At 47.0% G+C, this 57,671-nt stretch carries 55 protein-coding genes, 5 tRNA genes and 1 other annotated feature (1 of these 61 running past the window's edge); of the genes, 22 read left to right on the top strand and 38 right to left on the bottom strand.

Annotation, left to right across the window (positions count from 1 at the left end; genetic code table 11):
- A protein-coding gene (locus ACP7FG_RS11250; RefSeq protein WP_278356502.1) for an amidohydrolase family protein crosses the window boundary here: on the bottom strand, positions 1-903 show its 5' portion. 399 nt of this gene lie to the left of the window's left edge; the window shows 903 of its 1,302 coding nt (coding positions 1-903); its start codon is at positions 901-903; the stop codon falls past the left edge of the window.
- Positions 903-3,983 carry an amidohydrolase family protein gene (locus tag ACP7FG_RS11245; protein WP_439226420.1) on the bottom strand — a complete coding sequence of 1,027 codons (3,081 nt, stop codon included), beginning with the start codon at positions 3,981-3,983 and terminating at the stop codon, positions 903-905. Before ACP7FG_RS11245 ends, ACP7FG_RS11250 begins: the two co-directional genes overlap by 1 nt.
- 142 nt (positions 3,984-4,125) lie before the next feature.
- Between ACP7FG_RS11245 and ACP7FG_RS11240 the strand changes: the two genes are divergently transcribed.
- The gene (locus ACP7FG_RS11240; RefSeq protein WP_199494634.1) at positions 4,126-4,590 is read left to right on the top strand and encodes a c-type cytochrome; all 465 of its coding nucleotides are present in this window, start codon (positions 4,126-4,128) and stop codon (positions 4,588-4,590) included.
- On the opposite strand, the gene ACP7FG_RS11235 is transcribed toward ACP7FG_RS11240, so the two are convergent.
- Positions 4,591-5,235: a cytochrome b/b6 domain-containing protein gene (locus tag ACP7FG_RS11235; protein WP_278356501.1), complete on the bottom strand. Its 645-nt coding sequence runs from the start codon at positions 5,233-5,235 to the stop codon at positions 4,591-4,593.
- A 78-nt stretch (positions 5,236-5,313) separates the two neighbouring features.
- Between ACP7FG_RS11235 and ACP7FG_RS11230 the strand changes: the two genes are divergently transcribed.
- A complete protein-coding gene (locus ACP7FG_RS11230; RefSeq protein ID WP_199494633.1) occupies positions 5,314-5,673 on the top strand; it encodes a response regulator in 360 nt (119 codons plus the stop codon).
- Positions 5,674-5,676: 3 nt separating this feature from the next.
- Here ACP7FG_RS11230 and tyrA read toward each other — a convergent pair whose 3' ends face one another.
- The 7 genes from tyrA to ffh form a co-directional block, all read right to left on the bottom strand.
- The gene (gene tyrA / locus ACP7FG_RS11225; protein WP_439226419.1) at positions 5,677-6,819 is read right to left on the bottom strand and encodes a bifunctional chorismate mutase/prephenate dehydrogenase; all 1,143 of its coding nucleotides are present in this window, start codon (positions 6,817-6,819) and stop codon (positions 5,677-5,679) included.
- On the bottom strand, positions 6,816-7,427 hold the full coding sequence (locus ACP7FG_RS11220) for a DNA-J related domain-containing protein (protein WP_439226418.1): 612 nt from the start codon (positions 7,425-7,427) through the stop codon (positions 6,816-6,818). Before ACP7FG_RS11220 ends, tyrA begins: the two co-directional genes overlap by 4 nt.
- 72 nt (positions 7,428-7,499) lie before the next feature.
- Positions 7,500-7,859 (bottom strand): 50S ribosomal protein L19, encoded by a 360-nt coding sequence (rplS, locus tag ACP7FG_RS11215; protein ID WP_054488388.1) that lies wholly within the window; start codon positions 7,857-7,859, stop codon positions 7,500-7,502.
- 32 nt (positions 7,860-7,891) lie between these two features.
- Positions 7,892-8,638, bottom strand: a complete 747-nt coding sequence (gene trmD / locus ACP7FG_RS11210; RefSeq protein WP_278358834.1) for a tRNA (guanosine(37)-N1)-methyltransferase TrmD — start codon at positions 8,636-8,638, stop codon at positions 7,892-7,894.
- A gap of 11 nt (positions 8,639-8,649) precedes the next feature.
- Complete coding sequence (gene rimM, locus ACP7FG_RS11205) at positions 8,650-9,174, bottom strand: ribosome maturation factor RimM (RefSeq protein ID WP_439226417.1); 525 nt, start codon at positions 9,172-9,174, stop codon at positions 8,650-8,652.
- A gap of 28 nt (positions 9,175-9,202) precedes the next feature.
- Positions 9,203-9,451 (bottom strand): 30S ribosomal protein S16, encoded by a 249-nt coding sequence (gene rpsP / locus ACP7FG_RS11200; RefSeq protein WP_011234962.1) that lies wholly within the window; start codon positions 9,449-9,451, stop codon positions 9,203-9,205.
- 119 nt (positions 9,452-9,570) lie between these two features.
- Positions 9,571-10,935, bottom strand: a complete 1,365-nt coding sequence (ffh, locus tag ACP7FG_RS11195) for a signal recognition particle protein (RefSeq protein ID WP_439226416.1) — start codon at positions 10,933-10,935, stop codon at positions 9,571-9,573.
- A gap of 159 nt (positions 10,936-11,094) precedes the next feature.
- Between ffh and ACP7FG_RS11190 the strand changes: the two genes are divergently transcribed.
- The gene (locus ACP7FG_RS11190; protein WP_416511468.1) at positions 11,095-11,889 is read left to right on the top strand and encodes a cytochrome C assembly family protein; all 795 of its coding nucleotides are present in this window, start codon (positions 11,095-11,097) and stop codon (positions 11,887-11,889) included.
- 68 nt (positions 11,890-11,957) lie between these two features.
- Positions 11,958-13,256: an HlyC/CorC family transporter gene (locus tag ACP7FG_RS11185; protein WP_054488396.1), complete on the top strand. Its 1,299-nt coding sequence runs from the start codon at positions 11,958-11,960 to the stop codon at positions 13,254-13,256.
- Here the strand turns inward: ACP7FG_RS11185 and ACP7FG_RS11180 are convergent.
- Both ACP7FG_RS11180 and gshA read right to left on the bottom strand, forming a co-directional pair.
- Positions 13,253-13,891, bottom strand: coding sequence for a hypothetical protein (locus ACP7FG_RS11180; RefSeq protein ID WP_054488398.1), 639 nt, complete (start codon positions 13,889-13,891; stop codon positions 13,253-13,255). The two genes, ACP7FG_RS11185 and ACP7FG_RS11180, sit on opposite strands and share 4 nt — an antisense overlap.
- 126 nt (positions 13,892-14,017) lie before the next feature.
- Entirely contained in the window at positions 14,018-15,631 is a 1,614-nt protein-coding gene (gene gshA / locus ACP7FG_RS11175) for a glutamate--cysteine ligase (RefSeq protein ID WP_439226415.1), read from the bottom strand.
- Positions 15,632-15,799: 168 nt separating this feature from the next.
- On the opposite strand from gshA, the gene ACP7FG_RS11170 reads away from it, so the two are divergent.
- A complete protein-coding gene (locus ACP7FG_RS11170; RefSeq protein WP_439226414.1) occupies positions 15,800-18,400 on the top strand; it encodes a response regulator in 2,601 nt (866 codons plus the stop codon).
- 9 nt (positions 18,401-18,409) lie between these two features.
- Positions 18,410-18,583: a hypothetical protein gene (locus ACP7FG_RS11165; RefSeq protein ID WP_167336995.1), complete on the top strand. Its 174-nt coding sequence runs from the start codon at positions 18,410-18,412 to the stop codon at positions 18,581-18,583.
- Here the strand turns inward: ACP7FG_RS11165 and ACP7FG_RS11160 are convergent.
- From ACP7FG_RS11160 to ACP7FG_RS11120, 9 genes are all read right to left on the bottom strand, one after another.
- Positions 18,580-19,707, bottom strand: coding sequence for a sodium ion-translocating decarboxylase subunit beta (locus tag ACP7FG_RS11160; protein ID WP_222235546.1), 1,128 nt, complete (start codon positions 19,705-19,707; stop codon positions 18,580-18,582). The two genes, ACP7FG_RS11165 and ACP7FG_RS11160, sit on opposite strands and share 4 nt — an antisense overlap.
- Before the next feature lies 1 nt (position 19,708).
- Positions 19,709-21,523 (bottom strand): sodium-extruding oxaloacetate decarboxylase subunit alpha, encoded by a 1,815-nt coding sequence (oadA, locus tag ACP7FG_RS11155; RefSeq protein WP_439226413.1) that lies wholly within the window; start codon positions 21,521-21,523, stop codon positions 19,709-19,711.
- Complete coding sequence (locus ACP7FG_RS11150) at positions 21,523-21,783, bottom strand: oxaloacetate decarboxylase subunit gamma (protein WP_439226412.1); 261 nt, start codon at positions 21,781-21,783, stop codon at positions 21,523-21,525. Before ACP7FG_RS11150 ends, oadA begins: the two co-directional genes overlap by 1 nt.
- 154 nt (positions 21,784-21,937) lie before the next feature.
- A tRNA-Arg gene (locus ACP7FG_RS11145) sits at positions 21,938-22,014 on the bottom strand.
- Between the two features lie 21 nt (positions 22,015-22,035).
- A tRNA-Arg gene (locus tag ACP7FG_RS11140) sits at positions 22,036-22,112 on the bottom strand.
- A gap of 20 nt (positions 22,113-22,132) precedes the next feature.
- Positions 22,133-22,225, bottom strand: a tRNA-Ser gene (locus ACP7FG_RS11135).
- A 163-nt stretch (positions 22,226-22,388) separates the two neighbouring features.
- Positions 22,389-22,577: a carbon storage regulator CsrA gene (csrA, locus tag ACP7FG_RS11130; protein WP_011234973.1), complete on the bottom strand. Its 189-nt coding sequence runs from the start codon at positions 22,575-22,577 to the stop codon at positions 22,389-22,391.
- Between the two features lie 148 nt (positions 22,578-22,725).
- Positions 22,726-25,323: an alanine--tRNA ligase gene (gene alaS, locus ACP7FG_RS11125; RefSeq protein WP_439226411.1), complete on the bottom strand. Its 2,598-nt coding sequence runs from the start codon at positions 25,321-25,323 to the stop codon at positions 22,726-22,728.
- An 81-nt stretch (positions 25,324-25,404) separates the two neighbouring features.
- Entirely contained in the window at positions 25,405-25,872 is a 468-nt protein-coding gene (locus ACP7FG_RS11120; RefSeq protein WP_222235549.1) for a regulatory protein RecX, read from the bottom strand.
- A 50-nt stretch (positions 25,873-25,922) separates the two neighbouring features.
- On the opposite strand from ACP7FG_RS11120, the gene ACP7FG_RS11115 reads away from it, so the two are divergent.
- Positions 25,923-26,642, top strand: a complete 720-nt coding sequence (locus tag ACP7FG_RS11115; protein WP_439226410.1) for an SIMPL domain-containing protein — start codon at positions 25,923-25,925, stop codon at positions 26,640-26,642.
- Positions 26,643-26,713: 71 nt separating this feature from the next.
- Positions 26,714-28,558 carry a tetratricopeptide repeat-containing diguanylate cyclase gene (locus tag ACP7FG_RS11110; RefSeq protein ID WP_439226409.1) on the top strand — a complete coding sequence of 615 codons (1,845 nt, stop codon included), beginning with the start codon at positions 26,714-26,716 and terminating at the stop codon, positions 28,556-28,558.
- 17 nt (positions 28,559-28,575) lie between these two features.
- Here the strand turns inward: ACP7FG_RS11110 and ACP7FG_RS11105 are convergent, their stop codons facing one another.
- The 8 genes from ACP7FG_RS11105 to ACP7FG_RS11070 form a co-directional block, all read right to left on the bottom strand.
- Positions 28,576-29,604 carry an agmatine deiminase family protein gene (locus ACP7FG_RS11105; protein WP_271331233.1) on the bottom strand — a complete coding sequence of 343 codons (1,029 nt, stop codon included), beginning with the start codon at positions 29,602-29,604 and terminating at the stop codon, positions 28,576-28,578.
- Entirely contained in the window at positions 29,605-30,465 is an 861-nt protein-coding gene (rluB, locus tag ACP7FG_RS11100; RefSeq protein WP_199494624.1) for a 23S rRNA pseudouridine(2605) synthase RluB, read from the bottom strand. It abuts the gene before it with no gap.
- Entirely contained in the window at positions 30,465-31,037 is a 573-nt protein-coding gene (gene scpB / locus ACP7FG_RS11095; RefSeq protein ID WP_439226408.1) for an SMC-Scp complex subunit ScpB, read from the bottom strand. The genes rluB and scpB overlap by 1 nt, the downstream gene beginning before the upstream one ends.
- Complete coding sequence (locus tag ACP7FG_RS11090; protein ID WP_199494622.1) at positions 31,018-31,833, bottom strand: segregation and condensation protein A; 816 nt, start codon at positions 31,831-31,833, stop codon at positions 31,018-31,020. The genes scpB and ACP7FG_RS11090 overlap by 20 nt, the downstream gene beginning before the upstream one ends.
- 26 nt (positions 31,834-31,859) lie before the next feature.
- Positions 31,860-32,483 carry an L-threonylcarbamoyladenylate synthase gene (locus tag ACP7FG_RS11085; RefSeq protein ID WP_439226407.1) on the bottom strand — a complete coding sequence of 208 codons (624 nt, stop codon included), beginning with the start codon at positions 32,481-32,483 and terminating at the stop codon, positions 31,860-31,862.
- Positions 32,484-32,501: 18 nt separating this feature from the next.
- Entirely contained in the window at positions 32,502-33,329 is an 828-nt protein-coding gene (locus ACP7FG_RS11080) for a PHP domain-containing protein (RefSeq protein ID WP_439226406.1), read from the bottom strand.
- Entirely contained in the window at positions 33,329-35,350 is a 2,022-nt protein-coding gene (locus ACP7FG_RS11075) for an FAD-dependent oxidoreductase (RefSeq protein ID WP_439226405.1), read from the bottom strand. Before ACP7FG_RS11075 ends, ACP7FG_RS11080 begins: the two co-directional genes overlap by 1 nt.
- A 70-nt stretch (positions 35,351-35,420) precedes the next feature.
- Positions 35,421-36,119 (bottom strand): hypothetical protein, encoded by a 699-nt coding sequence (locus ACP7FG_RS11070; RefSeq protein ID WP_233399180.1) that lies wholly within the window; start codon positions 36,117-36,119, stop codon positions 35,421-35,423.
- A 122-nt stretch (positions 36,120-36,241) separates the two neighbouring features.
- Here ACP7FG_RS11070 and ACP7FG_RS11065 point away from each other — a divergent pair, with 122 nt between their 5' ends.
- From ACP7FG_RS11065 to ACP7FG_RS11010, 12 genes are all read left to right on the top strand, one after another.
- Positions 36,242-37,777 carry a S10 family peptidase gene (locus tag ACP7FG_RS11065; protein WP_439226404.1) on the top strand — a complete coding sequence of 512 codons (1,536 nt, stop codon included), beginning with the start codon at positions 36,242-36,244 and terminating at the stop codon, positions 37,775-37,777.
- Positions 37,778-37,894: 117 nt separating this feature from the next.
- Positions 37,895-37,999, top strand: a sequence feature (Trp leader region).
- A 52-nt stretch (positions 38,000-38,051) separates the two neighbouring features.
- The gene (locus ACP7FG_RS11060; protein ID WP_439226403.1) at positions 38,052-39,650 is read left to right on the top strand and encodes an anthranilate synthase component 1; all 1,599 of its coding nucleotides are present in this window, start codon (positions 38,052-38,054) and stop codon (positions 39,648-39,650) included.
- Complete coding sequence (locus ACP7FG_RS11055) at positions 39,650-40,285, top strand: anthranilate synthase component II (RefSeq protein WP_224797214.1); 636 nt, start codon at positions 39,650-39,652, stop codon at positions 40,283-40,285. The genes ACP7FG_RS11060 and ACP7FG_RS11055 overlap by 1 nt, the downstream gene beginning before the upstream one ends.
- Positions 40,282-41,295: an anthranilate phosphoribosyltransferase gene (trpD, locus tag ACP7FG_RS11050; RefSeq protein WP_439226402.1), complete on the top strand. Its 1,014-nt coding sequence runs from the start codon at positions 40,282-40,284 to the stop codon at positions 41,293-41,295. The genes ACP7FG_RS11055 and trpD overlap by 4 nt, the downstream gene beginning before the upstream one ends.
- The gene (gene trpCF / locus ACP7FG_RS11045; protein WP_439226401.1) at positions 41,288-42,742 is read left to right on the top strand and encodes a bifunctional indole-3-glycerol-phosphate synthase TrpC/phosphoribosylanthranilate isomerase TrpF; all 1,455 of its coding nucleotides are present in this window, start codon (positions 41,288-41,290) and stop codon (positions 42,740-42,742) included. The genes trpD and trpCF overlap by 8 nt, the downstream gene beginning before the upstream one ends.
- On the top strand, positions 42,739-43,962 hold the full coding sequence (trpB, locus tag ACP7FG_RS11040; RefSeq protein ID WP_054488440.1) for a tryptophan synthase subunit beta: 1,224 nt from the start codon (positions 42,739-42,741) through the stop codon (positions 43,960-43,962). Before trpCF ends, trpB begins: the two co-directional genes overlap by 4 nt.
- A complete protein-coding gene (gene trpA / locus ACP7FG_RS11035; protein WP_439226400.1) occupies positions 43,959-44,768 on the top strand; it encodes a tryptophan synthase subunit alpha in 810 nt (269 codons plus the stop codon). The genes trpB and trpA overlap by 4 nt, the downstream gene beginning before the upstream one ends.
- Before the next feature lie 20 nt (positions 44,769-44,788).
- A complete protein-coding gene (locus ACP7FG_RS11030; protein ID WP_439226399.1) occupies positions 44,789-45,331 on the top strand; it encodes an inner membrane-spanning protein YciB in 543 nt (180 codons plus the stop codon).
- On the top strand, positions 45,331-45,633 hold the full coding sequence (locus ACP7FG_RS11025) for a YciI family protein (protein WP_439226398.1): 303 nt from the start codon (positions 45,331-45,333) through the stop codon (positions 45,631-45,633). The genes ACP7FG_RS11030 and ACP7FG_RS11025 overlap by 1 nt, the downstream gene beginning before the upstream one ends.
- Before the next feature lie 18 nt (positions 45,634-45,651).
- On the top strand, positions 45,652-46,500 hold the full coding sequence (locus ACP7FG_RS11020) for an alpha/beta hydrolase family protein (RefSeq protein WP_439226397.1): 849 nt from the start codon (positions 45,652-45,654) through the stop codon (positions 46,498-46,500).
- A gap of 41 nt (positions 46,501-46,541) precedes the next feature.
- Positions 46,542-47,804 (top strand): MgtC/SapB family protein, encoded by a 1,263-nt coding sequence (locus tag ACP7FG_RS11015; protein WP_439226396.1) that lies wholly within the window; start codon positions 46,542-46,544, stop codon positions 47,802-47,804.
- A gap of 25 nt (positions 47,805-47,829) precedes the next feature.
- Positions 47,830-48,957 carry a DSD1 family PLP-dependent enzyme gene (locus ACP7FG_RS11010; protein WP_439226395.1) on the top strand — a complete coding sequence of 376 codons (1,128 nt, stop codon included), beginning with the start codon at positions 47,830-47,832 and terminating at the stop codon, positions 48,955-48,957.
- Here ACP7FG_RS11010 and ACP7FG_RS11005 read toward each other — a convergent pair.
- Together ACP7FG_RS11005 and ACP7FG_RS11000 are read right to left on the bottom strand one after the other, a co-directional pair.
- Positions 48,944-49,906 carry a GlxA family transcriptional regulator gene (locus ACP7FG_RS11005; protein WP_439226394.1) on the bottom strand — a complete coding sequence of 321 codons (963 nt, stop codon included), beginning with the start codon at positions 49,904-49,906 and terminating at the stop codon, positions 48,944-48,946. The genes ACP7FG_RS11010 and ACP7FG_RS11005 overlap by 14 nt on opposite strands.
- A gap of 21 nt (positions 49,907-49,927) precedes the next feature.
- Positions 49,928-50,701, bottom strand: a complete 774-nt coding sequence (locus ACP7FG_RS11000; RefSeq protein WP_439226393.1) for an MBL fold metallo-hydrolase — start codon at positions 50,699-50,701, stop codon at positions 49,928-49,930.
- A gap of 164 nt (positions 50,702-50,865) precedes the next feature.
- Here ACP7FG_RS11000 and ACP7FG_RS10995 point away from each other — a divergent pair, with 164 nt between their 5' ends.
- Entirely contained in the window at positions 50,866-51,486 is a 621-nt protein-coding gene (locus ACP7FG_RS10995) for a thiol:disulfide interchange protein DsbA/DsbL (protein WP_439226392.1), read from the top strand.
- 61 nt (positions 51,487-51,547) lie between these two features.
- Here the strand turns inward: ACP7FG_RS10995 and ACP7FG_RS10990 are convergent, their stop codons facing one another.
- The 5 genes from ACP7FG_RS10990 to ACP7FG_RS10970 all read right to left on the bottom strand — a co-directional run bounded on the left by ACP7FG_RS10990 (position 51,548) and on the right by ACP7FG_RS10970 (position 56,712).
- Positions 51,548-52,030 (bottom strand): hypothetical protein, encoded by a 483-nt coding sequence (locus ACP7FG_RS10990; protein WP_439226391.1) that lies wholly within the window; start codon positions 52,028-52,030, stop codon positions 51,548-51,550.
- 105 nt (positions 52,031-52,135) lie between these two features.
- Positions 52,136-52,543, bottom strand: a complete 408-nt coding sequence (locus ACP7FG_RS10985) for a septal ring lytic transglycosylase RlpA family protein (RefSeq protein WP_439226390.1) — start codon at positions 52,541-52,543, stop codon at positions 52,136-52,138.
- Positions 52,544-52,606: 63 nt separating this feature from the next.
- Positions 52,607-53,497 (bottom strand): TIGR01777 family oxidoreductase, encoded by an 891-nt coding sequence (locus ACP7FG_RS10980; RefSeq protein ID WP_439226389.1) that lies wholly within the window; start codon positions 53,495-53,497, stop codon positions 52,607-52,609.
- Between the two features lie 19 nt (positions 53,498-53,516).
- Positions 53,517-56,042 carry an ABC transporter permease gene (locus ACP7FG_RS10975; RefSeq protein WP_278356710.1) on the bottom strand — a complete coding sequence of 842 codons (2,526 nt, stop codon included), beginning with the start codon at positions 56,040-56,042 and terminating at the stop codon, positions 53,517-53,519.
- Positions 56,032-56,712, bottom strand: coding sequence for an ABC transporter ATP-binding protein (locus ACP7FG_RS10970; protein WP_439226388.1), 681 nt, complete (start codon positions 56,710-56,712; stop codon positions 56,032-56,034). The genes ACP7FG_RS10975 and ACP7FG_RS10970 overlap by 11 nt, the downstream gene beginning before the upstream one ends.
- A gap of 3 nt (positions 56,713-56,715) precedes the next feature.
- On the opposite strand from ACP7FG_RS10970, the gene ACP7FG_RS10965 reads away from it, so the two are divergent.
- A complete protein-coding gene (locus ACP7FG_RS10965; protein ID WP_054488465.1) occupies positions 56,716-57,333 on the top strand; it encodes an arylesterase in 618 nt (205 codons plus the stop codon).
- Positions 57,334-57,378: 45 nt separating this feature from the next.
- Here the strand turns inward: ACP7FG_RS10965 and ACP7FG_RS10960 are convergent.
- Positions 57,379-57,454: transfer RNA gene (locus tag ACP7FG_RS10960), tRNA-Glu, on the bottom strand.
- Positions 57,455-57,487: 33 nt separating this feature from the next.
- Positions 57,488-57,563: transfer RNA gene (locus tag ACP7FG_RS10955), tRNA-Glu, on the bottom strand.
- Between the last annotated feature and the right edge of the window lie 108 nt (positions 57,564-57,671).

Genomic DNA, 57,671 nt, shown 5'->3' with positions numbered 1-57,671 from the left:
AGAGCCAAAAACAACCGGAACATTCAGTTCAGCAAGCTTATCGGCTATACGCCAGGCATCTCTGGCGCCCATCAAGACCAAGTCAAACCCATATTCCTGAGCGGTATCAATGGCCTGCTCCAACTGACGCTTGTCATCAGCATGAACATACAGCTTTTTACTGCCATCAAACAGTCCCAGCATAGCTTCCCAGCGCTGGTCTAAATCAATAGCACGATCAGCCTGCTTGGCGTCGTAGTAAGCTTTAGCATCGGCAAATACTTTCATCAGCTTCTGCCGATTTTCTTCATTGGCTTTGCGCTGCTCTTCGGCAGAGCGACGTTCCCACCAGGTATTAACAACGTATGTCCGTGGCCAGGAAATGTGTACGCCCAGCTCACCGGCAACCAGCGCATCCTGGTAATTCCAGCCATCGAGGTGCATTAACGACGACTGACCAGCCACAAGCGAGCCTTCAGGCGCTACCTGAGCATGAGTAATGCCGTGATAACGTACGGTCGGTATAATTTCCGAGTCGGCGTTAAACGCAATGTGCCCTGCTACTTCCGGGTGAATGTCACCCACTTCGCGAGCATCTCGTGTAGCACGTACCGCTTCAATTTCATTCAAACCAATTGTTGTATCCATTGCAATAACGCCCGGATAAACGTGTTTTCCTGAAATATCAATAACCTCGGCACCTTGAGGAATACTGACATCACGACCAATAGCGGTAATTTTCCCATTCTCGAAAACTAAGTCTGAGTCGGTTAGTACGCCATTAGATACCGTGTGCAGAGTTCCTCCCTGAAGCACAACAGGAGCCTGCTGCTTTTCACCCGGAACTTCATCATGTGCCATTGCACTATTCAGCGTCAGCGCACTAACTAATGCGGCACTAACAGTGGTAAGTAGTTTATTCATTAGTGTTGTCCTCCGTGCTGATGCCCTTTACCGGTAAAGTGATCCAGCCAAAAATCATGCTCAGTATCACAGTGCCAGGTTGGCTGTTCCGGTTTATAACCATCTTTAGCACCCTGCTTAGCATCATCACCTGCTGCTAAAACTTTCTGGATAAGTGCGTTTTTCTCTTCTTTAACGGCTTGCTGACGTTGCTTGTCCAGCTCACGGTCAAAGAACTTACGACCATTTATCCAAGTCTGCTCTGCGCGGGCATACGCACTTAAAGGATAATGACTCCATAAAACAAAGTCGGCGTGCTTGCCTTTTTCGATAGAGCCGACATAGTTATCAACTTTTAGCTGTTTGGCCGGGTTAATCGTCACCATTTTCAGCGCTTCGTGTGGCTCCATACCGCAGTAACGAACTGACTTAGCTGCTTCAGTATTCAAACGGCGCTGCAAGTCGTTGCTGTCCGAGTTAATACTGGTTAATACACCACGCTCTTTCATCAAACACGCGTTATGTGGAATAGCGTCGTAAACTTCAAACTTATACGCCCACCAGTCAGCAAAAGTTGAACCGCTGGCACCATGTGCAGCCATTTCATCAGCAACTTTGTAGCCTTCAAGAATGTGGGTGAAGGTATCCAGCGTGAAGCCAAAATCCTCAGCCACTTCCATTAACATCAGAATTTCTGAAGCAACGTAAGAGTGAGCATGAACAAAGCGTTCACTGTTTAAAATCTCCAATAGCGTATCCAGGCGATAGTCCGGACGTGGAGCAGAAACCTTATTACGCTCCGAACGGCTCATACGGTCATAAGCTTGTTTACGCTGCTGGTACTCAAGTGCAGCCTGGAAAGCATCGCGCATGATAGTCTCAACACCCAGTCGAGTTTGTGGGTAGCGAACCGTCATATTGTCGCCCCAGTTACTCTGCTTAACGTTCTCACCTAATGCGAATTTAATCGACTCCGGTGCAGCATCAAACTTCATGATATTGGCGTCGGTACCCCAGCGTAGTTTAATAACCTGCGCCTGGCCCCCAATTGGGTTGGCTGAACCATGAAGCAATTGCGCCATAGTTGTACCACCGGCCAACGAGCGATAGATGTGAATATCGTCCGGGTTAACCACGTCACCAATTCTGACCTCCGAAGTCACAGCCTCGGAACCTTCGTTCACACCACCTTCTATAGCAATGTGCGAATGCTCATCGATGATGCCCGGAGTTAAATGCATGCCTGCACCGTCAATTTCTGTGACGCCGGAAGGAGCCGACAGGTTATAGCCTATAGCCGCAAACTCACCGTTTCGGACCAAGACATCCGTCTCTTCCAAAATGCCATCATCAGTGGCTGTCCATACAGTTACGTTGCGAATAAGCACATCCTGACGCTCTGGCAAGCCATCCAGGCCATAAGCAACATTAGGGAAAGTCAGCTCACTGACGTATTCAACCTGGCTATCTTCTTCTGGAGTTTCAGTGGCACCTTCAGGTGCATCCATCTGCGCCTGTAAGGTGACTTCTTCACCCGCTGGAGAAACCGCCGTTACAGCAAATGTTTGCTGTGCCTCAGGCACTAGCTTAAAGCGCCAGCTACCCGCAGGCTCTATGTCCAGGTCAGCAACAAAGGATAAAGACTCAGTGCCCGACTGAACATTACGCAACCCACTAGACTGCTCACCAACGTTCACTTCACCAGTAAGCACTGGACCTGGCTTAATCGAGATTTCAACATCGCGATCATTCCAGTCGATAGTGTAAGTGCCAACAAAGTCGACTTTATCTCTGGATACCAGTTCGTTTTCTTCACCCTGTAACCAGACCGACTGAATGGTACCGTCTTCGAACAAATCGCCTTTTACCATGACAAAGTCGGCCATATAGCCTTGTGCCAGCTTACCCACTTTGTCTTCGACACCTGCAATTTTTGCCGGGACCGTTGTTAAAGCGGCTAGAGCTTCGTCTTCACTTAAACCATGCTTAACGGCTTTACGCAGGTTAGGCCAGAAGCTTTCCGATTTCTCCAGGTCATGCAGAGTCAACGCAAAGTTAACACCAGCTTCAGCTAACATTGCCGGGTTAGAAGGTGCGCGCTCCCAATGACGCAGTTTGGCTAAATCGACATCCAGATGGCCGTCGACGTCACCCACTTCTGGTGCAGCCGGAAAGTTTAGCGGCAGAATCAAATCACTACCCGCGTTTTTCACAGCTTCCAGACGAGAATACTCATAGCCTGAACCGACATAAATGGAAGGAACGTCAAATTGGTCAAGAACATCATCAGCTCGCAATAGTGATTTTTCGTCACTGACTTTAAAAACGATTCCGGTACTTTCAATGCCCGTCAACGAATCCAGAGCCGCATTAAATTCAACCGGTTGGTTGTGTGATTGTTTACCGTAAGAATTTTCGTACCAATTAGCATCTGAAAGCGTCTGTCTAACCAACGCAATGCTGCCCATTAAAGACGAAGGGTATTGTTGCTGCGATGAACCTTTGTCAAAAGAACCGAAATGTTTTGCTTCGCTTTGATAAATGACATCGTTCGGTATTTTATCAGCAAGCGAAACCGTTACGGCACGCCCCTGGAAAATACCATCCAGATTTGCAGACTGAACACTGGTAAAACCTTGTGAAACCCACTTTTTCGCATCGTCGGAGTTCGTTTTAAACTCACTAAACCAACGCTTTTGTGAGTGGATAGCGTCATTGGCCGCATTACCACCTTCACGTTCATTATTATAAATTGGCGCATCCGAACGTTCTTGCTCGGCGCTGGCTTTTATACCGTAGCTTCCGTAAGGGTCGATAAAGCCTGGATAAATAGTGTAACCAGTTCCGTCAATGACTTTTGCACCGGCCGGCGCACGATTATTGCGCTCAATAGACTGGACGGTGCCATTTTCTATAACCAGAGTCGCGTTCTCAATAGACTTCCCTGGTTCGGTTATGATTGTTGCGTTTTGTATCGCGGTCAGACTCGGCGTGTTATCTCGCATCCCGTTAGTCCGGGAGGTTTGATCAGCCGCAACCGAAGCGGTCAGTACAGACGTTACTGCTAACGTCAAAGCACTGAGCTGATGCACTTTTTTCATGAATTGTTCCCCATTTTGACTTATTTTTAGTCTGGTTGTCCCATAAGACAAGTTACTTTGTTATATATAGAGGTGACAAGTATTAACCGACAGATCGTGTATTATTAACGATCAGTGAACTCAACAAACCGGAGTGTTTTCGATGAAAAAACAATTATTAATAACGGCTATAGCAGGCTTTATGGGCCTTTCGTTTAACGTTTCTGCCGATGAAAACGCCTTTAACGACGGCGATAAAGCCGTAGAGTACCGCCAAAAGGCCCTGTCCGTTATGCAACAGAATTTTGCCGCTATGGCAGCCATGGTTAAAGGCGAAGTTGAATACAATGCTGACTTCTTCCAACGCCGTGCCGACGACTTTGAAAAAATGTCCAGCATTCCATGGTCCGGCTTCGCCGTTGAAGGTGCTATGCCCGGAGACAACTCCGATGCACTGACCGCAATTTGGGACAACTGGGAAGACTTTCAGCAGCGCGCTAACGACTTACAGGAATACGCAGCAAAACTCTCTGAAGTTAGCCAGCAAGGTTCAATTGACTCAATTAAACCTGTATTTATGGATGCCGCGAAAACCTGTAAAGGTTGTCACGACAATTATAAAGACTGATTAAAGCAACAACATTAAAACGAGCCAAACAGCAACCGCTAATATCATGCCCTGCCAACCGGGTTTTAGGTTAGGGGCTTGCTGTTTGGTTATGCGGTAACCGTGTACCATTGACGCAATAAGAGGCGTCCCTTTAAAGCGGTAAAAAACCACGGCCAGAATATGGATGGCAATTACCACTAATATGACGTCAAACTGACTCTTATGCCAGCTGGTTACTGCTTTTTGCCCATCAGATGACAACCAGTTTGATAATGGACCGGAAAACAAAATCCCGTCTGTTGAAAATAGCCCCGTCATCACCTGGCTTAACAACAACGCCAGCATTAAAACAACCGCCCATCCACCGGCTACGCTGTGCGTATTTTCGGCTTCATAAGTACCACTGAACAACCTTCTCAAATGCTTTAAAATTGCGGCTGGCGATTTCAGAAAAACATGAAAACGCGCATTCTCACTACCGAAAATGCCCCAACCTATTCTGACCACAAGTAGAGCCAACAGCGCCACTCCAATATCTTTATGCAGCTCCATCCGGCCGTTTTCGACGGTCCACCAGAGCCCTCCCAGAAAAACAATGAGTAAGCCATGGAACACCCGGATAAAGCTGTCCCATACTTTAATAGAATTTCCTTTCTGTTTCATATTGTTAGCTCCAAATAACTGGGAATATAAACAGCTAAGTGCTAGGGTATAATTAATTATGGCAAATAGGTAGTGACTATGCGTAAAGTTCTTATTGCTGACGATGATTTTATCAGTATCGAAGTGTTAAAAGCGATGCTGGCTAGCTTTGAAGTTGACCTGCTTGTCGCAATGACAGGAGAGGAAGCTTTAAACCTCGCAGAACAGGGACCCGAGCTTATCTTTCTCGACTATGAAATGCCCGATATGTCCGGTGCTGAAGTCTGTCAGCATTTGCGACGGACCGAAAAGCATAAAACAACACCGATTATTGCTATTACCAGTCACCAAAGTGCCAGCGAAATGAGCGCTTGCCGTGAGGCGGGAATGGACGCCACGCTGCATAAGCCTGTTTCTCCGGAGGCACTCAGTGAACTCATGTCGGAATATCTGCCATAAACATTATTCGTGTTTGAATCTTTGGTCATCCGCCAGTTGCACCAAAGATTCACTTTCCTGCAAAAATTGATTAGAAAATTCACCAAAATATTGACTAACTTCTTCGAAAAGAAGAACAAAGTCTCCTTTCTTACCATTTTCTATATCATCGAGTATCTCGGAGAACCGACGCAAATAACGTCTAATTGAGGAAAACTGCGATTTATTTGCGGCGATGATATCAGCATAGAGTTCTGCGTTCTGAGCAAACAAACGACCTATCATCATCAGTTCCATCCTATAAATAGGTGAGCTGAGTTCTAACAGTTCCTTAATGTCTACCCGCTCTGATGCCAGATGAACGCCATAAGCGAAAGTACTTAAATGGCGCATAGCCTGTATCCAGCCCATAGCATCGTCGTGCTTATTTGCATCAACCTCGTGTAAATGCGCTCCCCAGTTAATAAATTGGTCTAACAGCCACTGATAATGCTGCCGCTGCCTGCCATGAGTAACAACAACCAATTGTTTTGCCAGGTTCTGCACCGATGGCCCGAACATGGGATGTAACCCAACAACCGGTCCGTCATGCTGCTCCAGCATTGCATTTAAAGGGGCAGCCTTAATGCTGGTCACATCGGCTAAGACACAATCATCGGGCAACGGCGGTAAGCGCCTTATCAGTTCAGCAGTCTTATTAACAGGCACACTCATGAGTACTAACTGTGCCTGACTTAATTCATCCTCTGTTGGCCACTCATTGTTTTTATCTATCGTTATGACCCGATAGCCTGTTTGCCTTAACTGAGTAACCAAACGTGCCCCCAGAGCGCCCTCGCCACCAAACACAAAAACGGGTCGTTCAAGATGGCTGGAGGTAGCTGCCGCCTGGGATGTTTGCGTGCGATATGACTCACGAATAATGCGGCGCACGACGTCTTCAATTAAGTCCTCAGACAAACCGGCTTGTTTTGCTTTTACTCTGCGAGCCTTCACTAAAGAGCGTTCTCTCTCCGGTACATAAAGCGGCTGCTTCAATGAGCGTTTAACCTCACCAACTTCGGCCGTTAGCTTCGCTCTACGCGCAATAATTTCAATTAACTCATTATCAGCCGCATCAATGGCATTTCGCAGTTCTGATAGTCTTTTGTCCGGTTCTTGACTCATGGGTGGCTACTTTGTTCCTCTTTAATGACACCAATAATACAGCGATACGCCTTTTGAATCTTTTGCATCTTAGCGACACTCCCACCTTTATCCGGGTGGTATTTATGCACTAACTTTCGATACTGCTTTTTAATAAATGCGTGACTGGCCGGCGGTTCAACTTCCATCAACTGCCAGGCTTCTGCGACTGGCATGTCTACCGTTACAGAAGAATGCCCCATACGTTGCCAAAAATCATCAAGCATTGACTCGACATCGGCTCCCGATGTGCTACTTAATTGATTTAAGTCCAGGTAGTACTCTGCCAATGGGTCATTTTCAGATAAAGCAGAAGTTCCTTTGTGCCAGGGCTGGCATTCAATATTTAATGTATGAATAAAAAGCTCATACTTTTTCTGCTCACGCCAGCGCTCACGTAATTTATACAAACAATGAAACAATAAAAAATGCGTTTGAAACAGAGTTAAGGGGTCCCGCAAGGCGCCCTTGTCAAAAAATTCATAGGGCTGAGACTGCAGCCGCTCTATAAGCTCAAGCTCAGTCCAGTGAGTCTGCGTATTGAGGTTCTCAGTCAAAATCTGCGTCAGTATTTCTATATCTTCTTTCATTTTTAAAACACTAACAAAAAACCCAGCACAAGGCTGGGTTTTTCTTTGCTATTTCGTTTTTTTGCTAAAAGCTTAAGACAGCTTCTCGCGGATACGTGCAGACTTACCAGAACGCTCACGCAAGTAGTACAGTTTCGCGCGACGTACCGCACCACGACGTTTGACTTTGATGCTGTCAACTAATGGGCTGTGCGTTTGGAAAGTACGCTCTACACCTTCACCGTTCGATACTTTACGTACAGTGAACGCTGAATGCAGACCGCGATTACGAACACGGATAACAACACCTTCAAACGCCTGAAGACGTTCGCGGTTACCCTCTTTTACTTTTACATTTACAACAACAGTGTCACCTGGTGCAAACTCAGGTAAATCTTGTTTCATCTGCTCTTCTTCAAGAGCCTTAATGATGTTTTGGCTAACTTTTGCCATTTTCGTATCTCCTATCCTAGATAAACTGTACTTTATTCGCTGGATGATTGCTGCGCGATAAACTCGTTCAACAATGCTTCCTGCTCGTCAGTCAGAGCTAGGCTATGAATTAACTCTGGTCGTTGCAGCCAGGTTTTACCCAAAGACTGCTGTAAACGCCAGCGACGTATCTTTTCATGATCACCGCTTAATAAAACCGGCGGCACTTGCTGTTCATTATAAATTTCCGGTCGAGTATAGTGAGGGCAGTCCAGTAACCCGCTGGCAAAAGAGTCTTCTGCCGCTGAATCCTGGTGTCCCAACACCCCGGGAATTAATCGTGAAACCGCGTCAATAAGCACCATTGCCGGTAACTCACCACCGCTTAATACGTAATCCCCTATCGACCATTCCGCATCGACGTACTGCTTAATAACGCGTTCATCAATGCCTTCATAACGGCCAGCAATCAAAATCATTCGATCATTTTTGGAGAGCTGCTGCACTCCGCTGTGATCAAGTTTTTGCCCTTGTGGTGACAAATAAATAACAGGAGTGTCCTCACCCAGGCTTTTTTTTGCTGCATTGATAGCATCCACAAGTGGCTGCACCATCATCAGCATACCCGGACCACCGCCATAAGGCCTGTCATCAACAGTCCTGTGGCGATCATGCGTGAAATCACGAGGATTCCAAACACTCACTGTCAGCAAACCTTCCTTTATTGCTCTGCCAGTCACACCATAGTCGGTGACTGCAGCAAACATTTCAGGAAACAAACTGATGATGCCAACCTGCAATGGTTTACTCATCAAAAGTCTGACGGCCACTCAACCTGAATACGCTTCTCTTCCTTATTAACCTCAGTGACATACTCACTTTGAATAAAGGGAATTAAACGTTCAGACTTTCCGAACCCGTCGTTGCTGTTTGCCTTTACGACCAACACATCGTTCGATGCAGTGGGCATAATTTGTTCAACCACACCCATATCATAGCCTTTAGTGTTTACTACACGCATACCAATAAGGTCGCGCCAGTAAAACTCGTCATCAGCTAATGCCGGTAACTCATCTGCAGTAATGCAGATATCCGCACCAGTAAGGCATGCAGCCTCATCACGATCGGATATACCTTCTAACCTGGCGATAAGTCCGTTGTTGTGGCGACGCCACTCGACAACTTTCATTTCGCGCTCAGTTTTCTGGCTAAGTAACCAAGGGCTGTATTCAAATATCGATTCTGGATCATCAGTAAATGACTGCACTTTCAACCAGCCTTTAACGCCATACACCGCACCAAGGCGACCAACGACGATTTGTTCTGATTGCTGCATTAATTTACCTACCTGAATCTATTAATGCTTACGCCGCAGCGCTTGCATCTTTAACAAGTTTAGCAACACGATCAGATAACTGAGCGCCTTTGCTTACCCAGTGCTCAATGCGGTCAACATCAACACGAAGTTTTTCTTCCTGACCACGAGCTACAGGGTTAAAGAATCCTACTTTCTCAATGAAACGACCGTCGCGTGCATTGCGACTGTCAGCAACTACCATTTGGTAGAAGGGGCGTTTTTTAGCGCCACCACGTTGTAAACGAATGGTTACCATTGCGTTCCTCAATATAACTGTTTTGTAAATGTAAAAAATAGCAAAGCCCTCCGACAGAGTCGGAAGGCTCGGCAATTCTACTGATTTTTACTGCAAATGCAAGCTTGACGCGCTTTTTCCTAACGCCCGGGGAACATTCCCGGGGGTAACTTTCCACCCATGCCGCGCATCATTTTTTGCATGCCGCCGCCTTTCATTTTTTTCATCATTTTCTGCATTTGGGTAAATTGCTTAAGTAATTTGTTCACGTCCTGAACCTGTGTACCTGAGCCGGCCGCTATACGACGCTTACGAGAGCCTTTAATGACATCCGGTCGGGTCCGCTCTTTTGGGGTCATCGAATTAATGATGGCTTCCATACGTAAGGTCATTTTATCGTCCATCTGACCTTTCATTTGTTCCGTCATTTTACCCATGCCCGGCATTTTGGTCATCAATCCCATCATACCGCCCATTTCCCGCATTTGAACTAATTGGTCACGAAAATCCTCCAGTGAAAACTGGCCTTTTTTCATGACTTTTTTTGCAACCTTCTCAGCTTTTTCTTTATCGACTTTTTGCTCAACTTCCTCAATTAAAGAAAGCATATCGCCCATGCCGAGAATTCGGGAGGCTACACGGTCTGGATGAAACGGTTCCAGCGCATCGTTTTTCTCACCAACACCCAGGAATTTAATGGGCTTACCGGTAATATGACGAATAGACAGGGCAGCACCGCCGCGCGCATCACCGTCGGTCTTAGTCAGAATAACACCGGTTAGCGGCAGAGCTTCACTGAATGCTTTAGCCGTATTCGCCGCATCCTGACCGGTCATAGCGTCAACCACAAACAGCGTTTCAATTGGGTTGATGGCTGAGTGCAGTTGCTGAATTTCCTGCATCATGTCTTCGTCAATGGCCAAACGACCAGCGGTATCCACTAACACTACATCAATAAACTGTTTACGAGCCTGGGCAATGGCGGCATTAGCAATATCAACCGGCTTCTGCTCTGTCGTAGAAGGGAAAAACTCAACCCCAACCTGCTCAGCAAGCGTTTCCAACTGCTTAATAGCCGCAGGACGATACACATCGGCACTGACCACCATAACTTTCTTCTTCTGGCGTTCAGTTAGATATTTGGCCAGTTTGCCCACACTGGTGGTTTTACCCGCACCTTGCAGACCCGCCATTAAAATAACGGCCGGTGGCTGAGTGTTTAACTGCAACGGAGCATTGGCCTCGCCCATTGCCACTTCAAGCTCAGACTGAACAATTTTTACAAATACCTGACCCGGCGTGAGACTTTTGTTCACCTCGGTGCCAACAGCCCGCTCTTTCACTTTACCGATAAAGTCTTTGACCACAGGCAAAGCAACATCGGCTTCGAGTAAAGCCATGCGAACTTCGCGTAACGTTTCTTTAATATTGTCTTCGGTCAGTCGGCCCCGGCCGCCAATAGAATGCAGCGTTTGCGACAAACGTTCCGATAAATTCTCAAACATGTCGATCGTCTCTTATATTGCGATTTCTGACGGAAATAGTAATGAGGGCAGTATATCTGATTTGCAAGAAAGTTTCGCCCCGTAAGTATTGGGTTTAACTGACTGACATCGTATACTCATGACTACGAACAACTCAGAATCAGGGAATTCGAGCGCGTGATGCTCTCTTTATTGTTGCTAATCAGCTTATTGGGTTATAGCGCCAGCGCTTTTGTTATTCTGCGAAATATACTTAAAAACAAAACGCTTCACCCAACTTACCAAATTGTACCTGCTGCCTTGGCAGTCATCGCCCATGGTTGGCTCATCCTGCTGCAACTTTCTTACGACGACTTCGATCACATTAATGTCTCGTCAAGTTTAGCTATTGTGGCCTTTTTAATAGCCACCCTGACTTTGCTAAAAAATAATCAAGCCAGTAATTTATTTCTAAAGCCTGTTATTTATCTGTTTTCAGCCCTGACTACCGTGCTGTTAGTTTTCACTCCGGTTGACTGGGGCGCTGATATTAGTGCCGGGCATGGGTTAGTTTTTCATATTACCTTGTCATTGGTTGCTTACGGCATTTTAGCCTTAGCCACTCTTTACGCGTTACAGACAAGTTACTTAAACCGGGTTCTTAAGAATAGAAAAGGTCATATTCTTTTAAGCAAGCTACCGCCGTTAATGACCGTCGAAAAATATTTCTTCAACCTTCTGGCTTTAGGCACCTTTGTTTTATTTATTGCGCTTGGCTCAGGTTTTGTATTTCTGGACGATATGTTTGCACAGCAACAAGCACACAAAACTATTCTGACTAGCCTAGCCGCTCTTCTCTATTTAATTGCGGTAATTTTACATCGCGCATCGGGGTTACGTGGACGCATTATTGTTGTACTGACGGTTATTGCCAGCACTTTGCTTACACTGGGTTATTTTGGCAGTCGTTTCGTGAAAGATTTTCTCTTATCCTGAATGGTACTTGACTTCATCGCTGAGAACTCTACATTGTCACATTCACAGTTTAATTAAGGAATAACGCGTTGGACGAGATATCGACGGGCATGTTGCTCGTGATTTTAGCCGTACTGATATTTTTATCCGCATACTTCTCTGGCTCCGAAACTGGCATGATGTCTATCAACCGGTATCGGCTGCGCCACTTAGTACAAAATAATCACCCGGGTGCCAAACGTGTCCAGTATCTTCTTGATCGTCCTGATCGGTTGATAGGCTTAATTCTCATTGGAAATAACCTGGTCAATATCGGTGCATCAGCTATTGCCACCATACTTTGTCTACGCTGGTTTGGTGACGCTGGGATCCTTATCGCAACGTTAGGTTTGACCTTAATTATTCTCATTTTTTCAGAAGTCACCCCAAAAACGATAGCCGCCCTGCACCCTGAGCGTATTTCATTCCCTAGCTCTTTTATTTTACTGCCGCTACTAAAAGTCATGTACCCCATCGTTATTGGTATGAACTTCATCACCAATTCGTTTATGCGACTACTGGGCGTTAACCCAAAACAATCGCAAATGGCAGACGCCTTGAGTTCAGATGAGCTACGCACAGTGGTTAACGAAGCCGGAAACTTAATCCCGACTTCGCACCAGGAAATGTTGGTCAGTATTCTAGACCTTGAGAAAGTCACGGTTGAGGATGTCATGATCCCCCGCAACGAGATTGTCGGCATTGATATTAGTGACGACTGGAAATCTATTGTGAAACAGCTATCAAACGGCCAGCACACTCGCGTTTTGCTTTACCGAAATGAAATAGACGATGCTATTGGATTCCTGCACGCCCGCGATGTTATGCGGTTAATGAGTAAAAACCAGTTTACTGCCGATAAATCCATTTTAGTCCGCGCTGCACGTGACGCTTATTTTATTCCGGAAGGAACACCTCTGAATGTTCAGCTATTAAAGTTTCAACGACGTAAAGAGCGTATTGGCCTGGTTGTTGACGAATACGGCGACATTCAGGGTCTGGTGACTTTGGAAGACATCCTTGAAGAAATTGTCGGTGATTTCACTACGTCCATGGCGCCGGCTCCCAGTGAATCCGTTACTCTGGAAAGCGATGGCAGTTTCTTAGTGGACGGTTCCGCTAACTTACGCGAGCTAAACAAAGAAATGAATTGGGACTTTCCAATAGACGGGCCTAAAACCTTAAGCGGTCTGATTATTGAACAATTTGGTGATATCCCTGACTCCAGATTGTCGCTACGTTTAGGCGGTTATCCGGTAGAGCTCATCGAAATTGGCGACACCATGATCAAACAAGTCAGAGTTTTGCCTAAGCTTTACCGAAAACCAGATGTTCAATCTAATGATTAACCAAAGAACAATCGCCATAGCCAACCGCGTTTTAAATCTTCTTCGCATTTATTCAATTGTGCGGCATAAGTCATAGAGCGGCTTTTCACTACCCTGGATACTTTAACCAGCCAGGGTTTCTTCAAATAAGATTTTCTCTGATACCCACCCCAACCTTCGTGATAATTAAGGTATTGCCCATAAGCATCCCATTTTGAGACGCCATTAATTTTGTGCGTTTTAGAAATAAACCAACCCATGAAGTCAATCGCGTCTTCAAAGTCGTCACGACTGGCCCAGCCATTACCGGTTTCTCGTTGATAATCTTCCCACGTCATGGTTTTAGCTTGTGAATAGCCGTAAGCTGAGCTGACTCTTCCCCAGGGAATGAAGCCCAGCAGGTAGTCTCTCGGAGGCAGAGCATTATGCTTAAATGAGCTTTCCTGATACATCATAGCCATTGGCACATGAATGGGAACTCCCCAACGCTCACGTGCATCGGCAGCGGCGTGATACCAATCTCGATGCTCTTCAAAAATATGGCAGACATTTTCCGGGTTCGCCGGTGGAGGTGTCGCGCAGCCGCTAAGCGTCACAATGAACAGCGCACTGGTTAACAGTTTCGGCTGAATAGGAAAAAAATATTTTATTGCCATTGAACTTTATTCACTCATTAAACTCTTAGTAATTGAATACAGGTTGTAACTGAGAAAATGCATTCATGTTCATCCCTGAACGTTTTGTTTAACGCAGTCCTTTTGGGCTGCGTTTTTTTATGTCTTTCAGTTAGATACCTGACCAGATTTTGCCGCATGACTAAAATAATTTGCCAGAAAGGTATCAAAGTCAACTTTATTGTCTTGTTTGTAACGGTCTGCAAAAGCTTGTTCCGACTCTTGCGCCCATTTAGTAAAGTCACTCTGCACATAATAACTTAGGGGCTCATTATTAGACTGCTCACGGTATTGCTTAGCCAATTGCATGCCTAAACTGCTGTTGTCTCTATTTTGTTCTTTAAGCAGTCCTAAAATCTGGCCTGAAAGCGTTCGTTCCGGGTTCAAAACCCACTCATAGAGATCGGCTAAATGGTTTTGGTAGCGTTTATCACCTGCACTATCATCTAAAGCTTTTGCCAGCGGAGTAAAGTCAGCAAACAGCTCTTCTAACCAGTCGGCCATTAAACGGTCAATACCATTTTGTTGCAGACTCAGGCGCGGATCCCGACCCTGCATAACCACTTTAGTAAAGTTCTTATCAGCTTGTTGCTGTTGTTCCCAGCTCATGTCTTCACTTGGTTGCAACAAACAATACAGCAACATCAAATCAAGAAAATGCATTTGCTGAGCGGTAATACCAACATCGCTAAACGGATTTACATCCAGAGCTCTGATTTCAACATATTCTACACCGCCTCGCTCAAGAGCCTGACTTGGTGTTTCGCCGTCATGCGCGGTTTGTTTAGGGCGGATAGGTGAGTAAAACTCATTTTCTATCTGCAAAATATTATCGTTAAGTTGACGGTAGTCGTCGCCTACTTTTACACCAATTTTCGAAAACTGTTGAGACGGTGTTGTAATGGCTTTACGTAATCCTGAAACGTATTCCTGCAAAGAGTTGTAGGTTATCTTAAGCGTTGCCTGTTCTTTGTTGGTATAACCCAAATCACTCATTCGTAATGACGTACCATAAGGAAGATAAACGGTTCCTTTACCAACGGTCTCGAAATTCCACTTGTTCAGTATTTCCTCATTATTGGTCTGGCAGAAAAACGACTTACACAAAGCCGGAGAAGCTCCAAACAAATAAGGAATAACCCAGGCTATGCGCTTGAAGTTACGAATCAGTGCAAAATATTGATTAGTGCGAAAATCCTGGCTATTGCTAACGCCTTCAATCGCAGCCAGCTCTTCCCACATTTCATCGGAAACCGAGAAATTGTAGTGCACACCGGCAATGACTTGCATAGTGGCGCCATAACGATAGGTTAAACCGCGGCGATAAAGACTTTTCATTCGCCCGGAGTGAGAGTCACCATACTTAGCAATACGGATATCCTCATCAGACCCGATATAACAAGGCATGCTCATTGGCCATAACAGCTCATCACCAATGGCTTTATAAGTTACCCGGTGAATATCACGAAGCTGCTCCAGTGTGGTTTCAATATTACTTGCCACTGGGGTAATAAACTCAAGCAGATTCTCTGAGTAGTCGGTCGTAATTGTTGGGTGAGTCAGGGTTTTCCCTAACTCCTGCGGGTGATCGCCTGGTGCCAGCGTTCCATTTTCTTTTATGCGCAAAGCTTCTCGCTCAATACCACGCCCGATGCCCTGCCAGACTGCTGTTTTACCCGATTGCTTAAGCTTTTCGATAACTGCTTGAAATGTTGCTTGCAAAAGACAACTCCATTCACTGAGGCGGATAGTTTTCTGCCGATTAGCTTACTGGTAATTCGCTCAAAGGTCTATGTTTGTCACTGTTAATTTGCGTTCATACCTTGGCGATTCAGGCTCAACGTGGCAGACTACATGCCGATTATATAACCACTCGGTTACGGATTAACCATGAACTCATTCTGGACGTTTTTACAACTAATTTTTGTCATCCTTCAGGTAACCAGTCTGGCGTTGTACGCACTATTGCCTGCACCCTGGAGCGACACAGTATTAGTCGCAATGATATTGTTCAGTTTGATTATCGGTGTCGTTATTTGGTGGTGGTCGAGACGTAATGCTCTGACCGCACCTTTTCGTCAACCCTTTCTGTCGTCCGACTCACTGCAACTATTTGAGCAAGTATTTAATGACCTGCCAACACGAGTTTACTGGCGCGATCCTCAACTTAAACTGCTGGGCGGGAACCGCGCTTTTGCCAACGATTTTGGCGTTACACCAGAGTCTTTAGCTGGTAAATCAGATGCCGAAATTGAATCACTTGCTGCTAATGACGTTTTACTGGAAAGAGATAAAAAGACATTTAGCCAGAAAGCCCCTTCTGTCAACGCAGAAATAGAACTGAAAGTTGACAATAAGAGCCAATGGGTAGAGCACTCCAGCGTTCCTCTTTACGATGATGACCATAACATTATTGGTATCCTTGGCAGCTACTACGATATTTCTGGTATTAAGTCGGTTGCTGAGGAGATGGAGAAAGCAAAAGAAACAGCTGAACGCGCTAACCAGTCAAAAGGCGAGTTTCTGGCTAACATGAGCCATGAAATTCGTACTCCAATTAACGCAATTGTGGGTATGGCAAACCTTTGTCTAAAAACAGAACTGAATCAAAAACAGAAACGCTATATAAAGGTCATCGATTCCTCATCACAGGCACTTCTCGGTGTTATTAACGACATTCTGGACTTTTCAAAAATTGACGCCGGCAAACTAACCGTTGAGCGAATTCCTTTTGATTTACAGGACGTACTAACCTCTCTTGCAGACATGTTTGCCTACCGGGCCTATGATAAAGATCTTGAATTCATCATTAATTTGCCGGCCAATATACCCACCCGCCTGATAGGCGATCCGCTGCGGTTGAATCAGGTTTTGGTTAACCTCATCAGCAACGCCATTAAGTTCACTGAAGACGGCGAAATTAATGTAGCGGTTAACTTGCTGGATAGCTCAAAAGACAATGTTCTGTTGCGCATTTCCGTCACCGACACCGGTATCGGTATGGATGAAGAGCAGCGAGCCAACCTGTTTAAAGCTTTTACTCAGGCCGATACCTCGACAACCCGAAAATATGGCGGAACGGGCCTTGGGCTGGCTATTTCCCGTCGCCTTATATTGCTTATGGGTGGCGATATCGGTGTCACCAGTGCGGCTGGGCAAGGCTCAACTTTTTACATAGAAGTGGAGCTCCCCCTACAGAAAGAACAAGACAACAGCCACCATCAATATCTTCTGCAAAAGCTCAGCGGCGTGCGTATTCTTGCCATTGATGACAACTTAAGTACTCGTGAAATGTTGTATGAAATGCTGCGCAGTTACCAGGTTGATGTAAAAGTTTGTCGCACTGCAGAACAGGCGTTGCAAGTTTTCCAGCAGTCCGTAGAAGAGGACAACCCTTATCAATTAGTATTAGTTGACTGGCGTCTCCCCGGCATGGATGGTCTTGAATTTTGCCAGACAATAACAGAACGTTACGCAGACGATGTTCGTCCTAAACTGACTCTGGCAACGGGTTACTATGCCGAGGAATTATCAGAAAAGGCCAAACAAGCGGGAGTCAATGACATCATTTCAAAGCCTTTTACCGCGTCAACTTTGGGTAGGAGTCTGGCTTCGACGTTATTCCAACGTGAACTCCCTGATGAAAGCGATGCAGAGAGCGGCGACGGTATCCCGGAGAGTATTCTGCGGGCCCCCATTTTGGTGGTAGAAGACAATGAAATTAATCAACAAGTCGCCAGAGAAATTCTTACAAGCCATAAGTTCAAAGTGGATATCGTAGAAAATGGGCAATTAGCCGTAGAGGCCGTTCACAACAAAAATTATTCTTTGGTTCTAATGGATATTCAGATGCCTGTCATGGATGGGCTTAAAGCAGCCCGGACCATACGTGCGGACTTTAACTATCAGCAGCTTCCTATCCTGGCAATGACCGCCAACGCAATGAGTGGTGATGAAGAGCGATCATTAGCCGCTGGCATGCAGGGGCACATTGCCAAGCCTATTGATGAGCAGCAGTTGATTAAAGCCATTATTAAATGGGCTGTTCCCGGCGACTACACGAATAATCAGCAGCCAGAAGTGCCTGCCGCTACTGAAGAGGATGAACCGGCTAAGCCACCCGTTCGTATACCACAGGTGAAAGGTATTGAATTTGAGACCGCATTAAAACGGTTACAGTATAACGTAGAGCTTTACCTTAAGCTGGTTGAGCAGCTTTATGAAACGTACCAGGGCAGCGCAACCAAGGTCTCTGATTTTATCACCCGGGGTCAGCACGACAGCGCTCGTCGTTACTTTCATTCGTTAAAAGGCGCAGCGGCTAACCTTGGATTTACACAATTACAAAATAAAGCGGCTGATTTAGAGCAGTTTATGGCCGAAGGCAATATCGATAAAGTTGCCGACCAGATTACAGAGCTGGAAAAGCGTTTACGTTATGCCCATCAGGCAGCAGTTGATTTAGAAGCCATTCAGCAACATCAGTCTTAAGGACTTGCCATGACAAGATACTTTTTTATTATTCCGTTATTACTGAGTCTGCTTTGGTTGCTGTATTTGCGCGCTAATGGCTGGAGTATCAAACAGGGTTATAAAGGCTTTGTATATATTGCAGTAATAAGCGCTGTCATCGCCGCTTTTTACACGGCGATGATGTTTCTTACCGGACGTTAAACCAATGCCAGTAAAACGCCCGCAGCCACTGCTGAACCTAATACTCCGGCGACATTAGGGCCCATAGCATGCATCAGCAAGAAGTTTTGCTGGTTTGCCTGTAATCCAACTTTATTCACCACTCGGGCCGCCATAGGAACGGCTGAAACCCCTGCGGCTCCAATTAACGGATTAATCGGGTCTTTACTCAGTTTGCCCATCAGCTTCGCCATTAAGATGCCACTGGCGGTTCCAATGGAAAATGCCACCGCACCTAATACCAAGATGCCCAGCGTTTGGAAACTGAGAAATTGATCTGCCTGCAATTTAGAGCCAACAGCCAAACCAAGGAAGATGGTCACAATGTTAATCAGCTCGTTCTGAGTGGTTTTTGTTAAACGCTCAACCACACCCGATTCACGCATCAGATTTCCGAGACAGAACATGCCAACCAAAGGCGTTGCTGAAGGTAAAAACAACAACGTCAGGCCCATAGCTATTAGCGGGAAGAAAAGCTTTTCACGACGAGCTACCGGGCGCAGTTGCTCCATTTTAATCTCACGCTCAGCTTGAGTGGTTAGCAACTTCATTATCGGGGGCTGGATAATAGGTACCAATGCCATATACGAATACGCCGCGACTGCAATTGCCCCCAATAAATCAGGTGCCAGCTTTGATGCCAGGAAAATCGCTGTTGGCCCGTCAGCCCCACCAATTATAGAAATTGCAGCAGCATCCGACATCGAAAACTCAATGCCCGGTATCCCGTTCAGGGCAATAGCACCAAATAAGGTTGCAAAAATACCGAACTGAGCGGCACCACCCAAAAACAGCATTTTGGGGTTTGCCAATAACGGCCCGAAGTCGGTTAATGCGCCAACCCCCATGAAAATAAGCAACGGGAACATACCCGTATCGATGCCAATACTATAAACGTAATAGAGAACACCACCCGGCTCTGTGAAGCCGCCTAAAGGAATGTTTGCCAGAATTGCACCAAAACCTATGGGCAGCAGCAATAACGGCTCAAACTTCTTTGAAATTGCCAGGTACAACAACACACCACCAACAACAATCATACTGAGTTGGCCGAACGTCATTGCGGCAATGCCAGTGGTTTCCCATAATATCTGCAGCTTATCCATATTAGCCTACCGTCACCAGAGCATCGCCGACGGTCACAGCATCACCTTCTTTTACGTGAAGAGACTGAACCTTACCGTCTTTCTCCGCTTTAATGTCGGTTTCCATTTTCATCGCTTCCAACACCAGCACAACATCGCCTGCTTTAACCGTTGCTCCCTCTTTGGCGACCACCTTAAAAATATTACCGGCCAGCGGCGCTTTAATGGTTTCTCCCTCACCAGAACTTGATTCATCGGAGGCGTCGGACTGCGTTTCAGATGACTTAGACTGTTCGTCAGATGAGGCTGACTTCACTGAATCTAACTTACCTGTAGGCCCAACTTTGACGTTATAGCGTTTACCGTCAACTTCAACTTCGTACTGCTCGACACTACCCGTTGTTGCAGGCGCTTCTTTTTCTTTGGCCTCAGCTTTTTCTTCAGGCTCTTCACCCGGCGCAGGTTCAAAAGCATCGGGGTTATCGCGATTTTTAAGAAACTTCAGACCAATTTGTGGGAAGAGTGCATAAGTCAGAACATCATCCACAACGTCATCAGCAAGACGAATATCTTCATCAGTTGCTTTATCTTTAAGTTCTTTCGTGAGTGCATCCAGTTCGTTGTCCAGCAAATCTGCCGGACGACAGGTAATGGCTTCTTCACCATCCAGAACTCGTTTCTGTAGCTCTTTATTCACCTCTGCTGCAGTCGCGCCGTATTCACCCTTCAAAACGGCAGCTGTCTCTTTAGAAATGTTGGAGTAACGCTCACCGCTCAATACATTCAGAACCGCCTGGGTTCCTACTATTTGTGACGTTGGTGTAACCAGCGGAATAAAGCCAAGGTCTTCGCGTACTTTTGGAATTTCTTCCAGTACTTCATCAAATTTATCCAGTGCACCCTGTTCTTTCAGCTGGCCTTCCATGTTGGTCAACATACCACCCGGAACCTGGGCCAGAAGAATGCGTGCATCGACGCCTTTTAAAGAGCCTTCGAATTTCGCGTACTTTTTCCGAACTTCACGGAAATAACTGGCTACTTCAGCGAGGTCCGGCAGAGACAAGCCGGTGTCCCGGTCTGTATTCTCTGTCATTGCAACCAAAGTTTCAGTCGGCGAATGACCATAAGTCATGCTCATTGAAGAAATAGCGGTATCCAGCATATCAATACCGGCATCGATTGCCTTTTGATAGGTCGCAACACTTAAGCCTGTTGTTGCATGACACTGCATCGCAATAGGCAAGTCGGTGTTTTTCTTCAACGCACTAACCAGCTCATAGGCATCGTTCGGTCTTAATAACCCAGCCATGTCTTTAATGAATAGAGAGTCACAGCCTAAATCTTCTAACTCCTGTGCCATTGCCACCCATTTATCCAGTGTGTGCACCGGGCTGACAGTATAGGCAAGTGTTCCTTGTGCATGGCCCTCAACATCTTTGGCCGCTTTAATCGCAGTTTTTAGGTTACGAACATCGTTCATCGCATCAAAAATACGAAAAACGTCAACGCCATTTTCTTTAGCTCGTTCAATAAAGCGTTTTACAACATCGTCAGCGTAATGACGATAACCCAATAGGTTCTGGCCTCTGAGCAACATTTGCTGACGAGTGTTAGGCATCGCTTTTTTCAATTCACGAATGCGCTCCCAAGGGTCTTCGCCCAAGTAGCGAATACAAGAATCAAAGGTCGCTCCCCCCCAGGATTCCATTGACCAATAGCCGATGCTGTCCAGCTTCTCGGCAATAGGTAACATGTCTTCCAGACGCATCCGCGTTGCGAGTAGTGACTGATGAGCGTCACGAAGTACCAACTCTGTCAGTAACAGGGGTTTACTCATTATGATTTCTCCTTGTTATTCGCTGCTTTCGTGCCATTGCGATAATGATGAATGGCAGCTGAAATTGCAGCCAGTACCGCAGGAGGTGCCGTATCAGAGTTTTTATCTTTGACTGGAGAGTGACGGCTGGCAACAGCCTCCGGCGTTGGGATCAAACGCTTCATCGCGCTCATGGCAACGACCAGTAGACAAAGAAAGATAATGACTGCACCCATACCAACGAGCATGAGTTGCGCAGCTTGACTGAGCAGTTCCGACACGAAGCACTCCTAATTGGTTGCTAAGGTATTGTTATAAAATTATTAAATACTATGGTAGCAAGTCACGCAAGGAGATACAGCAGTAAATAGTGGGTATTCAGAGATTAAATGCGATTGAAAATTAAGCAGGATACACTATAGGGAGTAAAAAGAATGGCGCGCTCGGGAGGACTCGAACCTCCAACCGCCTGGTTCGTAGCCAGGTACTCTATCCAGTTGAGCTACGAGCGCGTATTCAGGTTAGTAACAATATGGCGCGCTCGGGAGGATTCGAACCTCCGACCGCCTGGTTCGTAGCCAGGTACTCTATCCAGCTGAGCTACGAGCGCGTATTGTTACTATAAACGACTGGCGGAGAGGGAGGGATTCGAACCCTCGATAGGGCTACAAACCCTATACTCCCTTAGCAGGGGAGCGCCTTCAGCCACTCGGCCACCTCTCCAAATCGTTGTGGCGTGAATTCTAGCGATGTTGGCAATAATGTCAATCGCTTTTTTAAAAACTCGGGTCTAAGTGTGGGATAATTAACCATCTCGCATGAATTTTCTGCAAAATGGCCGAAAACATAAAAAAAGACCGGCTTTCGCCGGTCTTAGTCTGAAAGTTTATTCTTTATCTTGCTCATCGTCCTTTTCGGACTGAATACGCATATAAATCTCTTCGCGATGAACGGAAACGTCTTTCGGGGCATTAACACCAATACGTACTTGGTTTCCCTTAACGCCGAGAACAGTGACCGAAACATCATCACCTATCATCAATGTTTCACCTACACGGCGAGTTAAAATTAGCATAGATTGCTCCTTCAATACTGTTCCGATTCTTACCGCGAATATCGAACATTTCCCTGAACTGTCGTAAGCAGTCTACCAATACTGAGAGCGATTACACTATAACGAAACGCATAATTTTTCGTTGTGTTTTTAACCCTCGGTACGACAACTAGAGTTGCTGTTGTAACCAAGTTGTTGCGGTAGCCAGAGCTTCATTTAACTGTTCCGGGAGTGAACCACCCGCCTGGGCCATATCAGGGCGACCTCCGCCTTTACCACCAACCACGTTAGCCGCCTGATTCACAATATCCCCTGCTTTAACTTTAGACGTTAAATCGGCAGTAACGCCAGCTATGAGGCTGACTTTATTACCATTTGCAGTTCCTAATAATACGATACCGGAACCAATTTGGTTCTTCAGGTCATCAACTAAACCGCGTAAAGATTTAGGATCCGCCTGATCCAACTCCGCAATTATTGCTTTAACGCCATTAATATCAATGGCCTGGGCGATTAAACCGCCACCAGCTTGCTGTGCTAATTTCTGTTGTAACTGTTCATTTTTACGCTCAAGCTCACGAAACTTCTGCTGCAACTGCTGTACTTTTTCAGCGACAGAGTTCGACTCGGTTTTTAACTCACCGGCAAGGTTTTGCAATATAGACTGTTGTTGTTGGGTGTAGCGAATAGCGGCTTCACCGGTTACAACTTCAATACGACGGACACCCGATGCGATTCCCCCTTCAGAGGTTATTCTGAATAAACCGATATCACCAGTCGCTTTTACGTGCGTACCACCGCAGAGTTCCATAGAGAAGTCTCCCATGCGCACAACACGCACCTGATCGTCATACTTCTCTCCAAACAACGCCATGGCACCGGCTTCTTTCGCTTGATCAATTGCCATGAGTTCAGTTTGTAATGGCAAGTTAGTCCGAATTTGAGCATTCACCTCACGCTCAAGCTGAGCCAACTGCTCATTTGTGACGGGTTCAAAATGCGAGAAGTCAAAGCGCATTTTATCGGCCTCAACTAACGAACCTTTCTGCGTAACATGTTCACCCAACAAGTTTCTAAGAGCGGCATGAAGCAAGTGAGTCGCAGAATGGTTGCGTTTAATATTTTCTCTACGCTCTGAGTCAATTTCCGCTTTTACACTGTCATTTAACTTCACAGGCGCTTTGGCAACACCATGGTGCGCTATTGCTTTACCAATGTATTGAGTATCAGTGACTTCAAAAGCGTTACCGCTTGCAACTAACACACCTTTATCGCCTATCTGACCACCACTTTCTGCGTAAAACGGTGTTTCTGAAAGAACAACAATACCTTTGTCACCAGCTTGTAACTCTTCAACCGGTTGCCCTTCTTTGAAAAGCTCAACCACTTTTGCCTGCCCGGCAACATCATCGTAACCGGTAAATGTCGTTTGATTTTCAGACTTTAACTGTTGGTTATAATCCATACCAAACTGAGACGCCTGTTGAGCTCGCAGACGCTGTTCAGACATAGCTTTTTCAAAGCCTTCCTCATCAACTGTCAGTTTATGCTCACGTGCAATATCCGCCGTTAAATCAACCGGAAAACCATAGGTATCATAAAGTTTGAATACGACATCGCCGGGTATCACTTTGCCTTTAAGCTGACTAATTTCATCAGACAAAATAGCCAGGCCTCGCTCAAGTGTCCGGGCAAACTGCTGCTCTTCTCGCTCCAGCGCATCTTTAATGATCTGCTGTTTCTGAACTAACTCAGGGTACGCATCGCCCATCTGTCGTGCTAACTCATCAACTAAGCGGAAAAAGAAAGCATCTTTAGCACCTAATAAATGTCCGTGACGCACGGCTCTTCGTATTATACGACGCAGCACATAACCACGGCCCTCATTAGATGGCATCACGCCGTCAGTAATCAGGAATGAACACGAACGAATATGATCAGCGATTACCCGCAATGACTTATTATCAAGATCGTCGGTACCAATAATTTCAGCTGCCACTTTAATCAACGCCTGGAATAAATCAATTTCGTAGTTGCTGTGAACGTTCTGCATAATGGCAGAAATGCGCTCAAGCCCCATGCCTGTATCAATCGACGGATCGGGCAATGGTTCAAAAGTTCCGTCAGCCTGACGGTTATACTGCATAAAGACCAGGTTCCAGATTTCTATATAACGGTCGCCGTCTTCTTCTGGTGTCCCCGGAGGACCGCCCCAGACTTCCGGACCATGATCATAAAAAACTTCAGAGCAAGGTCCACAAGGACCAGTATCACCCATAGACCAGAAATTATCCTTTTCACCAATGCGTGAAATGCGGTCTTCCGGAACACCGATATCTTTTGCCCAAATATCGTAAGCTTCGTCGTCTTCAGTGAAGACCGTTACCCAAAGCTTTTCCGCCGGTAATTTCAACTCTTTGGTTAAAAAATCCCAGGCATATTGAATTGCCTGCTTTTTAAAATAATCACCAAAGCTAAAATTCCCCATCATTTCAAAAAAGGTATGATGACGAGCGGTATAACCAACGTTTTCGAGGTCGTTATGCTTACCTCCGGCACGAAGACAACGTTGCGCAGAGGTGGCTTTGTTATAACGGCGCTTGTCAGTACCCAGAAAAACATCTTTGAACGGAACCATTCCCGCATTAGTAAATAAGAGGGTTGGATCGTTGCCTGGAATCATTGATGACGAAGGCACTTTTTCGTGTCCTCGTTCAGCAAAGTAATTTAAAAATGCATCACGAATTTGGGCACTGTTCATGCTCATGTTGAGTCCTACTTTTCTTAACTGAGTGACTTTAGGTCAATATTTTAATGGCCTAAGACTATCATGAAGTAGCCGCCTAGCCTAGCGTCGTGGTCGATTGACACAAGCGAAAATTTGCTCCGGAGTAAACCCTCTTTGCTGCAAAAAACGAACCTGACGGCTCCACTCTTTTTCGTCCGCAGGCTGGTCATCGCCGAATTTCTTTTGTTTCAACTCTGCACACAACTCAAACCAGTCAACTTCCATTGAATCGAGCACACTTTCAGCAATCTGCGCAGAGACGCCTTTTTGTTGAGTTACTTGAGCAAGGATTTTTAACCGCCCTTGCTTTTGCCCTACTTTCTCGCGAATAAAACTTGCGGCAAAACGCTCGTCGCTCTGCCATCCTTCGTTATCAAGTTCATCAACAACGCGCTTAACCATGTCTGCGGGCCATTGCTTTTGTATTAATTTACGCTTTAATTCAGTACGACTTTGTTCGCGCATAGCAAGCAACCTGAAGGCACTGTCGCGCAGCGATTTCTCGTCATATTCTGAACTTTCGTCCATGGTCTATACTCCAACACGTAACTATGGAATTTGGTCTAAGGATGATTAATATGACTCAGAGCCACACAAAATCAAGGTTTCTCTTAACCTGTCTTGCTTTTCTTACAGTAGCATTTAGCACTGTCACTCAAGCTAATGAACGTACATTGTCGACCTCGGGCAGTGGAAGCGTATCGGCTATTCCGGACCAAATGTCACTCACCTTCTGGATTGAAGGGCGCGGAAATAAGCTCAGCTCGCAAAAGACTTTAGTCGATGAAACAACCAACCGTCTGATTAACGATTTAAATAATAAAGGAGTTGAAGATAAAGACATCCGCTCCTATCAATTGCAGATTTATCCACGTTATGAACAAAATGACGGTGGCAAAACAGAACAAAACGGATTTGTCGTGCAACGCGAAGTTCAGGTCACTTTGCTGGAACCGGAGAATTACGACAGCATTATCGATCTTGCCCTGGCACGCGGGGTTACTCGTGTTGGTCAGGTTAAGTTTGAAATTAGCGACCAACAAGGTTTATATGAACAAGCACTGGTGAATGCATACCAACAAGCCAAGGCGAAAGCTGAGCGTCTTGCTACAGCGGCAGGACTGGAACTAAGAAGCACATTAAGCATTGCTGAGCAATCAATGTCACGGCCGGTCATTATGCAGATGGCCGAAATGAGTAGTCGCTCAGATAAAGTATCGCTACCGGGCCAGCAGACCATTGAAGCACGTGTTGAAGTCACTTTCTTAACCCAAAGTCAGTCAGCCTCTGACAATTAAATCATTGCTATGCGCTGCACTCGGAGTAATATAGTTGATACTTCAACACTTTTTTAACAGTCAGGGTCATTTTGTTCCAAAAAATCCGTAACATCTTATTCATCATTCTGCTGGTAGCCGCTCCTATGGTAATGGCTCAAGAGTGGCAGCAGCAGCGTGTTGAAGCCAGCAGTAACCCCGATGTATGGATAGAAAAGACTTCGGAGCTCATAGAGCAGTACGATAACCAGCGTCAGTTTGAAGAATTGGCTATGGCCTACGCATTGCAAGCAGAGGCTTACCGTTATTCTGGTAAAGAAAGTGAAGCACAACGTGCAATTCAGGAAGGCTTGCGTTTTGCAGAGTTGGCAGAGTCAAAAATTGCAAAACCGCTGTTGAAAATGAACCAAACCTGGTATTTCCTGCAGCGAGGGAAACTTCGGCAGGCTAATACAAGCATTGTCTACGCAATAGAGTACGCAAAAGCTTCCGGCAATAAAGACTTGCAGATTGAAGCAGAGATTCTGCACGCTCAAGTCATGCAGAACACGGGTGATATTGCCCGTGCCCTTCAAATTTTGGAGCAGCTAAACCGAAGCGCCTACACTGCGCGCCCCAGACTGCAAATGGAATTCCACGCCCTTATCGGCTCTATTTATATGGATGTCGGGGCTAATGACATCGCGTTAACACACATACAGGACGCTCTGGATATAAGCAGGGAGCACCTTGGTGAGTGGGATGTCTCGGTATTGGAATATAACCTTGCCCGGGCCTATCAGGCCGCAGGAAACGACAATCAAGCCGAGCAACATTTTAAAGCCGCTTTAGAAATCAGCGAAGCAATTAATGATGATCTGGGTGTTGCATACGCACTGTTTCAAATGGCTTCAATAGATATTGCAGACAAAGATTACCAGCAAGCTTTAACACGCCTTAATGAGGCACTCCCCCAATTTAAGTCTGCCGCCGCACACCCCATGGAAGCACAAAGCCGATTAAGTATGGTGTCGGTCTATTTAGGCACTGATAAACTTGATAATGCTCTGAGTCAGTTAGAGGCTGCAACTTCTATCATCAATACACTCACAAATGACGAGCTACATCAAACTCTGCACGAACATTGGTCGGACTACTATCAGAGAATAGGTAACTACGAAGCTGCTCTTAAGCATTATAAAATGTCCGTAAACTTCATGCAGAAAGTTCAGCAACAAACTCGTGATAAACAGGTGCAGGAAATTATGGTGCGCCTGGAAATTAAAGAACAGGAAACAACTAACGAATTGTTAAAGAAAGAAAACGAGTTGCAGCAACTGGAGCTCCAGGAGCAGCAAACGTCGTATTACCTCCTCATATGGATTATCATTTCCGGTTTCCTGGTTGTCATTATCGTTTCAGCCTTTTTATACCAACAATGGAAGGCTCGTAAGAATTTCGCAGAACTCGCACTGAAAGATGATCTGACGAATGCCCCCAATAGACGAGCTATTGTTCGTATATGCAAAAAAGGGCTGGAGCAAGCTCAGGAGCAACAGCGCCAATTGGCATTAGCCGTTGTAGATTTTGACTATTTTAAAACGATAAACGACCAGTTCGGCCACGATGTCGGCGACAATGTACTGAAACGTTTCGCTGCAGTTGCCAAACAATGTCTGCGTAATCATGACAGTTTTGGCCGTTTGGGCGGAGAAGAATGGTTAATGGTGTTTTTCGACGCCAGTAAAGAAGACGCGAAAAACATTTTCGAGCGCATAACTGAAGAACTGAATAAAAGCCCCATTGACGGTTTACCAAATGATTATCGCGTGACCTTTAGCATGGGCTTCACTAACGCCCACCCGGACGATAGCTTTGACTCGCTCTATAAACGCGCTGACAAAGTCTTGTTTGAAGCTAAAGATAAAGGCCGCGAGCGTTTGGTTATTACTGACTAGCAAGCAGTTGGCTTCAATCAAGCTGGCAGATTATGGCTTATACAATGCAAACCGCCACCTCCAAGGACAAATTCCCTGGCGTTAAAGGACAACACTTTCCTCTCCGGCAAAGCATTTTGAATTCGCTGAAAAGCCTCATCATCTGTTTCTAAACCAAATTCAGGAATCACGAGCAGCTTATCGGTCTGCAGCACATTCACGTAGCTGCAAAGCAAAGGCAAATCAATGGTTCGCTTTAAGCTCAGTTCGTTAAGTTCTATATCCTGTCTTTCTTCTGGCATTGCTGACTGCGGCCGCGGCAAGGGAAGTGGAATTGCGTTAATAAACTTTGGTAATTGACTGACAAGCTTCTGCAACTGCTGGCAGGCTTCATAGTCCGGGTGTGTTACGTCGTCGGTAAACACATATAACAAGGTGTCAGAATCGACAAAGATCGCCATATTGTCAATGTGGCCGCCGGTTTCATCAGCCGACAAAGAGTTATTGAAAAAGTAGAGACGCTGGCCAGGTAATAACTTACTGAGTATCGCTTTTAATTCATTATGACTCAGGTCCGGGTTTCTTCGTTTTATGCACGCTAACCCAACTATCCAGTCACCTTTCCCGTTGTGGGTAAAAGCACCACCTTCTGCAACCAGTTGTGCTTTGTCGTGCGACAAATTGAAATAACCGCATAAATTTTCAGCAAACTGACTGTCCGCAGTTATCGCTTGTTGCACACCGCTCCAACCATCAAAGTTGAAGGATAAGGCTTTTACCTCTTTTCCATTATTCAGCCAGAGCGGAGCAATATCCCGTAACCAGATATCGTCATAATCAACTTCAATACGGTGAATCCGTTTCAGAGAGTCAGGCAAGTTACCTTTAACCTGAGAGGATACTACCAACGAAACTGGCGCCGAGGCCGGTAACTGATCCAATAACCTGAGCAAGGCGTTTTGCGCCGGTTTTGCATGACTACGCCAGACATCTCCCCGGTACGGCCATGCTAGTAACAAGCGCTGGTTTGCCACAAAATCTGGCAACCAGCCTTCACCGATAACCACTTATTTACCCCGTCGTTTGCTCTGCTTTTTATCCTGCCGATGACGGGCTGTAGCTTTACGTATTTTCGCAAAACGACGCTGTTTAGATTCTTCATTGCGAGGATCAAGAAATGAGTGCTTCTCTGGGGGTAAGTTCACTTGCGCCCTTAATGCATTAACCTGCTCAAGCTTCATCTCCGCCCAGCCACCTTGCGGCAACCCGGCTTCCAGAGGAATATCGCCGTAACGAACACGGATAAGACGGCTAACCTGCACCTCCTGAGACTCCCACAAACGGCGAACTTCACGATTACGCCCTTCGCTTAAGGTGACATGAAACCAACGGTTCATGCCGTCACCGCCTGCCGGCTTTATGCTATTAAAATGTGCCGGCCCATCTTCCAGTTGCACACCTTTTCTCAGGCGTTGCATCATAGCCTCATCTACTTCACCAAACACACGTACGGCATACTCCCGCTCAACCTGCTGGCTGGGGTGCATCAGGCGATTAGCAAGCTCTCCGTCAGTGGTGAAAAGCAACAGACCAGATGTATTCACATCCAGACGCCCTACAGCAACCCAGCGTGCGCCGCTCATTCGTGGTAAACGGTCATAAACGGTCGGCCGCCCTTCGGGGTCTTTACGCGTACAAAGCTCACCTTCGGGCTTGTGGTAAATCAAAACACGGCAAATGACCTCTTCTTCAGGTTTAATCTGAACTTCGTGGCCATCAATGCGAACCTTAGCGTCTGCGTCGATACGCTCACCTAACTGTGCCACTTTACCGTTCACACGAATGCGGCCCGCGGAAATTTTAGCTTCAATTTCGCGGCGTGAGCCATGTCCAGATCGGGCTAAAACCTTTTGTAATTTCTCGGTCATTACGAATCATCTCTCTCGTTAGTCGCTGTCTCAGCGGTACGTTCATCATCTTCACTGAGTGTATCGATATCGGGTAATTCCGATAAGTCACTCAAATTAAAATCATCTAAAAAGTCATTGGTGCTGGCATAAAGTTGAGGGCGGCCCGGCACTTCTTTGTGCCCGACCACTTTGACCCATCCCCTTTCCTGCAACGTCTTCATTATGTGGCTACTGACACTTACGCCACGTATCTGTTCAATTTCACCGCGGGTTATTGGCTGCCTGTAAACAATTAAAGCCAAAGTCTCCAATAAAGCATTTGAGTATCTGGGTGGCTTTTCCTGCCACAACCCCGCTAGCCGCTGCCCAAGCTCAGCTCGTGTTTGGAAGCGGTAACCAGAAGCCACTTTTACTAATTCAATACCCCGCTCCCGGTAATCCGATTGCAGCTCTTTCAGCTGTTGCTTTATTGCCGTAAGTGACGCTTCCCCTTCATTCAGTAAAAGCTGATGCAGTTGCTCAGCTGATAAAGGCTGAGGGTGTGCAAATAAGGCCGCTTCGATAAGTTGTTTAAGCTGTAACGGATTCATCTTGGCTGTGCTGTCTCAAACTCAGGCGAATATCACTCATAGGCTCTACTTGTGACAATTCTACCATTGATTCTTTCACAAGTTCTAAAATTGCTAAAAAACTAACCACAGCCCCAGCGCGCCCCTCTTTGCGGGTGAACAGCTGACTAAAAGAAACATATTTTTTATTGCTTAATAGTTCCAACACCTGGCTCATTCTTGCCCGTGTGGATAGCTGTTCCCGTTTTATCTGATGGTGTGCTTTTAGCTCAACCTGCTGCAATACCCGACTAAAGGCAAGCGTCAAATCCTCCAAAGTAACTTCCGGAGGTGTTGATGTTACCCACTCACGCGCATTGGTATTAACCTCACTCAGCAATATGTCCCGCCCTACTTGAGGTTGCTGGTCAATATACTCAGCACCCTGACGTATGGCTTCATACTCCTGCAAGCGCCTGATTAACTCCGCTCTTGGATCTTCTTCTTCATCCTCTTCCTGAGGCGGCTTCGGTAATAGCAGTCGACTTTTAATTTCCGCCAGTATGGCGGCCATCACCAAATAATCAGCGGCCAGCTCCAGCTTAAGCTCTTGCATCATATCCACATACTCAACGTACTGTCGGGTAATGGCTAAAATAGGCATATCAACAATATCGAGCTTTTGTTTACGGATTAAGTACAACAGCAAGTCCATCGGACCACTGAAAGTATCCAGAATAACTTCCAGTGCATCCGGTGGTATATAGAGGTCTTCTGGCTTTTCTATAACCGGTTCGCCGCGGACAAAACCTAAAGGCAGTGACTGCTGTTCAGCCATAATTAACCCAAATGCCTACCAAGTTATTAAAAGTCAAAAGGTTCTGTGTCTCCGGAGCCTTCACGGCGAATGGTCGGCGCGCCTTCAGACAAATCCACAACCGTGGTTGGTTCTTCACCTTTATGACCACCGTCAATAATTAAATCCACCAGTTTTTCCAGCTTATCCCTAATTTCTTCCGGATCAGATTCTGCCAACATTCCTTCGCCAAGGATCAAGCTGGTCGACATTAACGGCTCGTTCAACTCTTCCAGCAAGGCCATTGCTATACGGTTGGTCGGAACCCGTATGCCGATAGTTTTACGTTTGGGATTCAAAAGTCGCTTGGGAACTTCTTTAGTACCTTTCAGAATAAAAGTGTAAGGCCCCGGGGTGTTATTCTTCAGTAGACGGAAAGCATCGTTATCAACTCTGGCATAAGTCGCAAGCTCAGATAAGTCACGGCACATTAAGGTAAAATTGTGATCTTTGTCTATTTCTCGAATCTGACAAATACGATCCGCCGCTGCTTTGTCACCAATTTGGCAACCAATGGCATAACCCGAGTCCGTAGGATAAACCACCACACCGCTTTTACGAATAATCTGAACCGATTGCTGAATTAAACGTGCTTGAGGATTTTCCGGATGAATTTCAAAAAATTGACTCATAATTTCCCCTCAACCCTTCTACTGTGACCAATGCTCCCATATTGGCACACAGTCCGCCGGCAGACAAAGATTTTTGCCCAGTTCGCGCCAATTTCCCGGATAGTGAAAGTCGGAACCCTGAGAGGCTAACAGCCCGTATTCCCGGCTCATTTTTGCCAAAGCGTCACGATGCCCCGGAGACTGCTGACACAAACTGACTTCCATGGCATCAAGCCCCCACTCTTTCCCTTCTACCAAAAGTTTTCGCAGCCATTTGTTTGACATCTTATAGCCATGCGGATGCGCCAGCACTGCCTTGCCTCCGGCGCTATGAATAGCGTCTATTGCTTCGGGAATATCGCACCATTCGGGGTTTACATAAGCACTACTGCCTTTACCAATATAGCGGTCAAAAGCCTGCTGTGGTTTACTGACAGTTCCCTTGCGTACCATGGCATCGGCAATGTGCTTGCGTGTTGGCATACCATCCGCCTGACAATCCTCTGCAGATAAATTGACGCCACGTTGGTGTAACTTCTCAAGCATGGCATCAAAGCGATCATAACGACGTTGCTGCTGTTCGTTTAACAATGCCTTTAACTGTCCCTCTTCAGGATCGATATTGAGACCGACGATATGGATCTCAAAACTGTGCCAGCGACAACTGATTTCAACACCGTTAATCAATTTAATCGGCAGGCTTTCCTGAGCAATCAGACTGTTCGCTTCGGGCAGGCCGTCAACACAGTCATGATCGGTAATTGCCAGTACATCCACTTCCTGCTCACAAGCCCGGTGCAAAAGCTCAGAGACGGACAATGAACCATCCGAGTGCGTACTGTGACAATGTAAATCATAAACTGGCATTAAATCTCCGCCGCCAGTTCTGTACCCTGACGAATCGCGCGTTTAGCATCAAGCTCGGCAGCAACGTCGGCACCACCAATTAGGTGCACAGTCTGACCAGCAGACTGCAACGCGTCGTGTAATGACCGTTGCGGTACCTGCCCCGCACAAATAATCACATTATCAACTTCCAGCAATTGTTTTTCACCTTCACGCTCTATTTCTATACCTTCTGGCACAATGCGGTGATAAGTCACCCCATTCCACATATTCACAGACTTACTTTTTAACTCGTTACGATGAACCCAGCCAGAGGTTTTGCCTAACCCCTTACCAACTTTACTTTCTTTACGCTGAAGCAACCAAACCTGACGCGGACTCTGCTCTGGCTGCTGAGGTTTTAAACCGCCGCGGTCACTGTAGCTTTTATCAATACCCCAACGCTCTGACCACTCTGGTTCATCCAGTGTCAGTGACTTTTCGGTGGTCAGGTATTCAGATACATCAAAACCAATACCACCGGCACCAATCACAGCCACTTTTTTACCCACAGCTTTGTGGTCACGTAAAACATCTAAGTAGCCCAGAACATGCGGTAAATCGACACCCGGAATATCGATCTGGCGAGGACTGACGCCGGTTGCCAGAACCACATCATCGTATTTTTCTGCCAGCAGCCCTTCGCAAGTCTGTTCTTTTCCAAGTTTCAAATTAACGCCAGTGTCTTGCAAGCGATACTTAAAGTAGCGCAGGGTTTCATAAAACTCTTCTTTACCCGGAATCTGCTTGGCGTAGTTAAACTGACCGCCGATTTCATCGGACTTGTCGTATAAATCGACCTGATGACCACGTTCTGCAGCATGACAGGCAAAGGCTAACCCTGCCGGGCCGGAACCAATGACCGCAATGCGTTTTTTCTGCTCAGCCGGTTTCATTACCAGTTCCTGCTCAAAACACGCCTGCGGGTTAACTAAACAGGACGCCCGTTTATTCTCAAACACATGATCCAGACACGCCTGATTACAGGCAATGCAGGTATTAATGCGTTCAGACTGACCTTGTTCCGCTTTTTTCACAAACTCCGGGTCAGCCAGTAATGGTCGCGCCATGGAGACCATATCAGCCTGGTTGCTTTCTAAAATATGCTCGGCAATTTCCGGCGTATTAATACGGTTAACGGCAACCACAGGCACCGATAATTCTCTGCGTACGCGCTCGGTTATCCAGCTAAAGGCGCCACGCGGCACTGAGGTGACAATGGTCGGTACACGGGCTTCGTGCCAGCCAATACCGGTATTAATAATGGTCACGCCCGCCTGCTCCAGTAGCTTACCCAGCTGCAGCACTTCGTCCAGCTGATGTCCGTCTTCCACCAAATCCAGCATCGACAAGCGGAAAATAATAATCGACTTTTCACCCACCGCGGCCCGAACGGCTTTGACAATTTCCAGTGGAAACCGCATACGGTTTTCGAAGCTGCCGCCCCAGTTATCATCGCGCTTATTCGTTCTTGGACACAAAAACTGGTTAATCAAGTAACCTTCCGAGCCCATGATTTCTACACCATCGTAGCCAGCCTTCTGCGCCAGCTTTGCGCCGCGGGCATAATGCTTGATGGTGTTTTTAATCTGGCGCTCCGACATGGCTTTTGGCTTGAACGGGTTTATCGGCGCTTTTATCGCGCTGGGCGCTAAGGAAAACGGATGATAGCTGTAACGACCGGCGTGCAGAAGTTGCAGACAGATTTTGCTGCCATACTTGTGAACGGCATCGGTCACCTGACGATGCTTACCGACATGCCAGGGCTTTGACATTTCACTGCCAAACGGCGCTAAGCGTCCTCGAAAGTTTGGGCTGATACCGCCGGTAACAATAAGACCTACGCCACCTTTTGCACGCTCTTCATAAAAGCTGGCTAATTTACTAAAGCCATTTTTTTCTTCTTCCAGGCCAGTATGCATTGACCCCATCAAGACTCGGTTCTTTAACGTTGTGAAGCCAAGATCCAGGGGTTTTAGTAAATTTGGGTATGAATTTGCCACGCCAACCTCTTATTTTAAACGGGTGTTTAACTTTTCCTAACTGTACTGCTTAAACCCGTTTAACTCAAGCTCAGAACGCCATAGCTTCACGCAGCAAGAAGCGGGAAAGCGCCATGCTATCTACCTGTAAATTGGGGTTACCATCACGAACTTGCTCAGCTACCTGCTCTAAAATAGGCCAGAGCAATTCTTTCACCTGTGCATCAGCACTTTGCATTGACTGCAGATCAGTCAGCTCAAGCTCTCTTACATGTACGCTTAAAATGGGTTCACCTTTGTCAAACAAGTTAATAGTGACGTCTTCCATCAGCCACTCATCAACTCGCCAGTTTAAAGGTACCGAACTCACTTTCTGCACTTTCACTGAGTTCATCTGCTTTAAAAACTCATGCAAATTCGAGCGCCCGGTGCCGTAATATGCCACGGTCAGTTGAGCACCGGACATGGATACTTTTGAAATATCAACACGACTGCTGCCAAGCGCCTGCCAGTCACCAGTTAACACCAACTGCTTGGCTAACAACAATTGATTCTCAGGCTCCGACAAGGCATCCACACGAGTTGCAAAGCGAACGTTATTTGCCGTCAAACCATCAGTTAGTGAGTTAACCTCAAGCTCCTCCACTTCGAGATCGGCATTTAACTGCTCCGACGCCATTGTCTGTAAACCGTCTTTCATTGCATCAGACAGGTTTTGGGCATTAGCTGACAAGCTGATAACCGGAAGCAAAAGCCAGCAAAAAGCCTGTGTTAAATGTGTAATTTTCATCGGTGACCTCATTCAATTAGGATCCAGTCGCAGGAATAAACCCAATAATCGCATAACCTTTGACTCTTTAAAGTAATTATTTGTTAATCTGAGACAACATTATAAAAACGGAGAACAATCTCATGCGAAAGAGCCTTGCTTTAATTGCCTCTTTGTCACTGATGGGTTGCTCGGTAGTATCAGCACCTGTTGTTGCCGAAGAAAGCTCAACGAATCATAAACGCATGTTGCCGGTAGACACCGAAGTGGTTACCGAACACAGCGTAGAAATTAATGGCGAAACTGTCGACTACACAGCCACAGCCGGCACTCAACCGGTATGGGACGACGAAGGTAACCCAACCGCATCGTTATTCTACACCTATTATGAACGTCAGGACGTTGATAACCGTGAGTCTCGCCCTGTTGTTTACTCCTTTAACGGCGGCCCTGGTTCAGCATCGGTTTGGATGCACATTGCCTACACAGGCCCAAAGGTTTTAAACCTGAGTGACGAAGGCTATCCGGTTCAGCCTTATGGCGTGCAGGACAACCCGCACTCCATTCTCGATGTCGCTGACATTGTTTTTATTAACCCAGTCAATACCGGCTACTCACGCGTGTTGCCAAATGAAGATGGCGAAATGCCGTCGCGCGAAAAGCAGAAAGACATGTTCTTCGGTGTTAATGCCGACGTTAAATATCTTGCCGAGTGGATGAACACCTTTACTTCGCGCATGAACCGCTGGCAGTCACCTAAGTACTTAATTGGCGAAAGCTATGGCACAACACGTGTATCGGGTCTTGCACTGGAGCTGCAAAACAGCCAGTGGATGTACCTAAACGGCGTTATTTTAGTGTCACCAACTGATATTGGTATTGACCGCGATGGCCCGGTAAAACAAGCTAACCAGCTGCCTTATTTTGCTGCAGCCGCCTGGTATCACGATGCACTGCCAGACGCATTACAGAGCAAAGATCTGGAAGAGTTACTACCAGAAGTTGAACAATTCACGCTGAACCAGTACTTACCGGCACTGGCGAAAGGCGCCATGCTAACCGGTGAAGCCCGCGAGCAAATGGCCGAACGCGTCGCTTATTACTCAGGTTTATCGAAACAAGCGGTATTAGATAACAACCTGGCGCCGAGCACCTGGTATTTCTGGAAAGAACTCCTGCGTGACCGCGACCGCACTATTGGCCGTCTTGACTCACGCTATTTAGGCCTGGATGAAAAACGCTCGGGCGACCGTCCTGACTATAACGCAGAACTGACGTCATGGTTACATTCGTTCACGCCAGCCATTAACTACTACCTGCGTGAAGAGTTAAATTTTGTAACCGACATTAAATACAACATGTTCGGTCCGGTTCATCCGTGGGATCGCTCGAACAACAACACCGGTAAGCAATTACGTCAGGCCATGGCGCAAAACCCTTACCTGAATGTGTTAATTCAGTCAGGTTATTTTGACGGCGCTACTAACTACTTCGATGCTAAGTACAACATGTGGCACTTAGATCCAAGCACGCAAATGAGCGACCGTATCGACTTTAAAGGCTACCGCAGTGGCCACATGATGTACCTGCGCCGTGCCGACTTAGAGAAAGCCAATGACGACTTGCGTGAGTTTATTCGTAAGTCTGATTCAAAAGGCAAACCAGCAGAATATCAATAGAGAAGAATAAAAGCAGAAAGAAAACAACTGTTGACAGACTTTCGCTCAAGCGTTATTTTGTCAGCATTAAAACGAATTAAGAGAGCTATACAACTTATGTTTTTACGTACAACAACCCAACACTGGTGGTGGCACTTCCCGAACGAGCGGGTGGTGTAGTTGTGCGTGTAACGTAAATAGCTTCACTTTGAGAAACCCGCTCCTTTGAGCGGGTTTTTTATTGCCGTTTCACTGGAGCAGGTTTAAAAATCAACAAGAGAAAACGAGGTCTGAGGTGAAAAACCTGACAACTGAACAAGACGGCAATTTAGAGACACTGAGAGTGTCACTGCCTTATCAGGCGGAGCCACTACAAGTATTTCAGAACACTTGCAGCACACAAGGTGAGCATTTACTGCTGGACTCAGCTGATATCGGCACCAAGCAGCAGGTAAAGAGCTTGCTGCTGATTGATGCAGCGTTACGAATTACCTGTAACAATCAACAGGTCACTATTGATGCCCTGACTGATAACGGCTCTGCCTTGCTAAGCTGGATTGAAGAACAGCTTAAAGATAGTGCGACTATTGAAAGTGCACCAGACCAACTGACATTAACCTTCAGTGCTGCAACTATGCCACTGGATGAAGACTCCCGCTTACGTCAAATCAGTAACATGGAGCCGCTGCGACTACTCCAGCAAAACCTCAATAAAGCAAACGACACAGCAAAACAGCACCCGTTTTCTGTCTTTCTCGGCGGCGCTTTCGCCTATGACTTTGTTGCCAGCTACGAGCGGCTGCCCGAAGTTGAAGAAGGCGAAAACAACTGCCCTGACTATGTCTTTTACCTGGCAGAAACCTTGCTGATTATTAATCATCAACAGCAAACCACTGAGCTTCTTGGCAGTGTTTTCAGCGGTGACGGTCACGACCAGCGTTATCAGGCTATGAGTCAGCGTATAGGAGAACTGGCAGCGCGCTGTCAGCTGCCGGTAATAGAACCTCAACCTCAGCCGATTGATGTAAAAGTAACAGCCACACCCTCAGCAGAAGAATTTGCAGGCATTGTTACCCGGCTAAAAGAGAACATTGTGGCGGGCGATATTTTTCAGGTAGTGCCGTCCCGGCGTTTTAAAATGCCCTGCCCTGATCCGTTAGCCGCTTACCAGCAGTTGAAGAAGAATAACCCCTCACCCTATATGTTTTTTATGAGTCATCCGGATTTTTGCCTGTTTGGAGCCTCACCTGAGTCCGCACTGAAATATCAGCAGGACACCAATCAGGTAGAGCTTTATCCGATTGCCGGTACCCGTCCACGCGGTAAAAATGCCGACGGCAGTATTAACCCGGACTTAGACAGCCGCATGGAACTGGAACTGCGACTTGACCAAAAAGAACTCGCAGAACATTTAATGCTGGTTGATTTAGCCCGTAACGATTTAGCCCGTATTAGCGAAACCGGCACTCGTTACGTTGCCGACCTGCTTCAGGTTGACCGTTATTCGCATGTCATGCACCTGGTTTCACGCGTGGTGGCAAAACTGAGGAACGACTGCGATGCTCTTCACGCTTACCGCGCCTGCATGAATATGGGCACTTTAGTGGGAGCTCCAAAAGTTAGCGCCGCGACTCTTATTCGTCAGGTCGAACAACAACGTCGCGGCAGCTACGGCGGCGCTGTTGGGTATCTGGCCGGTAATGGCGACATGGATACCTGTATTGTTATTCGCTCCGCGTTTGTTAAGAACGACGAAGCCATAGTGCAGGCCGGTGCTGGTGTAGTGCATGACTCAGATCCGGCTAGCGAAGTCGCCGAAACAGAGAATAAAGCTAAGGCCGTTATCCTGGCAATTCAGCAGGCCCACACTTTACCTGAACAGGAGACGCTATAATGACTCAGTCAGCTCGTATCGTACTGATAGATAACGTCGACTCGTTCTCGTACAACCTAGTGGATGAGTTGCGCCAGTTAGGTTTTCCGCTGGTCGTTTATCGTAACCAACTGGCAGCAACCGATGTGATTGAACAGCTGGAAAATTACAGTGGCCCTCAACTGGTATGCTTGTCACCGGGACCCGGGCACCCATCAAATGCCGGAAACCTGATGGAAGTGATCCGATACTGCAGCGGCCGCATACCCATGCTGGGTATTTGTCTGGGCTTTCAGGCGTTAATTGAGCACGCAGGCGGACGAGTTGATACCTGCGGTGAGATTGTCCATGGCAAAACCGCTAAGGTCGATACTGTGACGCATCCCGTATTTACCGCCGCAACGGATAACAACCAGTGCGTTGTAGCGCGTTACCACTCATTAAGTGGTTACGACCTTCCGGAAGCAACAAAGGTAATAGCCAGTTTAGATGGCCCCGATGGCAGTATCCCCATGGCTGCCGAGTTTTTTAATGAAGCAGGAACCGTTAGTCATGCCATTGGCTTTCAGTTTCACCCGGAGTCGCTTTTAACGCCAAAGGGAAAACAATTACTTAGTAACAGCATTCAGTATTTATTAACAGGAGCAAAGCCATGAAAGCCCTACAAACTCTGATGTCTGGTGAGGCTCTGACGCAAGATCAAACCCGTGAGTTTTTCCAGCGCTTAATTAAAGGCGAGCTCAACGACATTCAGGTGACCGCGGCGCTCATTGCCATGAAAATGCGGGGCGAAACCCCAGCCGAATTAGCCGGTGCCGCTGAAGCGATTTTATCGGCCGCAAAGCCTTTTGTCCGTCCCGATACCACAGTCATTGACAGCTGCGGTACCGGCGGCGATGGCAGCAACACCATCAATATCTCCACCACGGCTGCTCTGGTTGCCGCCAGTATGGGTCTGGCTGTGGCCAAACATGGTAACCGAAGTGTGTCTTCACGTTCAGGCTCAGCCGATGTACTCGAAGCACTTAAACTTCGCGTTAATCTGGATCCTTCGGATGCCTCTGTCCAGTTGGCCGATAACGGCTTTTGCTTTTTATTTGCTCCGCATTATCACCCGGGCATTAAACACGCTATGCCGGTAAGACAAACACTGAAAACACGCACCTTATTCAACCTGATTGGTCCTTTAGTTAACCCTGCCCGACCCGATGCTCAACTGCTCGGCGTTTATAGTGAGGAATGGGTAAGGCCTATGGCTGAAACCCTGCAGCGACTGGGGGTTAAGCGTGCTATGGTCGTGCATGGAAGTGGACTGGATGAACTGGCTCTGCACGGCTCGACTCAAGTCATTGAACTGCGTGACGGCGAGCTGAATGAGTACCGGGTTACTCCTGACGACTTTGGTGTTCCCAGCGCCCCGCTTGACGAGTTAAAAGGCGGCGATGCTGACTTCAATGCCCGTATTCTGGAAGACATTCTTGCCGGAGGCGGCAGCCCCGCTCAGCGCCACTCAGTTGCTATGAACGTTGCAGCTTTGCTTTATTTAAGTGGACAATACAGCGATATGAAAGCCGCAACTGCAGCAACACTGGAGCATTTAGATACCGGCCAGGCTCTGTTGCATTTACGCCGCGTACAAGACGCCCAGGAGACTTATCATGTCTGACAGCATCAGCTTAAAAAAGAATGTGCTGAAAACCATTGTCGAGCGCAAAGTTGAGCAAAACAAAGCTCAGGCTGAAATGATGCCGTTAGCGGAAATTCAATCTCAACTTAGCACCAGTAATCGCAGCTTATATGACGCATTGAGTGGTGAGCAGGCAGGTTTTATTCTGGAATGTAAAAAAGCCTCCCCGTCAAAAGGTCTAATTCGTGCTGACTTTGATGCGCCACTGTTGGCAAAAAGCTACCAGCCTTATGCCGCGGCCATTTCCGTATTAACCGAGCCTGATTTTTTTCAGGGCCGGCTGGACTACCTGACCGCCGTGCGCCAACAAGTGACTCAGCCGGTTTTATGCAAAGACTTCTTTATTGATGAAGAGCAGGTTTACCGAGCTCGTTACTTTGGCGCAGACGCTATTTTGCTTATGCTGTCTGTACTCGATGATGCGCAGTATACCATCCTGCGTGATATCGCCGAATCGCTCGCGATGGACGTGCTCACCGAAGTCGCTAACGAAAACGAAATGAAACGTGCCGCAAACCTGGGCGCGAACATTATTGGTATTAACCACCGCGACTTAACGGACTTAAGCATTGAGCCGAACCGCAGCGCACAGTTAGCTCCGCTGGCACCGGAGAATGCCTTACTCATTGCTGAGTCGGGATTTTCCGAACACGCGGACATTCGCCGGGTAGCTCCCTTTGTTAACGGTTTCCTTATTGGCAGCGCATTGAGCGCTCAGCCAGACGTTGATTTAGCCTGTCGAAAACTGCTTTTCGGGCAAAACAAAGTCTGCGGCCTGACCCGCGCAGAAGACGCTATAAACGCCCGCTCACAAGGGGCCGCATATGGTGGGTTGATATTTGTTGAGCACTCTCCCCGCTGCGTTACCCAGCAGCAGGCAAAAGAAATAACAGCAGAAGCCACTGGCCTTGAGTACGTCGGTGTTTTTGCTGATCAGCCATTAGATAGCCTTATCGAAACGGCCGGAAAAGTCGGGCTTTCCGCTATTCAACTGCATGGTCATGAAGATATCGACTATGTTGTTCAATTGCGTCAGCAATTACGCCAAGCCGGTCTGGAAGCCGTAAAAATATGGAAAGCTTTAGCGATTGAGAGCCCGGCGCAATTGCCGGACCTTCCGGTTGATGCCTTTGTTCTGGACAACCGCGGTGGCGGCAGCGGCAAGGCTTTTAACTGGGAATTGTTGACGCCATTAAGTCATGAAGAAAGACAACGCTGCCTGCTAGCCGGAGGCATTGGCCCCGACAGTATTACCAGTGCAATTGAACTAGGCTTTGCCGGAGTCGACATTAACTCTCAAGCAGAGTGGAAGCCCGGCGTTAAAAATAGCAGTAAGATAGCTCAAACATTCACGAAAATTCGTCAATACGGTCGATTTTCGTCAAACAGAATATCAGACAAGCATACCCAACAGGAGGCTGTATGAGTCAGTCATTACCCGCTTACTTTGGCGATTTCGGCGGCCAGTTCGTTCCTGAAATCTTATTACCGGCATTAGAGCAGTTGGAAAAGGCCTTTATCGAAGCGCAACAAGATGAGGATTTTCAAGCTGAGTTTCGCGGATTGTTGAAAAATTACCTAGGTAGGCCAACGCCGCTCAGCTTGTGCCGTAACCTGCCGCTGCACAGCCCGAATAAAACAAAAATTTACCTTAAGCGTGAAGACTTACTTCATGGCGGCGCCCATAAAACCAACCAGGTACTGGGGCAAGCATTGCTGGCTAAACGCATGGGCAAAACCCGTATTATTGCCGAAACCGGCGCAGGGCAACACGGAACCGCGACAGCCCTTGCCTGTGCCCTGCTGGACTTGGAATGCATTATTTATATGGGTAAGAAAGACGTTGAACGCCAACAACCCAATGTCTTTCGTATGGAATTAATGGGTGCAAAGGTTGTGCCCGTCGATACCGGCAGCGGTACTTTAAAAGACGCGGTCAACGAAGCGCTGCGCGACTGGACTTCCAGCTACCCGGATACTCATTACTTATTAGGAACTGCCGCCGGGGCACACCCCTTCCCGACCATAGTGCGCGAATTCCACCGCATGATTGGTGAGGAGGCTAAGGCCCAAATTAAAGAGCAGGCCGGTCGTTTACCCGATGAAGTTATTGCCTGTGTCGGTGGTGGCTCAAACGCCATTGGCATGTTCGCCGACTTCATCGACGAAGAAGACGTCGAGCTGGTTGGTGTCGAACCTGCCGGTAAAGGTGTGGAAACCAAGCATCACGGGGCCACACTCACTGCAGGAAAGCCCGGTATTTTGCACGGTTGTCTGTCATTTTTAATGCAAAACCCGGAAGGACAAATCGAAGAGTCCTATTCCGTATCAGCGGGCCTCGACTACCCTGGCGTAGGTCCTCAGCATGCGCATCTAAAAGCCATTGGTCGTGCACGCTATGAATCGGTTACCGATGAGGAAGCACTGGAAGCCTTTAAGTTGCTGTCGCGTCATGAGGGTATTATTCCGGCGCTGGAATCAGCCCATGCTTTAGCTTATGCATTGAAACGCGCAGCCGAACCAGATGCACCTGAAATTTTATTGATTAACCTGTCGGGACGCGGCGACAAAGACATCGATCACGTACGTCGTATTTTCAGCGCTCAGGAAAATGCTGGAGTTAGTGCTACGGAGGAACAACAATGAGCCGTTATGAAACGTGTTTCGCACAATTAAAAGACGATAATCAAGGTGCTTTTGTGCCATTTGTCACCATAGGCGACCCGACTCCGGGGCAAAGTGTGGAAGTTATCAAAGCCCTTATCGATGGCGGCGCCGATGCGCTGGAACTTGGGCTCCCATTTTCGGATCCTGTAGCTGACGGCCCCATGATTCAACGGGCAAACCTGCGAGCCTTAGACGCGGGAACAACCTTTAATGATATTTTGCAGATTTTAAAAGAAGTTCGCGACTATTCACCACAAATACCCATTGGTTTGTTAGTTTATGCCAACTTAATCTACGCTAAAGGTGTTCGTGAGTTTTATCAGCAAATGAAAGATGTTGGCGTCGATTCAGTACTTATTGCCGACGTACCAACCAAGGAAGCCAAACGTTTTGCCGCCATTGCAAAAGAAATTGGTATAGACGCTGTATTTATTGCGCCACCGGATGCCAGTGATGCACTGTTAGTCACTATTGCTGAACAATGCTCAGGTTATGTCTACCTGCTGAGTCGCTCAGGAGTTACCGGAGCTGACACGCAAATGCAGGCTCCGGCATCTGAGCTGATTAACAAACTGAAAGAAGCCGGTGCGCCGCCGACTTTGCTTGGGTTTGGCATATCCCGGCCTGAGCATGTACAACGGGCGCTTGCGGCAGGTGCCGACGGTGCAATTAGTGGCTCAGCTGTGGTTGCGCTTATTGAGAAAAACCTCGACAATAACGCGCAGCAAACAGCGGACCTTAGAGCTTTTGTAAAAGGCATGAAGGCCGCAACCCAATTGTCATAGAGTTGCCACCGGAGTAGTTAATGGCCCTGTTGTTAGAATATTTACCCATAATCGCTTTTTTTGTGTTTTACAAAATGGCCGATATTTACGTCGCTACCGGCGTGCTAATGGCAGGGGCAGTGGTTCAGGTAATAGGTTTAAAGTTACTGAAGCATCCGCTGACTACTCGTCACTGGGTATTGCCACTTGTAGTTATGTTCTTTGGTTCGCTGACGTTAATACTCCACGATGACTGGTTTATTAAGATGAAGGTTTCAGCAATTTATGCTGCTATCGCGTTATTTCTTATAGGAAGCTTATTTTTAAAAAAAACGAACGTCATTAGGTCGCTCCGTGGTAAAGATATAAAATTGCCTGATCTTATCTGGTTAAAGCTCACCTATGCATGGATTCTATTTTGTTTGGTTTTAGCAGCACTCAATCTCTATATCGCCGAATTCTGGAGTCAGGAAGCCTGGGTTAACTTTAAAGTATTTGGCATTCTTGCGGTGACATTCCTATTTGTCCTTGGTACAGAGCTTTATATACACAAACACACAGAGGAAGAGGAGACCCAGGACTAATGTGGTTCATTATTTTCGCAGAAGACCATGAAAACTCACTGGAAGGCCGCAAGCAGGCTCGTCCCGCTCACATTGAGCGCTTAAGAGCCTTACAGAACGATGGTCGCTTACTGGTCGCCGGTCCCTTCCCGGCTATTGCAGAGCTTGATCCGGGTGTACTCGGTTTTACCGGCTCAGTGGTCATCGCTGAATTTGACTCTCAGGAAGAAGCGGAACAATGGGCCAACGACGATCCTTACTGGCAAGCCGGTGTCTATAAAAAAGCGACGGTGAAGCCATTCAACGCCGTTTTACCGAACTAACCGAATTAATCAGTGACTATGAAAAGCGTTGAGCTCACCGCCAATAACCGCTACCTGCACTGTGTACGTTTTGACCCTGAGTCGACCGCTAAGGCCACAATTGTTATAGCCGCCGCCCTAGGTGTGAAACAGCGCTTTTATCAGCCCATAGCCCGCTGGTTAAGCGAACAAGGCTACCGGGTCATTACTTTTGACTACTACGGTATTGGCCAGTCGGTTGATAAACCACTTAAGCAAATAAAATCCGATATTATTGACTGGGCTGAGCTCGACATCACCTCGGTACTTGACTATGCGCAGTCCTGTCAGAAGGGCGAACCCCTAATCTGGCTGGCTCACAGCCTGGGTGGGCAAATTGTTGCCATGGCACATAACGCCAATAAGATAGATAAGATGGTAACCATAGCCAGCGGTACCGGCTATTGGCTGAAAGCCAGCAAACAGGTCCGCTGGACATCCTGGTTGTTATGGTATTTTGCAGCTCCTATTAGCACTCCCATTGCCGGCTATTTTCCGGGGAAGCGCCTGAATATGGTCGGTGACATGCCTGCAGCAGCCATGAAGCAATGGAGTCGCTGGTGCCGCAGTAAAGACTACTTGTTTGACAATATCAGCACGGAACAAAAGAAACGCTATAAAGCATTTTCATCCCCTATCAGCGCCTTTCATATTGCTGATGACGAGTTGTTGCAACGCTCCAATATTGAAAACCTGCTAGCGCATTACCCTAACGCAGACAAGGTGTTGAAAGACCTGACCCCGGAAATGACCGAGAGTAAAGGTATTGGCCATTTCAACTTCTTTCGCAGTCAGTTCAAAGAGTCTCTCTGGCGTAAAAACTTGCTAGACGCACTGAAGGTCAATTAAAGTCATTATAAAGTCAGTGCAATTAATAAGGACGCTTCACAATGCATTACCAAATGGAACTGGCGTTATCCTTACTGGCAGCTCTGGCATTGGGCCTGATGATAGGCATTGAACGCGGCTGGAGCGGCAGGGACAGTGATGACGGCACGCGAGTTGCCGGCGTAAGAACCTTCAGTTTAATAGGACTCAGTGGCGGCGTTTTTGCGATTTTAGCTCAACAATGGGGCGTGTGGCTTATCGTTACCGGGTTCTTTGTTGTTGCCATACTCATTGCATCGTCTTATATCAGTCATAGCAAGCTCTCCGATGACGCGGGTATTACCACCGAATTCTCAATGCTGCTGACTTTTGCGTTGGCAATTTGGGCCGCCTCCGGCGACCCTTTACCTGCACTCAGTTGCGGTGCTGTAGTGGTTGCTCTTCTCGGCCATAAAAAGAGTCTGCACAAATTGCTTAAACGCATTTCACCTAAAGCCTTTTACTCTGGCATCACTTTACTGCTGATATCTGTGGTTGTCCTGCCTTTGCTGCCAAATGAAGGTTACGGCCCCTGGCAGGCACTAAACCCCTACTGGCTGTGGTGGATGGTGGTATTAATTTCGGGTCTGTCTTTTATTGGCTACCTGTTTACTCAGTTACTGGGAGAGAAGCGCGGCACCTTAATTACCGCCATTGCCGGGGGCTTCGCATCATCCACCGCAGTGACCTTAACGATGGCTCGTTTTGCGAAAAAGAATTCTCACAGTGTCATTTACGCCAGTGGCATGCTGCTCGCCTGTAGCATTATGTTCCCACGTGTTCTTATTGAGGTCTTTGTTGTTAACCGTGAGCTTCTAACGCTATTGTGGCCGCCTATTCTTCTCATGTTTGCCGGGTTATTAACTGTCATAGCACTCTTGTACAGACAACATAAACGTAAACCTTCATCGGAAGCCCGGGAGATAACCATCAGTAACCCACTGCAACTGACCACTGCCATCCAGTTTGGTATTTTGTTAGCGGTTATTCTGCTAATGGCGGAGGCAATGAAAAAATGGTTTGGTGATGCTGGAATATACAGCCTGGCTATAGTATCCGGCCTGATGGATGTTGATGCCATTACCTTGTCGCTGTCACGCTCGGCTCAGGGCGAACTCTCCGGTCAGGTCGCCGCTATGGGAATTATCTTAGCCTGTGCCAGCAATACCCTGCTTAAAGGCGTTATGTTCGCCTCTGTCGCCGGCATTAAATTACACTATCGTTACGCTGTTTACATGATTTTAAGCGTTATTCCTGGCTTGCTTTACGGCTTTTGGCAGTTTTAATCATCACAAATGCAGGACAACAATTATGAAATCCGCTCCTGACTGGATCACACATCCGGATACACCTTATTTGCTCATCGATGAAGCTAAATTAAAAAGTAATATTGGCTATCTTAAGCAAAGGGTTGAGTCTCTGGGCAGTCATTTACGCCCACATTTAAAAACTCTACGTACTCTGGAAGCGGCTGAGTACCTACTCGATAGTAAGAATGCTCCGGCTACAGTATCAACCTTAGCTGAGGCAGAAGCCTACGCGAAGGCAGGTTATACCGATTTACTCTATGCCGTCGGCATAGCTCCCGAAAAACTCAAAAGGGTAGCCGCGCTAAGGCTGCAAGGTATTCACCTGCATATTCTGATAGACAATATGGTGCAGGCGCAGGCCGTTTCCGATTTTGCTGACCAGTTCGGGCAAGACTTTTCCGTTTTCATCGAAATAGACAGTGATGACCACCGTGGTGGTATTAAGCCGGGAGACCCGCAATTGTTAACCATTGCCAAAGAACTTGGCGCTCATTTCACCGGTTTAATGACCCACGCCGGTGGCTCGTACGCCTGCAATACGGAACAAGGGTTAAAAAACTTCGCCAAACAAGAATGCGATGCCGTTAGAGTTGCTCAGGACAACCTTCAGGCGGCTGGCATTAACTGCGCTATAACCAGCGTTGGTTCAACACCGACAGCACATTTTGGCGAAGACTTTAGTGACATTAGTGAAGTCAGAGCCGGCGTTTACACCACCTTTGACTTGGTCATGAAAAACATCGGCGTGTGCGACTTTTCGGACATAGCCATGTCGGTAGTCACAACAGTCATTGGCCACAACAAAGAAAAGAATTGGTTGCTGACCGACAGCGGCTGGATGGCCCTGTCGCGTGATCGCGGTACAGCAAGTCAGAGCCAGGACTTTGGCTATGGGCAAGTCTGCAGAGCAGATGGCTCACTGCTGGACGGCTTGTGCGTTAACAGCACCTCGCAAGAGCACGGTGTTATTGAGTTAACCGAAGCTTACCAACCAGAAGACTTTCCTGTTGGTCATCAGCTGCGCATTCTACCTAACCATGCCTGTGCCACTGCTGCTATGCATCCGGTTTACCACGTATTAATGAGTGACGGTTCGCATAACACCTGGCAACGCATTATTGGCTGGTAGGTTCTCCCCGAAAGGTTTTTCGCCACTCACTTGGGGAGACATTAAATTGCGCTTTAAAATGATTCCGTAATGAAAGAGCTGAGTTGAAACCGCATTGGCTCGCAATAACTTCAATTGGCAAGTCGGTCGACTCCAGAAGATCCTGGCTAAAACGTAAGCGTTCGTTCACCAACCAATCTCCCACTGACATGCCGGTGGCTTTCTGAAACTGGCGGCTAAATGTGCGGCGAGTCATCATGACGCGTTCAGCCAGCTCGTCCAGGCTATGGCTTTCTCCCAAATTCAGTCTCAGGTGATCCAGCAACTCGTTAATACGGCTATTGGGTGTCGACTTTGGTACCGGTCTGTCAATAAATTGTGCCTGCCCGCCGTTACGATAAGGCGGTATCACCATACGTCGCGCCACTTTATTGGCAACTTCGCTGCCATATTGCTGACGCACCAAGTATAAACAGCAATCAAGCCCGGCGCCGGTTCCGGCCGATGTGACAATATTTCCACTGTCCACATACAGCGAGTTAGAGTCCAGAGTTACATCTGGAAAACGCTTTTGAAAGTCAGGCTCAAATTCCCAGTGCGTTGAAGCTTTCTTGCCAGAAAGCAGACCCGCATAAGCCAAAACATAGGTTCCCAGACACAAACCCACAATCTGTGCACCCCGGTCGTAGGCTTTTCTCAATTCATCCAGCAATGGCTGAGGAGGACGTTCCGCCGGGTTTCGCCAAAAGGGCACAATGACAATGTCCGCACTTCTTAACCCGGTAACATCATATTCAGGCGTTATTTGAAGCCCCACATTCGACTTAAGCTCCCCAACTTCGCCGGCGCAGACCCTTAAATCAAAAAGAGGCTGCTCTGGCATAATGTCGTTAAAAATAATGCAGGGGACAGAAAAGTGAAATGAGCTGAACTGATTAAATGCCACTAAAGCAACAACTGGCTGTTTCATAACTGTCCCTCTGAAAAACGTTTAAAAACTATAACTGTCACCGTCTTCCGGTACCAACACTGAATTAGTAATATTCTTTTCTACTAAAAATTGACGCAACTCCACGCGCGATAACGCGGCGTGATTCACCGATTCCATATGGCTGGCAATTAATGTCGCTTCCGGCGCCGCTTTATGAACCTGGTAAACGTCTTCTTTATCCATAATAATGGAACCTAACTGAGGTATCTGAGCATCTCCGGCGTTCAGTATAACTACCTCTGGTTGGTATTGTTTCAAGCTATTTTCAACATAAGCATTCCAGACCGTGTCACCCGCCAAATAAAGCGTCTTTTCCCCATCATGCTTAAAGACAACACCGCAAACCTCACCCAATACATCTCTGGCCATCGACAAAGTCACATCACTGCCATGCTGTCCCGGTGTTTTGTGTAATGCCATGCCTTCAAACTCAGTATTTTCCGTGAGTATTTGAAGGTTCATGAAGCCTTGCTCTTTAAGCACATGAGCATCCGCTTCGTGCTGCACGAAAATCAGCTTGTCCTTCGGAATGCTCTGCACTGCCACTTCATCCCAGTGATCAGGATGAGTATGTGTGACAATCACCGCATCCACATCTAGAATTTCATCCATCGACAAGGGCAAACCAACAGTAGGATTACGCAAATGGCTGTTTAGCGTGCCTTCAAAGCCAGGGTAGCGCCCTTTCTCCGCCAGCATAGGATCAATTAAAAAGGTTTTTCCGGCAAAAGTAAGTTTTAGTGTCGCATTACGAATTTGTGTAAATTTCATCATAGTCTCCGTTGTTGTTAACGGAAGCTATTGTTATCAATAAACACGACAAAGAAGAGTGGCCTGATGGACATTTAACGATATAATCGGGACAGCCTCAATTGTTCTTATCATAATTACCTGTAATACTTATTACCAACAATAATAAAAAGGAAAAGGAGTTCGCTATGCTAGTAAGAATCACAATGTTCGTTTGCGCACTATTCATGGCAGCTACATTGCAGGCCGAGGAATTTAGCGAGAACAGGCACTACGAAGTTTTAGATAACCCGGCTTCGACAACGCCTGAAATTATTGAGTACTTCTCTTTTTATTGCATGGCCTGTTACCGTTTCGAGCCCATCGCAAAAGAACTTGCCGCTACATTTCCTGAAGCCTTTAAGAAGTCACACACGTCAGGATTGAGCCCTAAGCCGGGCATGGGCAGCAAAATGACCCAAGCCTATTCATTAGCCTTAATGCTGGGCAAAGAACAAGCTATTAGCGAAAGCATTTTTAAGCAGCAGTTTGGGCAACGTCAGTCGATTGATACACAGGAAAAAATTAAAGATATTTTTGTTCAGGCAGGCGTTTCTGAAAATGACTTTAAACGCGGCTTCAATAACTTTTCAGTCAAAGCTCGCGCAAAACAAATGGATAAAGACGCTCGTGATAAAAATATCACCGGCACCCCTACACTTATCGTGAACGGCAAATACAAAATTCTGATGAATGGCTTCCGCAACAGCGATGATCTTATTGGTGACTTAAAACTGGTTATTGAACAGCTTATGAATAAGTCGTCATAAAACATAAGGGAAAGCTACAAGCTTTCCCCTTCGTTTTATAAAATCGACCGTGGCTAGAGCCTTAATTCTCAGCACTAACTTGTACTCCGGAAAAGCTTGACTGATTCAAGTCACTCATATGATGGCTTAAACGCCAGTAGTAGATAAAGCTTATCAAGACTAAAGCGGCAAAGTCATAACCCGTAAACCCATAACCGGCATCACTGATAAAGATATCGCGGAAAATTGAAGCAACAAGGACCAGAAGTATTACGAGCGGAAGTAGACGTATGAATAAAACCCAACTGAGCGAGACATAACGCTCCAAAAACTCTCGTCCATCACGTCCGCCATTAGACTTGTAAGCAACTGTCGTCCCAAGTATTACGAAGGCTAAGTCAACCCAGAGTGACGCTTTGTCCCAGACCGTTGTATTATCTCCCCAAATACCAACTGGCAGTGTGAACAAAACCAACATTAAGACTAAGTAGTAAAAGGCTTGAGTTTGACTGAAACGTCCCTGAAGAAAGTCCCTTTTCAGTGCATCAATATTCCAAAAGTACATATTAACTCCCTAGATTAAACTTATCTAAGGAGGCTAATATCAATATGTTAGAAGGTCACGCCTCAAATTGTTAAACTTTGTAACATAACAGCATAACTATTGAAGTTAGTGAACCACTTCAGTGGTTACTTCAATAATTCCGAGATCCAGATCGGCTATTTCACTAAATGCGGAACGTGACAGATCGATGATCCTGCCATCAATAAACGGTCCCCGGTCATTAATTTTGACCACAACACTTTTATTGTTAGCAATATTGGTTACACGCACTTTAGTTCCAAACGGTAAGGTTCGATGAGCCGCTGTACTTGAAAAGTGGTTATAACGTTCGCCGCTTGCCGTCGTTCTGAATTGGTATTTCATAGCGTAATAAGAAGCCTTACCGGACTCGCTAGTACCAACTAAGTTTTCAGGACTTTCAGCGGGAATCGAAGTACACCCTGTAAGCGCCAGCATTAAAATGCCAACGCCAAGGGTTAATTGTTTAAGTAAGTACTGTTTTTTTGTTTTCATCCCTCAATTTTACTGAGTTTCGAAAACACTGTCCGTTAAGAAAATAAAAAGACGTGTAAAGAATTACACACTGACCTGAAAGGCTTCCCGTACCGTAGGGTACTCAAATTCAAAACCATGGCTGCGCAACTTATCGGGCACCACAGCCTGACCTTTAAGCAGCATCGACGACATTTCCCCCAGACCTAACTTGAGCACAAAACCCGGTACTCTCATAAAGTGCGGTTTATTCAGTACCGACGCCAGAGTACGGCTAAAGGCTTCATTAGTAACGGGCCCCGGAGCGGTCATGTTAACTGGCCCAGACAAATTGTCGTGTTTCAGCAGATACTGAATCGCACGGATCATATCCTCAAGCTGTATCCACGACATCATCTGATCACCATCGCCCAAAGGGCCACCTAAGCCAAACTTATATGGAAAAAGCATTTTGGCCAGGGCGCCCTCACCTTTTGCCAGAACCACACCGGTGCGTAGCAGAACCACGCGGGTTGCATCCTCTGCAGCTAAAGCCCGACGCTCCCATTCCTGACATAAGGTCACCGCAAAGTCAGTATGCTTAGGGCTCTCATTCTCATTTACGGGCTGAGCATCACGCGGGCCATAATAGCCAATAGCGGAACCACTCAGAAATACCTTAGGAGGCGTTTCTGCAGCCTTGATCATAGCCGCCAGCTTTTCGGTAACCTGCCAGCGGCTGTCTTTTAACGCCTGTTTGCGGGAGTCGCTCCAACGCTTATCCGCAATGCCTTCCCCTTGTAGATTAATAACGGCTTCAAATTGACCAATATCCGTTACTTCGTCCACCGAAGAGAGCAAAGTGACATCATCACCCAAGGCCTTTTTTGCGCGTTCCTTGTTGCGGGTAGTGACCGTAAACTGATGCTCACTTAGGTACTTGCGAATAAACGCTGAGCCAATAAGCCCGGTACCACCTGTCATTAAAATGTTCATTGGTCACCTCCCTATTTTGTTAAGTCAGTTTGCGTATTAACTGAGCGGTATTTCTCTGAATAAGTCGGTAGCAGGATAAGCGGCCTAAAACAGCAACCACTACAGCACCAAATGCCGGCCCTAACAGCCACAACTTCCAGTGAATAACCGGCGTCATGTTAAACACCTGGTTCTGCAGTATGAACAGTGATATCTCCATTGCCAAAGTTGCTATCAGTCCACTAATGGCACCTAACACCAAAAACTCATAAGTAATACTACGGCTCAGTAATTTACCCGGAGCCCCCAGTGTTCTTAGAATAACTAATTCTTTCTGGCGCTCTTCCATACTCGCCTGAACTTGCGCTACCAGCACTAAAGCGCCAGCAATGATCACAAGTACCAGTACAAACACAATCGCTAAGCTCACCTGCCCAATCACTTCCCGTATTTGATCTATCATGGCATCCAAATCAATTAAAGATGCCTGTGGGAAAGGCTTGAACAACTCATACAGGTCACTTTTACGTTCTTCATCCAGTCTGAAACTGGTGATATAAGTCGCCGGAAAATCTTCCAGAGTCGAGGTATTGAAGATCATGTAAAAGTTTGGCTGCAATGTATTCCAGTCAGCTTTACGCAAGCTGGTCACCGGTACAGTGAATTCTTCGCCACCTAAGTTAAAGCGTAGTTCATCACCGACTTTAATATCCAGTCGTTCTGATACATTCAGCTCCACCGAGACCTGAGGTTCGGCATTGTCGCCCCACCACTCTCCTGCGGTAAGTTCGTTGTTAGGAGGCAAACTGTCACGCCAGGTTAAAGAGAGCTCTCTGCCTATGCCTTCACGACCGTCATTTTCTGAAGCATCTTCATCAGAGACTTCCTCATCACGATCCTCTTTGGTAACTTCGTCCTCGAGTTTCTCCCCGTTAATATGGGTTAAACGTCCCGGCACAATAGGATAGAGATCGGTCGACGGAATATTTTCCCGCTCGAACATTGACTGCATGTCATCAACGTTATCTTCAGCAATGTTAATTGCGAAATAATTTGGCGCATCGGCAGGTAGCTGACGTTTCCAGTCTTCCAGTAAATCGTTTCGTAGAACAATGACAAGCAGCAACAGCATAATGGCCGTTGAAAAGCTCAGCATTTGAACGCTATTTGCTGCCGCCCGACGTTGCAAGCCAGCCATCGCCAGTCGCCAGCTGCTGCCTGCCTGCATACCCGCTTTACGGCTGGCTGAAATAAACAAACGACCCAGCCCCAGTAAAATAACAGCAGCAACTGCGCCACCGGCAAACAAGGCCGTGGAAAGCCACCATTGCTGACTGTAAATCACCAGCAGTGCGTAAATGGTTCCGCCACTCAGTACCCATTGCAACCAACGCACCGCATTACCAGCCGTCAATTGACGGTGCAATACGCGTAGCGGCGGAATCGATACCAACCTGAATAATGGATACAGGGTAAACATAACCGCACTGATAACACCGGTCGCTCCGGCTAATGCGTAGGGCTGCCATCCGGCTTGAGGTAAGGTCGCATCCAGTTTCTGTGCCACCCATTCAATAACCACATATTGAATGGCCCAGCCAAGCGCCATACCCACCGCCACACTGGCAGCTGTAAGCAATAACAGGTGAAGTAAAAAGATACGTCGTATCTGCTGGCGACTGGCCCCTAAGGTTTTGAATATGGCAACCACATCGTAATTTCTCTGACAATAGCGCTGCGCTGCTACTGCCACCGCTGTTGCAGCCAGTACCACACCGAGCAGGCTGGCCAGCATCATAAAACGCTCAGCACGATTCAAAGAACGCGACAACGGACTGTCACCATCTTCTATACTGCGCCAGCTATGCGTGTCGTCATTCAGGCGTGGTAGCAACCAGTCTTCATAGGCAGTAATGTCGCTGTTGTCACCCGCCATTAACACATTAAAACGCACTCGGCTGCCGGGCTGGATCAAGCCCGTTTCTTCCAGTTGTGAGTGGCGAATAATAACGTTTGGACTATCAGTAAATACTGAAAAACCAACGTCCGGCTCATAGGTAACAACTTTCGTTACTTTAAAGCTGCTGTTGCCAACCTCAATGTCATCGCCGATATCTAACTGCAGCGCCTGAAATAACTGAGAAGCGACCCAGGCCTCACCTTCTGCAGGCAAACCTTCGGCCACATAACCTTGCCCAAAAGGTTCATCAGCAATTTCCAGCTGACCTCGTAACGGGTAGCCATCGCTTACCGCCTTAATATCCACCAGGGTCATGTTCTCATCAGCAAACGCCATTGAGTTGAACACAACTTTCCAGGAGGTTTTCAAATTCATTTGCCCGGCTTGCTCTAACCACTCTTGCGGTATATCTCTCCGCGAGCTCAATACTCTGTCGGCAGCAAGAAACTCACTACTACGCTCAGTTAATCCAGCCTGTAAGCGATCGCTGAAAATGGACAGTGACAACACAGCAGTGACTGACAAAATAATTGCCAGCGCCATAATTGTCAGCTCACCTCGTTTCAGCTCATGCTTCAGCAAACGAAACGAAATTTTATGCCACATCCTGAGCTGCCTCCGATAACTGCCCTGCATCCATTTGCAACACGCGCTGACAGCGCTTTGCAAGCCGTTGATCATGAGTTACCACAATCAGCGTGGTGCCATAATCCTTGTTTAAATCAAATAACAACTCTTCGACTTTTCCACCGGTTTTCGCATCGAGGTTACCCGTTGGTTCATCGGCAAAAAGAATCTTCGGTTGTCCGACAAAGGCTCTGGCAATAGCTACTCGCTGCTGCTCGCCACCAGATAATTGATTTGGATAGTGATGCCAGCGATCTTCCAGCCCAACCTTCGCCAGTAATTCTCTGGCTTCTTTCTCTGCGCCTTTATGTCCGGCCAGCTCTGCCGGGAGCATAACGTTCTCTAAGGCACTTAAACTAGGTACCAGCAGGAACGACTGAAAAATGAATCCGACTTTGTCAGCACGAACTTTTGCGCGCTGCTCCTCATCCAATTCGCTTAATTTTTCGTTCTCTATAAGAACCTCTCCGGAGGATGCGATGTCTAAACCCGCCAGTAGTGACAATAGCGTCGACTTACCGGAACCCGAAGCGCCGACAATGGCTACGGTGTCACCGGCATTGATACTGACGTTAATTGGCTGCAGAATCTGTAATGGACCCTCAGAGGTGTCTACGGTTTTTTCCAGTTGTTGAGCTTGAATGAGCATAAGATGAAAAACTTCCTTTTGAAAACGTGTTTATTTTTAGCGCTGTTGTTGGTTATACGCAGCGTTTCCGCAAATGTCTCACTTGTTGTTTTAGGTGACAGCTTAAGCGCCGGTTACGGGCTTTCTCAGGAACAAACCTGGGTTGCCGAGTTAGATCGTCGCTGGGAGAGCTCTCACCCCGATATAAACATCATTAACGCCAGTATTAGTGGCGAGACCACTCGTGGTGGTTTGCGCCGCTTAGAGGGCGTTTTAGAGCGTCACAAGCCCGACGCTTTATTTATCGAGCTAGGCGGTAATGATGGCCTTCGCGGGTTCGACCTAAACACAGTTCGCTCGAATTTAAAACAAATCATCGACCAGGCGCAGAAACAAGGCGTTAAAGTCGGCTTAAGTCAGGTTATGGTGCCACCTAACTATGGCCAACGCTTTGCAGAGCAGTTCCGCCAGGTATTTGAAGAGGTTGCAAAAGAAGAAAATGTAACGCTGATACCATTCTTCATGGAAGAGATAGCCACCAATGCAGATTACGTGCAGGACGATGGTATTCATCCCACCGCTGAAGCCCAGCCAAAGATAGCTGATTTTCTTGAGCCTTATTTGCTGGAGTTGGCGAAGTAGTGAAAGCCAGAAACAAAAAAACCGCCTGCGGGCGGTTGATTTAAGTGGCGTCCCCTAGGGGATTTGAACCCCTGTTACCGCCGTGAAAGGGCGGTGTCCTAGGCCACTAGACGAAGGGGACCCATGGACTTAATTCTTAAGTGTTTAAAAGTAATGGCGTCCCCTAGGGGATTTGAACCCCTGTTACCGCCGTGAAAGGGCGGTGTCCTGGACCACTAGACGAAGGGGACGCAGTTATTACTTTTTACACTTCAGTATTTGAATGGCGTCCCCTAGGGGATTTGAACCCCTGTTACCGCCGTGAAAGGGCGGTGTCCTGGACCACTAGACGAAGGGGA

This window comes from Idiomarina sp. ST10R2A5, from assembly GCF_051842325.1.
In the GTDB taxonomy this organism is placed as follows: Bacteria; Pseudomonadota; Gammaproteobacteria; order Enterobacterales; family Alteromonadaceae; genus Idiomarina; species Idiomarina abyssalis.
Note: the sequence above shows the minus strand (reverse complement) of the source record. Positions and strands in the feature narration are given on the sequence as shown.

Excerpts from the sequence above, each read along its gene's own strand:
- ACP7FG_RS11000 (WP_439226393.1), bottom strand. The coding sequence starts at position 50,701 with ATGATGAAATTTACACAAATTCGTAATGCGACACTAAAACTTACTTTT.
- ACP7FG_RS10975 (WP_278356710.1), bottom strand. The coding sequence starts at position 56,042 with ATGTGGCATAAAATTTCGTTTCGTTTGCTGAAGCATGAGCTGAAACGA.
- ACP7FG_RS11235 (WP_278356501.1), bottom strand. The coding sequence starts at position 5,235 with ATGAAACAGAAAGGAAATTCTATTAAAGTATGGGACAGCTTTATCCGG.
- ACP7FG_RS10995 (WP_439226392.1), top strand. The coding sequence starts at position 50,866 with ATGCTAGTAAGAATCACAATGTTCGTTTGCGCACTATTCATGGCAGCT.
- trpA (WP_439226400.1), top strand. The coding sequence starts at position 43,959 with ATGAGCCGTTATGAAACGTGTTTCGCACAATTAAAAGACGATAATCAA.
- rluB (WP_199494624.1), bottom strand. The coding sequence starts at position 30,465 with ATGACCGAGAAATTACAAAAGGTTTTAGCCCGATCTGGACATGGCTCA.
- ACP7FG_RS11240 (WP_199494634.1), top strand. The coding sequence starts at position 4,126 with ATGAAAAAACAATTATTAATAACGGCTATAGCAGGCTTTATGGGCCTT.
- ACP7FG_RS10980 (WP_439226389.1), bottom strand. The coding sequence starts at position 53,497 with ATGAACATTTTAATGACAGGTGGTACCGGGCTTATTGGCTCAGCGTTT.
- scpB (WP_439226408.1), bottom strand. The coding sequence starts at position 31,037 with ATGAATCCGTTACAGCTTAAACAACTTATCGAAGCGGCCTTATTTGCA.
- ACP7FG_RS11015 (WP_439226396.1), top strand. The coding sequence starts at position 46,542 with ATGCATTACCAAATGGAACTGGCGTTATCCTTACTGGCAGCTCTGGCA.
- rpsP (WP_011234962.1), bottom strand. The coding sequence starts at position 9,451 with ATGGTAACCATTCGTTTACAACGTGGTGGCGCTAAAAAACGCCCCTTC.
- ACP7FG_RS11085 (WP_439226407.1), bottom strand. The coding sequence starts at position 32,483 with ATGAGTCAATTTTTTGAAATTCATCCGGAAAATCCTCAAGCACGTTTA.
- ACP7FG_RS10970 (WP_439226388.1), bottom strand. The coding sequence starts at position 56,712 with ATGCTCATTCAAGCTCAACAACTGGAAAAAACCGTAGACACCTCTGAG.
- ACP7FG_RS11160 (WP_222235546.1), bottom strand. The coding sequence starts at position 19,707 with ATGGATAAGCTGCAGATATTATGGGAAACCACTGGCATTGCCGCAATG.
- ACP7FG_RS11090 (WP_199494622.1), bottom strand. The coding sequence starts at position 31,833 with ATGGCTGAACAGCAGTCACTGCCTTTAGGTTTTGTCCGCGGCGAACCG.
- ACP7FG_RS10990 (WP_439226391.1), bottom strand. The coding sequence starts at position 52,030 with ATGTACTTTTGGAATATTGATGCACTGAAAAGGGACTTTCTTCAGGGA.
- ACP7FG_RS11115 (WP_439226410.1), top strand. The coding sequence starts at position 25,923 with ATGACTCAGAGCCACACAAAATCAAGGTTTCTCTTAACCTGTCTTGCT.
- ACP7FG_RS11120 (WP_222235549.1), bottom strand. The coding sequence starts at position 25,872 with ATGGACGAAAGTTCAGAATATGACGAGAAATCGCTGCGCGACAGTGCC.
- trpD (WP_439226402.1), top strand. The coding sequence starts at position 40,282 with ATGAAAGCCCTACAAACTCTGATGTCTGGTGAGGCTCTGACGCAAGAT.
- tyrA (WP_439226419.1), bottom strand. The coding sequence starts at position 6,819 with ATGAGTCAAGAACCGGACAAAAGACTATCAGAACTGCGAAATGCCATT.
- csrA (WP_011234973.1), bottom strand. The coding sequence starts at position 22,577 with ATGCTAATTTTAACTCGCCGTGTAGGTGAAACATTGATGATAGGTGAT.
- ACP7FG_RS11165 (WP_167336995.1), top strand. The coding sequence starts at position 18,410 with ATGACAAGATACTTTTTTATTATTCCGTTATTACTGAGTCTGCTTTGG.
- ACP7FG_RS11220 (WP_439226418.1), bottom strand. The coding sequence starts at position 7,427 with ATGAAAGAAGATATAGAAATACTGACGCAGATTTTGACTGAGAACCTC.
- ffh (WP_439226416.1), bottom strand. The coding sequence starts at position 10,935 with ATGTTTGAGAATTTATCGGAACGTTTGTCGCAAACGCTGCATTCTATT.
- ACP7FG_RS11180 (WP_054488398.1), bottom strand. The coding sequence starts at position 13,891 with ATGGCAATAAAATATTTTTTTCCTATTCAGCCGAAACTGTTAACCAGT.
- ACP7FG_RS11010 (WP_439226395.1), top strand. The coding sequence starts at position 47,830 with ATGAAATCCGCTCCTGACTGGATCACACATCCGGATACACCTTATTTG.
- ACP7FG_RS11055 (WP_224797214.1), top strand. The coding sequence starts at position 39,650 with ATGACTCAGTCAGCTCGTATCGTACTGATAGATAACGTCGACTCGTTC.
- trpCF (WP_439226401.1), top strand. The coding sequence starts at position 41,288 with ATGTCTGACAGCATCAGCTTAAAAAAGAATGTGCTGAAAACCATTGTC.
- rimM (WP_439226417.1), bottom strand. The coding sequence starts at position 9,174 with ATGCAGCAATCAGAACAAATCGTCGTTGGTCGCCTTGGTGCGGTGTAT.
- ACP7FG_RS11190 (WP_416511468.1), top strand. The coding sequence starts at position 11,095 with ATGCTCTCTTTATTGTTGCTAATCAGCTTATTGGGTTATAGCGCCAGC.
- ACP7FG_RS10985 (WP_439226390.1), bottom strand. The coding sequence starts at position 52,543 with ATGAAAACAAAAAAACAGTACTTACTTAAACAATTAACCCTTGGCGTT.
- trpB (WP_054488440.1), top strand. The coding sequence starts at position 42,739 with ATGAGTCAGTCATTACCCGCTTACTTTGGCGATTTCGGCGGCCAGTTC.
- alaS (WP_439226411.1), bottom strand. The coding sequence starts at position 25,323 with ATGAGCATGAACAGTGCCCAAATTCGTGATGCATTTTTAAATTACTTT.
- oadA (WP_439226413.1), bottom strand. The coding sequence starts at position 21,523 with ATGAGTAAACCCCTGTTACTGACAGAGTTGGTACTTCGTGACGCTCAT.
- rplS (WP_054488388.1), bottom strand. The coding sequence starts at position 7,859 with ATGGCAAAAGTTAGCCAAAACATCATTAAGGCTCTTGAAGAAGAGCAG.
- ACP7FG_RS11245 (WP_439226420.1), bottom strand. The coding sequence starts at position 3,983 with ATGAAAAAAGTGCATCAGCTCAGTGCTTTGACGTTAGCAGTAACGTCT.
- ACP7FG_RS11070 (WP_233399180.1), bottom strand. The coding sequence starts at position 36,119 with ATGAAAATTACACATTTAACACAGGCTTTTTGCTGGCTTTTGCTTCCG.
- ACP7FG_RS11170 (WP_439226414.1), top strand. The coding sequence starts at position 15,800 with ATGAACTCATTCTGGACGTTTTTACAACTAATTTTTGTCATCCTTCAG.
- ACP7FG_RS11025 (WP_439226398.1), top strand. The coding sequence starts at position 45,331 with ATGTGGTTCATTATTTTCGCAGAAGACCATGAAAACTCACTGGAAGGC.
- ACP7FG_RS10965 (WP_054488465.1), top strand. The coding sequence starts at position 56,716 with ATGAAAAACTTCCTTTTGAAAACGTGTTTATTTTTAGCGCTGTTGTTG.
- ACP7FG_RS11020 (WP_439226397.1), top strand. The coding sequence starts at position 45,652 with ATGAAAAGCGTTGAGCTCACCGCCAATAACCGCTACCTGCACTGTGTA.
- ACP7FG_RS11080 (WP_439226406.1), bottom strand. The coding sequence starts at position 33,329 with ATGCCAGTTTATGATTTACATTGTCACAGTACGCACTCGGATGGTTCA.
- ACP7FG_RS11030 (WP_439226399.1), top strand. The coding sequence starts at position 44,789 with ATGGCCCTGTTGTTAGAATATTTACCCATAATCGCTTTTTTTGTGTTT.
- ACP7FG_RS11005 (WP_439226394.1), bottom strand. The coding sequence starts at position 49,906 with ATGAAACAGCCAGTTGTTGCTTTAGTGGCATTTAATCAGTTCAGCTCA.
- ACP7FG_RS11065 (WP_439226404.1), top strand. The coding sequence starts at position 36,242 with ATGCGAAAGAGCCTTGCTTTAATTGCCTCTTTGTCACTGATGGGTTGC.
- ACP7FG_RS11230 (WP_199494633.1), top strand. The coding sequence starts at position 5,314 with ATGCGTAAAGTTCTTATTGCTGACGATGATTTTATCAGTATCGAAGTG.